We start from the raw sequence: 57,671 nt of genomic DNA, 5'->3' as shown, positions 1-57,671 counted from the left end.
CCTTCAACACGATAAATACGCCAGTCGCCCTCTGTCAAAACACCCAGACGCACAGCTTCGTTTACCGCGGCCCTGGCATCGCCCGGTGAACAGAACAGGTCAAATTCCTGCACGCCGGGGTCGAGAATCACTTCCGAGCCGCTGGCGATATCAACAATGTAGTTGCCCGGTGCGTAGGTGTACACAAAGGGGCAGGGCTCGACAGGGGCGGCGGGTGCAGCTTCCTGGGCGGGCTGGGCCTTGGTACAGGCTAACAGCGCAAGACCCAGCAGGGCAATGCAAACAAGGCGTGCGTACATTATTGACCTCATGTGCTGTGGTTTCAGCGCCGGGAAGCAGCCATTGCGCGCAGGCGCTGGATGCGTTCTTCCAGGGGCGGATGGGTGCTGAAGAGGCTTGCCATGCCGCCGTGGGCGAACATGGGTGTAACAATGAACATCTGTTCCGTACTGGGGTTGCCTTCCTGCATGGGAATCTGGCCGCTGGCCATGCCCAGCTTGTTCAGCGCGCCAGCAAGGGCCAGCGGCTGGCCGCACAGCTCTGCGCCGGTGTCGTCGGCCAGATACTCGCGCGAGCGCGATATGGCCATCTGGATAAGGCCTGCAGCCATGGGAGCCAGCAGCGCCATGGCAATGGCTGCAATGGGGTTGGTTCCACCGCCTTCTTCGTCACGGTTGCCGCCGAAGATGGCCGTAAACTGAAAAATATTGGCAAGGGTCACAATGGCAGACCCCATGACGCCCGCAATGGTCTGAATGAGAATGTCGCGGTTGACGATGTGCCCGATTTCGTGGGCCACGACGCCGCGCAGTTCTTCGGGCGAGAGCAGGCGCATTATGCCCTCGGTAACGGCAACCACGGCGTTTTCGGGGTTGCGGCCCGTGGCAAAGGCATTGGGGGCCTCTTCGGGCACTACGCACACGCGGGGTTTGGGAATGCCCGCATTGTGGGCGAGTTCTTCAACGATTTTATGCAGGTACGGGGCTTCTTCTGGCGCGAGTTCGCGCGCGTTGTACATGGAGAGCACAATTTTGTCAGAATACCAGTAACTGCCAACATTCATGAGCAGGGCAAGGCCAAAGGCGAGTATCACGCCAGTGCGGCCACCCATCAGGCCACCGAGCAATATTATGATGGCGGAAAGCAGGGCAAGCAGAAGAACAGTCTTGATCTGGCTGGTCATGCGTTTTCCTCACAAGCAATATTTTGCGGCGGTTATTGCCGCATGCTTCTTACATTATAAGCACTCTGGGCGTGGTGGCAAGAAGACAGGCATCAGGGATGGCGCGCGCGCCACCAGAGCTGGAACACCAGCAGGGTCCACAGCGGCTTGCGCAGGTCGGACCGGCCAGAGACGTGCTCGTCCATCAGGGCGCGCACCGCCTTGTAATTAAAGATGCCCTGGGCCTTCAGTGCGCTTTCGCCCAGCAGGTCTTCCATGAGCGGACGCATGCGGCCCCGCAGCCACTGGGCCACGGGAATCTGGAAACCGCGCTTGTTGCGGTACAGGATTTCGTCTGGCAGCAGCTCGGCAAAGGCTTTTTTGAGCAGCCACTTGCGCTTGAAGCCATGCAGCTTTTTGCTGACAGGCAGGCGGGCGGCAAATTCCGCAACATCCTTGTCGAGGAATGGTGCACGAACCTCAAGGCTGTGAAGCATGGAGCAGCGGTCAACCTTGACCAGAATGTCGTCGAGCATGAACTGGCGGGCGTACACATGGAAGGCCCGTGCCAGAGGCGAGGCCGCACCCTGGGGCTGCCAGTGCTCGTACTGCTCGCGGGTGGGGGCAAAAAGTGCCTCGGGTGCGAGAAAACCGGGCTGTTGTGCCTTGAAGTCCGCATCAAGAACGGATTCCTGCATGTCGGGCGTAAAGGCCGTAAGCATGGTCTGCACGCGCTGCCAGGCCGGGGCGTTGGCAGCACGCAAAAAGGTAGCAACCGCAAGGCGCGGGTTGATATACCCGGCGGAGGAGGGCAGCATGCCAGCCAGCGGTTCAATGACGCCCTTGCGCAGGGCTGCCGGAGCGGCGTTGTACCACTGGGCAATCTTGAAACCGATGTAATGCTCATAGCCGGCCCACAGCTCGTCGGCGCCGTCGCCGCCCAGAGCCACCGTGACCTTTTCGCGCGTAACGCCCGAAAGCAGCCATGTGGGAGCAACAGAGGCATCGGCCATGGGCACATCCATACGGCTGATGATGCCTGGCAGGGTATCTGCGCATTCCTCGGCCGAGAGCACGCGCTCGTGGTGGTCTGTGGCAAAGGCCTTGGCCACTATGCGGGCATAGTGTGACTCATCGTAACTGGCCTCGGTAAAGCCGATGGAAAATGTCTTGATGGGTGTTGACGACTGGCGTGCCATAAGCCCGGCCACGATGGAGGAATCGATGCCGCCGGAAAGAAAGACGCCCAGCGGCACGTCGCTGACCATGCGGCGGCGCACGCCCCGCGCCAGAAGATTGCGCAGTTCTTCGCACAACTCTTCGTCGCTGCGGCGGTCTGATTCGTCGGGCACGGGCATATCCCAGTATCTGGCAATGCGCACGCCGCCTTCCTGCACCAGCAGCATGTGGGCTGGGGGCAGGCTTTGCACCTCGCTGTACATACTGTTGGGCGTGGGCACGTACTCATAGGCCAGATAGCGCATGATGGCCTGTGGGTCGGTGCTCAGGGTCAGGTGTTTGAGCTGTTCAAGGCCTGTGAGCTCGGAGGCAAAGTAGAGTCTGCCGTGCTGTACGGTGTAAAAAAAGGGTTTTTTGCCAAAGCGGTCGCGCGCGCAGAACAGGCGGCGCTGATGGTTGTCCCACAGGGCAAAGGCAAACATGCCGTCAAAGCGCGCAAGGCAGTCCGGGCCCCAGATGCGGTAGCCCTCAAGAATGACTTCGGTATCGGAACTGGTCTGAAAGCGGCCACCGAGGGCGGTCAGCTGTTCCTTGAGTTCGGCATAGTTGTAGATTTCGCCATTGAAGGTGACGGTCAGTTGCTCATCGGCGCTGTGCATGGGCTGCCCGCCGCCGGAAAGGTCGATAATGGAAAGCCGTCTGTGCCCCAGGCACACCGGCCCGCGACTCCACTGGCCCTCGCCGTCGGGACCACGATGGGCCATGCGGTCGGTCATGGTCTTGACCCATTGCCCTGCCTCAGGCGTGAGGGGGGTGGCGTCTATCTGACAGATGCCTGCTATGCCGCACATGACCGCTTCCAGATCGTATAATGTTTGATAAAAATATCCGCCAGCCGCTGATTGTTGCGGGTGGGATCAAACATGTCTGCCGCAAGGTGCTTGCCGTTGAGGGCCAGGGTCTGTGCCAGGGGGGCGTTGTCCGCAAGGCGCAACAGCGCCTCGGCCAGGGCTTCCGGATTGTTGGGGGGCACCGCAAGGCCGGTTTTACCGTCAATAACTACTTCCGGCAGGGCGTTGACCGTGGTGCTTACCACGGGCAGACCGTAGGCAAGGGCTTCGATAACCGTGTTGGGGATGCCGTCGCGGCGGCCAGATTCGTGCACAACGCAGGGCGCGGCAAAGATGTCGTGCTCGGCCAGTATGCGCGGCAGCTCGTTGTGCGAGATGATGCCCGGCAGCAGCACACGGTCTTCCAGCTGCAGGTTTTCGCGCAGGCGCAGAATTTCCGCTTCCATGCGGCCAAGACCCATTACTGCGCCGCCGCCGCCCGCAAGGGTCAGTCTGAAATCAAGCCCCTTGTCGCGCAGAATGCCGCAGGCCTTGATAAGCACGTCAAAGCCCTTGGTGACGTCAAAACGGCCAAGCGCCAGCAGGCGCACGGGCCGTTCCATGGGAGCCTGCTCCCGGGGCTGGGCCGGGGGCTCTGCGGAATCGTTCTTCGCAGGCAGGGGGGGCAGGGTAAGGCTGTTGTAGATAAGCTCAACCTTGCCCAGTGCCTGACCCCTGTCAAACACTTCAATGCGTTTTTTGTCGGCCACGTTGTTGGCACGCACAAAGAAAGCTGCAGTGAGCTTGTCGCCAAGATCGGGGTCGGCTGGTTCGAGGTTGTCGCCGCGCGCGGCAGTGGCAAAGGGTACTCCAGCTATCTGCGAGGCAACCCAGGCTGCGGTGGCCGTGCCACGCGGCCAGGGCGCGTAAATCATGTCTATGCCAGCATCCTTGAACAGGCGGCCCAGATACATGCCAGCGCAGAAGGCCCACAGGTTTTCACCCAGGGTTTCCCAGCTGCGCCAGTGGCGAAAGATCGCCTTGCGGAAGAGCCGGCCGGTGCGCAGGGGGTGCAGCAGTATCTGGCGAAAGCATTCGCCAAGCACACGCCCCAGCGCGCGCATACCGTAGGTATGGGTTTCACCCGCCACTGCGCGCATTTCGTTGGAACAGTGGCGCAGGTTGGGGCCATACAGGCTGTAGACCGAAAGCGGCAGCAGACCTTTGAGGCCTTCTACTTCTCGAAAAATAAAGGGCTGTGTGAACAAGGGATACCACAGCAGAACATAGGCCACATGCGGCAAGCCCGTTTTGAAAGCGGGACGGGAGGCCTGGGTGCTGGTTTCCGGCATGGTTTTCTCCAAGGGCGGCAGGCTTTCTCAGCTGGTTGCTGGGTATTGGCCCTGTTCCGCATCTCTGTTCGATATGGTCAATAACTATATTTTTTGATTACTGAAACTGATTTTTTAAGGGCTTGCTTCGGCATACGTCCAGTCGCCTCTGCCCTCGGGTGTGGGAGCAGTGGAACCCAGCTCACGACGCAGCTCGTCCATGGTCAGGCAGCACACGCTGTAATTGCGGTGCAGCCAGTCGAGCCAGTGGCCAACCTTGGCAGTAAACTTCTTTACCGCTGCGGCATCTGGCAGGTGGGGGGTGCAACCAGGCATCATCTCGGACGAATGCCAGGTCAGGGATAGTACGCGTCCACCGCGCGCCGCATACAGCTTTGTGACAGCGCGCATGGCCCACAGGGGGTGGTAGACGGGCAACAGGGCCAGCGCCCCCCATGTTTTGAGGCTGGCGCGCGCACGGGCGGCAAGAGAGGCGGGCAAGGACCGTATGAGCCCCGGAAGCTGCGGCAACAACGGCGTCACCGTAAGCGGAACTTCAAAAATTCTGTTCTGGCCCGTGGTCACCCAGTAGGGATTGCCGGGGGCGTCAAAGTGGTCTGGCCCAAGTCTGGGCGATTCGGCGCAGTGCAGGGGGCGCACCGAGGCGTCACAAAGAATGCCCGCAGCGGCAAGCAGAGGCCAGTGATTACGGTGCAGATCCCACCTGCCCATGCGGAAAGACGTCATGGGCTGGCCTTTAAGGGCCTTGCCCGCTTCCATGAGCGAAGCAAGTTTTGCGGAAAAAAGCGCGTCTGGCACATCGACGGCGGGAACCCGGGCCGCCGTGTCGGACAGGCTTTGGTCCGTACCGTCCAGCGTCAGCGGCGGTGTGTTCCAGTGGTGCAGATGCGCGCCTATTTCGGCCTTGTGCTCATCGCGCAGCCAGATCAAGGTATCGCGTGAGGCCGGGTCGGCCAGGACGCTGTGGGCGCAAAACAAGGTCGGGCGAATTCCCATGCCGCACAGGGGCACCAGGTCTTTCAGGCTGGAGGTGTTGCGGGTGGAAAATCCCCGGCGGGCATATTGACCGCCAAAGAGCCCTTCCTCCTCGACATCCAGGCTAACGACCAGGTAGAGCGGCTGCCTCGGGCTCATGCGTGACCTGCCGCTCCCGAACCCAAGGGGGTATGGATGCTGCCAGCAGCTTGGCTGTCGCCCCTGCCGCCAGTGGTACGCCAGTACTGGCGGCTTTCATCAACATACAGGCGCAGCAGTGCGGAAATGTTGTTTTCGCGGTCAAACATCTTTTCCACCCGGGCCCTCCCTGCCTCGGCCATGCGGCTCGCATGCTCGCGGTCTTCAACCATGTGGCGCACGGCATCGGCCAGCGCGTGCGGGTCGCGCTGGGGTGTGAGCATGCCTGTTTCTCCGTTGATGATAACCTCGGAGATGCCACAAACATCGGTGGCAATGACGGGCATGCGGTGCGACAGCGCTTCCATGATCACGTTGGGGATGCCGTCACGGTCGCCGTTGCTGTGCACAACGCTTGGCATGATGAGCATGTCGTGGTCCAGCATGTAGCCGCATATTTGATCGTGCGGGATAAAACCGGGCATGTGCACAATATTCTGCAAGCCCATACGGTCGCGCATGCTTTTGAGCTTGAGCCGCCAGCGGCCATCGCCCACAAGTGTGAGGCTCACGGGCACATTCTCGCGCTGGAGGCGGGCCATGGCGGAGAGCAGGTCAGGAAATCCCTTGGTGCGCGCAAACCGGCCCACGGCAAGCAAACGGTAAGGGGGGCGCATGCTGACGGCGCACTGACCCTTGGGCGTGAAGGTAAGGCTGTTATAGATGGCGTGCACTTTTTCTTCCTGCCCTGCAGGGCAGAAACTGCGCAGCCAGTTTACGTTGGCGTGGTTGTTGGTGCGGATAAACAGGGCGTCGGCGGATTTTTCGTGTAGCAGGCCATCTTGTGGGTAGATGTCGCCAGCGCGGCCTGTGAAAGCAAAGGGAATGCCAGTGAGACGCGAGGCCACCCAGGCCGCCGTGGCGGGTCCGTTGGCCCAGGGTGAATGGATCAGCTTGACGCCGTCACGCATGCAGAGCTCGGCAAGCAGAAAGCCCGCCATAAAGCACCACAGGTTTTCGCCCAGTGATTCCATGTTGCGCATACGGCGAAAAAAGCCCTTGCGCATGAGGTTCCAGACCTTGAGCGGGTTGCCGGAAAGCGCCCTCAAAAATGCCTTGATGATGCGCAGTGTGCCACCAACTCCAAAGCGTTCGACCGGACCGGGAAAGTTGCGCATTTCTTCGCTGCAGCCACTCAGGCTTTTGCCATACATGGTGTATGCGCGAATGGGCAGGCCGCGCGCCATGAGCTGCACGACCTCGCGAAAAATAAAGGTTTCGGAGGAAAGGGGAAACCAAAGCAGAACGTATGCGATAAGCGGCAGATCTTCAGGCATCTGCTTTGATGCGCCTTCATCTGCATCTGCGCCTGTAATGTGCGTCATGGTTTTCTCCAGAGCAAACAAGAGCCGGGCCAAAAGGCCCGGCATGGCAGACGATCACACCGCCTACCCAGAAAAAGCGAACAGGCCGTATCTCGCCGCCTGGCTGGGCGGCAGAGCGGGCGTTTCAACGCCCGCTCTGGCAACAGTTCGACCACCACACGGGTCGCAATGGATTTACGCTTCGCCGCCCTCGTTGGCGTGCTGGCGCTTGTAGTCGTCCACAATGGCCCAGGCCTTGGGAATTTCTTCCTTCACGGCGTCGAGAGCCTGGCGGATGTGGTCTTCGTTGTGGGCGGCGGAGAGGAAGAAACGCAGGCGGTCTGTGCCTTCCTTAACAGCCGGGAAGGTAATGGGCATCACATAGATGCCGCGCTTGAACAGCGCATTGGACAAAAAGCCCGCAACCATGGGGTCACCCACCATGACGGGAACCACCGCGTAGCCTTGGGCCGCGCCCGTATCAAGGCCGATGCTGGCGGCGTATTCAATAAAAAACTTGGAAATTCTTTGCAGCTTGTGCACCCGTTCGGGTTCACGCAGCATGATTTCCAGGGCCTTCTGGCAGGCCACGGCAATAATGGGGGGCATGCCCACGCTGAACACAAAGCCCGGTGAACCGTATTTGAGGAACTCGATGAGTTCGTGGCGACCGGCAATAAAGCCGCCGCAACCGCACATGGACTTGGAGAGGGTGCTCATCCACATGTCCACTTCGGTGGGATCGATATTAAAATATTCATGCGCGCCGCGCCCGGTGGCGCCCAGCACGCCCAGCGAGTGGGCTTCGTCCACCAGCAGCATGCAGTCATAGCGCTTTTTCAGTTCGATGATACGCGGCAGGTCGGGGATGTTGCCATCCATGCTGAACAGGCCTTCGGTAACGATAACGGCGCGCTTGTGCTCGCCGCGCTTGGCCTTGAGCAGTTCTTCAAGGGCGTCGCAGTCGTTGTGGGCGTATGAATAACGGGTGGCACTGGAAAGGCGTGCACCCTGCACGAGCGAATTGTGGGCTAGGCCGTCATGGAAAATGGCGTCACGGTGGCCAAAAAGAAAGCCCAGGGTGGAGACGTTGGTGGCGTGCCCACTCACATAGGCAATGCAGTCTTCCACGCCATACAGCTTGGCAAAAGCCTGTTCAAGCTCGCGGTGCGGCGGACGCTCACCACCCACAAGGCGGCTGGCGCCAGCCGACGTGCCATAGATGGCGGCGGCTTCGGCAACGGCAGCGGTAATTTCAGGATGCCCGTTTATATCCAGATAATCGTATGTGGAAAAGTTGAGATATTCTTTGCCAGCAATAAACGTGGTGGCCTTGGCCGCACGTTCGTGGCAAAGAAACAGAGGATTTTCCATCCCCATCTTGGCTCCCATTTCCACAAGCCGATCAAAGGCGAGCTTGGAACGCGTGCGGTTGAATCCGGAAGCGCTGCTTTCGGCGGCGGCGGGAGTTTGCGCCGCCTCTTGGCCAGCCTGACAGGAATGGTTGTTCTTCATGCCTCATCCTCGTAAATTTGTCCAAAATAGCCTGACCGGTGAAACCGAATGGGGGCTGCAAACGGCAGGCGCAACATTGTAAGGAGTTAATATAGCCAAAGCAAGAAACTATGGCAAGCAACGATTGAAACGGCGTCAGCTCTTGATTTGCAGCCTGTTTGGGGTAATTGTCTTTTATAATATGTGGTGTGTGCGGCGGGTGCTGGCTGGACAAGCAGGTAGATATCTACTACCATAATCCGTTACCCAAATGGTCGCAATGCCCCTTTTGCCCTGCCCCGACCCGCTCGGGTTGCCGGGCTTTGGCCCTTTACAGGCACGAAAATATGCGTCAGGACTCCCAAAATCCAGCACAAGGCATGCATCAGGACGAAATCGCCCTTGATGGCGCGCGCTATGCCAATTTGCACCAGGCGGGCCAGCAGTGGCGCATTGGTGCGGTCAATCCCGCATGGCGACAAGAACTGCTCGCCCTGCCTGCCAATCCTGACAGCAACGATCTTGTCCGGCTCGAAGATCGCGGCCTGTGGATTGCACCCGTGCGAGGCGAAGGCGTGCCCCCGCTGGCGGTGATGTGCTGCGGTCTTGGTTCCGTGTGGCCTGGCATGGGGCGCGAACTGTACGACAATTTTCCCGTGGCCCGCGCGGCCATGGACCGCCTTGCCGCAGTGGCCGACTGGGACTTGCTTGGTATCATGGATGAAACGGATGTGGAAAAGATCAGCCTCACGCGCTGGCAGTCTCCCTATCTGTTCATGTTTGAATACGCCCAGTGGAGCGTTCTGGCATCTCTGGGACTGAACCCCACGCTTTTTTGCGGCCATAGCCTTGGTGAAATGATCGGGATGTGTCTTTCGGGCATAATTGAACCCGAAGTGGCGTGGTACATCATTGATACCCGCGCCGTGCACATGGGCGAAATGGAAGCAAGGGCCACCCGTGAGACGGGCATGATGGCCGTGCACGCCGATATGGATATCATTAGCGAGGCCTGCGCCACCTGGCCCGCCCTGTATGTCTCCAATTACAACACGCCCCACCAGTTCATTCTGAGTGGCCCGCGCGAGGTACTGCAAGAGGCCCGCAAGAGTCTGCGCAAGCGGCGCATTCCTGCCATCGTGCTCAACGTGAGCCTGGCCTTTCACCACCCCAGTATGCGTGTGCTGCGCGATATTTCGCTACGCCGCCTGAGTGCACTTGATATGCATGCGCCTACACGGCCCTTGCTGAGCTGCATTAACGCGCAGTTCTACCCCGGTGACCCCGCATCTACCTGCACGCACATCGCCGATCTGGACGAAAATTCAGTGCGCTGGACAGAATGTGTGCACACCATGTGGAACCGCGAAGGTATTCGCAATTTTCTGGAGCTTGGCCCGCAGGACACCCTGTGCAGCCTGGTGGCAGACAACGAACCCCGCGCCGTATGCTTTGCGGCTGGCCGCAAAGGCCGCGAGGTTGAAGGCCTGCGTCAGGCCTGCGCACGACTGTACTCGCTCGGCTATCTCACGCGTGAAGGCGTGGAAGGCCGAGTTCGTGCGGCTGGCGGCGAAGCGCGTCTGCTGGCGGGCAAGCCCGCGCCCCATTGTGGTCTTCGTCCGGCTGCGCCCCAAAACGGTATGGCGGGGTCTGCGCCTGTGAGCGATTCTGCTGAGGCTCAGGCCGAGGCAACCCCGCAGACGGCGGAAGTGAATACCACGCCGGAAGCGGCCGCATCATATGCGGACAGCCTGGCGGCGGTGCTGCAGATTCTGGCACAGGCCTGTGGCAGACCTGTGGAGGACCTGCGCCCAGAGATGGATCTGCGGTATGACCTTGCCCTGCGATCCAGCCGCTTTCCTCTTATTGTTCAGGACGTGGAAAAGGCGCTCGGCATCAGCGTGAATTTTGAAGACCTGTTGCAGGTCTCAACGGTGGGCGATCTTGCCCGTGTGCTTTCTGGCGGGGTTTTTGCCGCTGGCGACAAACGAGATGTCGCGGCAGAAAAAGTCAGCGCCACGGCCTGCCTGTGCGCAGAACCCCTGCGTCGCTATGCGCCGCTGGTTGCCCCACCTCCGGCAGATGCAACTGTCAGTCTTGAGCCGTTGGCGCTTGACCCCCGCACCGCGGGTTTGAACCTGCAGCCGGGCGATGTGCTCGCGCTGTGTGTGCTGGACGTATATATTCTGCCGCGCCTGCTGAGCGGTATTGCGCCGCTTGGGTGTGTGCTTGCCGTGCCGCAACACCTGCTTGAACAGTGCAGAACCCTGATCAGGTCTGGCGCGCAACTTGTTTCTCTGGCCGTAAACCCGGCGGAATGGGCTGAAGATGGGCAGGCTGCCAGCCAGTTGCGGGATGCCATAAGTGTCCTTGCAGAAGCGCACGGCCACGTTGACGGCCTGTTGTTTGTGCCGCCCGTGGCTGCGGGTATCATGACGGCTTCGCCGGAAACGCAGGGTTGCACTCTCTCCGCCTCCAGCATGGGGAACCTGCTGCAGGTCGCCCTTGATGCGGCCTGGCCCCACGGCCTGCGTTTTGCCAGCACGGTCACTGTGCTGCCACCGTCTGCGGAAAACTGTATTTTTGACGCGCCGCTTGATCAGGTGCTGGAAGCCTTCGGCGTCAGCGGTCCTGCCGTGCGTGGCATACGCATGCTGCACGGTCCGGAGAGGGCCAGTCTGGACGAATGGGGCGACATGCTTGCCCGCGAGCTTCTGTGCGGCACGGCCTCCCGGGTTGTATGGGCGCGCCCCGGCTCACTGGCCGGTTCTGTGACCTGTAGTGAACCAGAGGCCCCGCAGCTGATCCGTTCGTGCCCCGATCAGTTTTCACTGGTGTTTCCCGACTCTGCGCCGCCTTACCGTCCGACTGCCACACTGTTTCAGGGCAGCTGCCACTTTTCGCGCTTTGCGGATACGGCGCTGGCCACTCATGGTGCGCAGTGTGGCAATGCCCTGGGGGCGACAGTTCCCACGCTGCCGACGTGCCGCAGCCTGAGCGCCCTTCTTGAAGGCGCGCGCCAGTGCCTGCCGTGGCTGAAGGTTTCCGGCTTTTGCGATCTGCGCTTTTTTGACGCGCCAGAGCTTGCCCCGGGCGTGACACGCGAATGCCGCGTTACAACCGAGGCCGAACCCTGGCTGGTACAGGAAAAAGTAATGACCCGCATGTGCCGCAGCGCCCTTTCTGTGCGCGGGCTGACGCCCAACGGGCGCCATACGGCCCAGTACACGCCGGTCAGCGAGGGAATGGTATGGCTTGCAGCGCACCGCAGTGAAGTACGCCCTCTGGATATTGATGCTGCGCAGGTCGCAATTGCTGGCGATGCGGCAGGCGGCACGGTGGATGTGTCTGGATATTACACTGCGGCGGGGCTGGGTGCAGAGTGGCATCTGGTGGACAGCTTTGTCGCTTTGCCAGATACTCTGTACGCGGCCAACCTGCGATTGCCACAGTCGCGCATTGCCCCCGGCCTTGATTATGGGTATACTGATGACATGCTTGTGGTAGAAGGTGTAATGCAAGCCGCACGGCTTGCCATAACATCTGAATACTCAAAGCATTTTGACGATGCTGCCGCCATGGCCGAGGCTGTGGAGTCGTGGCGTCTTCATGCCGTCGGCTTCATTCGCATTGGCGCAGCCCCGGCAAGCGGCCCGTTACATGTGCTTATGAAACGATCCTGGTCTGCCAAGCGTCTGCGCCGTTTTGACGCGCAGGTGGTTGATCAGAAGGGGACTGTTTTTTTGACCATACACCATCTTGAATTTGACCGACGCGATCGGGCCGGACTTGCATCAGCTCTGACTCCGTCGATATAAACACACAATCTGCTCAGCGTTGGCCAACGCAACTACGCAAAGGGTGCCAGATGCTCACTGCGCAAGCAAATCTTACCACACGTTTTTTTCTGCTGCTGATGATTTCGGCGGCGCTGCTGGCCGGGGCCTGTTCCAAAAAAGCCGGGGTCAAATCGCCCGAACTTCCTGCCAAGCACTGGCTTCAGGAAGCTCCTGGTGTGCCGGTCGAAAACAAGGCCAAGCTTGAGGCGGCCGTACCCAATCTGTACGATCCCAAAAAGGTCTTTTCATTTGAAGACTGCGTGTTCCTAACCATCCAGCAGTCCCCCGCCCTGGTCAACAGCGCGGTGAACATCGAAATCAAGCGGCTGGCGCAGACAGATGCCGTGTGGAAGTACCTGCCGGAACCGCACATGAACTTTACCGTGTCCAACAATCTGACGCGGTTCAACATGGACAATTCCAACACCCCGAGCGACTACGGCCAGACCCGTTTTCGCGTCGGCTTTTATGCGGCCTTCCCCAACCCCATGGCCACCTATTTTGAGCATCAGGTGCAGACGGCCATGGTCAATCTGGCTATCTCCACGCACCGCAAGGCCGTGGGCAAGGCCATCGGCAGGATTGGCGAAGCCTATCTGCAGCTTCAGGCCCAGCAGAAAATTGTTGAGGCGCAGAAAGAACTGCTGCCCTTGGGCAAGGAACTTGTGGACTACTGGCAGAAGGTCGAATCAGTCGATGGCCGTCAGGGCGTGTCGCTCAACCTTGCCATCCAGCACCAGCGCGAGCTTGAACTCAAGCTTGAGCAGACCAAGATGAAGGAAATCATGCAGCGTACCCAGCTCAAGATACTTGCGGGTGTTGAACCCCAGCAGCGTCTTGAGGTCGACACCAAGAGCGCGGACACCGTACTTGCTGGTTTTGACGGCCACAAGCTGACCTGGGAAGACCGCTGGCCCGCCACCGAAGACGAACTTTTGCTGCGCGGCCAGGTCAAGCTGAGCGATTACAACATCATGGTTGCCTGGGCACAGTACATGCCCACCATGAGCATTGCCGTGAACAACAGCCCCCCCGCTGGCCAGTATCAGCCCGTCAACGGCAAGGAGGACACGTTCCTTCATCTTACGTTTGATTTCCCGCTCATTGACTGGGGTCGCCGGTACCGTGGCGTGCAGACCGCCCGCATGAACAAGGCTCAGGCTTTCCATGAACTGGCCCGCAAACGCACCGATTACTCCAACAAGTGGTTGCAGTGCGAACAGCGCGTGGCGCTTGCCGAAACGGAACGCAAGCTTGCCAAAACCCGTCTGGACACGGCCAGCATGCAGTTCAAGGAAGCGCAGATATCCTTTCATGAAGGCATAGTGCAGCTGCCCGATGTAGCCACAAAGCAGGAAGACATGGTTCAGGCCCGCATCGCCTACATTACTGCCGACCTTGATTATAAGCTGGCCATGCTTGAGTGGATGGATCTTTCCAACTCGCTGTCCCAGCGGTTCCTCGGACTTCCTGCCAAGGAGGTGCTGTAATGCAGAAAAAGCAGGATTCTATCGTGGCATCTGCGCTAAACCGTGCAGTTGCCACTGCGGTCCTTGCCGTTGCCCTGATCGCCGGGGGCCTGCTGTGGGCCCTGGATGCAGCCGTAGCAGCTGAAAGCGGCTCTATCGGTGCTGGCGCAACGATTCTGACGGGTAAGGTTGTTACCACTGTTACCCGAGCAGTGCCGGTGCCCTTTAACGCGGTGGTTGACGAGGTGCTGGTCAAGCCCGGTCAGGCGGTGGACAAGGGCGCTCCCCTGATGCGCTATCATTTGCAGGAAGAAGCCGAACGCGTGTTGCAGCGCGAAGTGACCACCGGCGCAGGCACTGAAGACCTGAAAGGACAGGTGCTCGACCTTGAGCGTCGCCTTGCAGAAACTGCGGCCCAGCGCAACAAGGCCCGTCAGCTTGCCGCTTCGGGGCTCGGCTCTGCCCAGGCCTCAAGCAGGCTTGAAGACGATGTGCACTCACTGCAGCGCCGCATAGATCTTTTGCGGACGACCATACAGAAGTCTGAAAAGAATTTTTCTGCCCGTCTTGAAGAACTGAGCGGGTATTTCGGTACCACTATCAAGGAAGGCGAACGTCTGCCAGCTTCGCTTACCCTGACCACGCCCATTGATGGCTATGTGCTTTCGCTGGATGGCACTCTCAACCCCGGTTCGCTGCTTGGCGCGGGTATGGCTCCTGTCCGTGTGGGCAGGCTTGACCCCGTGTTGATTCAGGTTCCCGTGTATGAGGCTGAAATCAGCGGCATCAAGGCTGGCGACTCTGTTGAGGTGGAAATCCCCTCGCTTAACAACAGAAAATTCGCTGGTACGGTCAATGAGATATCCTGGGTTTCCAGCGATATGAGCGTCTCCAATCCTTCGTACTACTCGGTTGAGATCACTGTTCCCAATCCAAATCTGGAGCTCAAGCCCGGATTCAAGGCAGTAGTGCGTTTCAAGGGGAGCAGGTAAGCCTCCTTCATGAAGCTGAAAAGCATTCCCCGCCGGTTGGGGTACATTCTGGGTGCGCAATGGACGCGCGACCTGGCATGGGCCGCTTTTACCATTCTTCTGGCGCGCCGTAGCCCCGATATTCTTGGGCAGGTGGTGCTGGCGCTCACGTTTGGCTACCTTGTAAAAACGGTAGCCGACGTGGGGCTCAACGATTTTTTGCTCTCCACATTCGCACGCCGCGAGGGGCGACCATTAGCCCTGCTGGGTGAAGTGACATGGCTCAAGCTGACAGTGCTGCTGCTGGCCCTTGGCGTTACGTGGCTGGTGACAGGTTGGCAAAATTATACGCCCGAGCTGCGACTGGTGGTCATGTGCATTGCGGCCGGTCTTGGGCTTGATGGCGTCAGCGACTCTTTTTTTGCCTTGTGTCAGGCGCGTGGCCGTCAGGATGTGGAGATGCGCATTCGCGTGCCTTCCGCACTGCTTGGCATTGGTTTTGGCATTGCCTGCGTGGTGCTCGGCGCACCTCCCATTGTCATTGCCCTGTACAAGCCCGTGGAATCCCTGCTGTGCATTGTTTTTGCCCTGATGGCCCTGCAGCGCAATCCTCTTGCGGGTGTGGGCGTGGAAGGCATGAAGGATCTGGCGCGGCACATGAAGCACGGCCTGATCTTCACCTGCATGGCTGGCTGCGCCATGTTTTACAACAAGATCAACGTCATATTTCTCAAGCAGTACGGCGGCAACGCCGACGTGGGCGGGTACGGCGTTGCCTGGGAAACCGTAGAGGGGCTTTCAGTTCTGGTTTCCAGCGCATTGTTGGGCAAGGTGATTTTTCCGTTGCTGGCCAAGCTGTGGCAGCAGGACAGGGGAGCATTCCGCCAGCTGGCTGGTCAGACCGCCCGGTCGCTCTGGGCTGCATCCCTACCTATCATTTTTCTTATCTGCGTGGAAAGCGACCGTTTTCTGCCCCTGGTGTATGGTCCCAACTATCAAAGCGCGGTCACGGCGCAGCGTCTGCTTACTCCCTGCCTTGCCACGGCCTTTCTGCACAATCTGGCGGCCTACGCCATGATCGGCATGCGCCAGCACCGTTTGCTTCTGGGCTTTTATCTCACTGGCCTGGTCTGCAACCTTATCTGCTGCTTTACCCTCATACCGGCCATGCCACTTGAGGGTGCGGCCCTGTCGCTCACCATCACCAAGGTGTGGGTGGCATTGCTCACCGTGGGCTATTTTCAGTGGGCGGCACGACCCATGAATCTGGGCCAGTGGGCCCTCATGCTGCTTACCTGTGCGGTCAGCGTGGGGATGTGGTGGGGCATCGGGCTGGTTGCGCCGCGCGAAGTGGCCGAGCTGGCAGGTCTTGTCCCCCTGCTGGCCCTGTTCTGGCGCTGGCGGCCACCGCCACCGTTTGAAAAAGCAGCCCAGACCTAAGCGTCAAAAGCGGCAGAATGGGCCGACTCGGCTTATTTGTGCTTTGTGCGGGGTGCTGGTCTGGCAACCATGCAAAGTGGTCTGCATTGACGCCAGGGTGTCGGCAGGCCTATACGGATACAGTAAGGGCCGTGACAGGCAAAGGTATCCAATGGGCAACAAGCTTTTATTACAGCGCAGGTCGATCCTCAAGGCCATGGTTGGTACAGCCGGGCTGACACTGGCGGGCACAGGTCTGCCAGCAGCAGGGCGGGCCAGCAGCTGGGCCGAGAGCGATGATCTGGCAACACTGATCGATGTTGATCTCTGCAACGGCTGCGGCGCGTGCGTTGCGGCATGTCGTTTCCGCAATCTTGCTTCTGTTCCCCATCCAGTTCATCCTATCCCACGTCCTTATCCCGCATGGGTACGCAGCAGCGACTGGTCTGACCGTACCGACGAAATTTCGCGCCTCACACCCTACAACTGGCTCTTCATCCAGTCGTGCATCATTACTGTCAAAGGCGTTGAAAAGCGTGTTTTTCTGCCCCGCCGTTGCCTGCATTGCAACAACCCCCAGTGTGTGACCCTGTGCTCCACAGGATCAATGCGCCAGAGCCCGGAGGGCGCCGTTTACATCAGCAGTTCTACCTGCTTGGGAGATGGCCCCTGCGACCGCGCCTGCCCCTGGGGTATTCCGCAGCGACAGTCGGGCGTGGGCCCGTACCTGAATTTTGCGCCCAGGTATGTGGGTAACGGACAGATATTCAAATGCGATCACTGTCGAAGTCTGCTGGCCACAGGTCAAAGTCCAGCCTGCGTTGTGGCCTGCCCGCAGGGAGCCATGCGCTCCGGTCCGCGTCACGATATCGTAAAGCAGGCCAAGGAGCTGGCAGAGCACCGGGGCGGTGATATTTTTGGACTGAAGGAAAACGGCGGCACAAATACGATTTATGTTTCGTCCGTTCTGTTCCGAGATATCGAGGCAAATATGCTGCGGCAAGGGCAGGTGGGTGTTGGCATGCCAAGCCTGCGCCCGGCCGGGGCAAGCCTGGATAAGGAAAACAGTCTGTTGCGGGCGGTATTGCTGGCCCCCGCCGCTGGCGCAGCGCTTGCAGGCCTGCGCATGTGGCGCGAAAAGCAGATGAGGCGCAAGCCGTGAAAAGACAACCGACGCTATTTTCATCGTTTTTTAGCCTGCTCTGGTTTGTGAGCATGCTGAACGCTGTGTGGAGTGGTATTGCGCACCTTCCACTCATGAGCCGTTACGGTCTTGTTCACAGCGCAAACTGGTCGCCCTCAGTGTGGCACTATTACTCGGCGGCTGCCCTGCTGTTTCTGGGCACCTATGCCTTCACCATCTGGCGTTTGCAGGGGCACAGCACGTACTGCCTCACACGTTGCGGCCTGATGCGTGTTGTTTTGCTTATTGGGCTGGCTGTTACGGGGCTGGCGCTCATTGTGCACAACATGCCCGACTATTCACTCTTTGACGGGGTGTATGCGGTTGTAAAAATGCTGCACCTGACGTGCGCTCTCGCATTGCTGCCCCTGCTTATCTACAGGATGTTCCGCGGCTGGAAGGGGGGCTATGGCTGGCTCAGACCGCGTGAAGAAGCGGCGGGACCGTGCCGTCCACGCCGGCGAAGCAGGGACAGCTTCTAGCTTTCTGGATACGATAATCCAGCACTCTGCTCCCGCGCACTCCCCTTGTTTCGGACCGGCCCGACAGGCTGCCAGGTCAGGCTGCGTGTACAGATGCTCGCCCGGCTAGTCTGGTAGACGAGCCGCTTTGAGCTGGCCGCAGGCCGCCTTGATGTCCTGCCCCTTGCTTTTACGCAGTATGGCGGTGATTTTGCGCTTCCACAGGTACTGTTCAAAAGCCAGCACGTCATCTTCTGTGGGCGCGGCGTAGGGTGCTCCTTCCGCAGGATTGTACACGATAAGGTTCAGCTTGCCGCGCACCTCGCTTACCAGCCGCGCCAGTTCCTTGGCCTGCTCCAGGCCATCGTTGACCCCACCCAGCAACAGGTATTCAAAGGTAATGTGCTCACGCGTCTTGAGCGGGTAGGATTTGAGCGTTTCAAACATGTCCTCCAGCGACCAACGGGCGGCCTTGGGCATGATACGCGAGCGCAACTCCTGCGTGGGTGCGTGCAACGAAACAGCCAGATAGGCCAGACCGCTATCGCCCAACTCGCGCAGGCCTTTTTCTATGCCGCAGGTGGATACCGTAATGCGCCGGGGGGAGAAATTGAGCCCCTTGGCGTTGTTCAGGCCTTCCAGCGAGCGCATTAGCTCACGCATGTTGAGCAGGGGCTCGCCCATGCCCATGAACACGATATTGCGCAGCATGGGCCATTCCGGCCTGTCATCGCCCAGATGCGCACGGGCCACCAGCACCTGCCCCAGAATTTCACCCATGGTCATATTGCGCTCAAAGCCCATCTGTCCGGTGGAGCAAAAAGTGCAACCCATGGCGCAGCCCACCTGTGACGACACGCATTGAGTCCAGCGACGCACGCCCTCGCGCGAATCAGAAGGAATGAGCACGGTCTCCACAAGAGCTCCGTCTTCGAGCCGCAGCAAAAACTTTGTGGTGTCGTCCTGACTTTTCTCCACCGTCACCACTTCCGGCCAGACAATGGCTGCCTGCGCCATGAGCTTTTCGCGGCAGACCTTTGAAATATTGGTCATGGATTCAAAATCGCGAACCATGCGCTGCCAAAGCCACTGCCATATCTGCATGGCGCGGAATTTGGGCTCGCCCAGTTCTGTCTGGAGCCAGGCTTCAAGTTCGGGAAGGGTCAGGTTGAGAAGATTGGTCATACGGTCTGCCAAAAAGAATAGGGTTGGGGCGCAGGGCCAAAAGGGCTGGCTGATGCCTACGATTTTTGCGTCTTGGGGGCAAGAAAATTAATGCCCTGCACTGCGCCAGATTCAAGCGAAAGTGGGCGCTCCCAAAGGAACGCCCACCGTTTCAGCAAAGGTCAGGAGCGTTTAGCCCACTGATTTACGGGCATAATCGCGCACAAAAACCACCGCTGATTCCACATCGGTGACTTCGCCTGCGATCTGCGCCTGCAAAAGGGCGTCGCGGATGATGCCCACCAGGGGACCTGGCGAAAGCTTGGTTTCGCTCATGATTTCATTGCCGTTCAACAGGGGTTCAAGCATCTGCTCGGGCGTTTCGGCGCGGTCGAGATACTTCATATTGTGGTTGAACGAGGTCAGAATGCCGTCACGTGCCTTGAGGTCCGCCCTGGCCATGGCGATGAGACGGGGGTAATCGTCCAGCGCCTTGAAGCGGCGTATGCCCCTGTCTGTCATCATGAAGTGGAAGCGCATGTGGTGGCGCACCAGATGGCAAAGCAGATCAATGTCTTCCTGCGCAAAGTGCAGGCGACGCAGAATCTTGCGCGTTACCTTGGCGCCCACGCGATGATGCTGGTAGTAGGTCCAGATGCCATCGAAATACTCGCCGGTATAGAGCTTGCCCACATCGTGAAAGAGCATGGCCATGGTGCCAAGCCAGTCGTAGTGGAAGTCTTCTTCCGGGTAGTGCTTCATGCACTCAAGGGTGTGCTCAAAGACGTTTTCCGTCTCGCCGTCCTTGTTGCGCATCTGGGTGAGGCACGAGAGGGAGGCCACTTCAGGAATAAGCCCTTGCAGGATGTGCGAATCAAACAGCAGGCGCACAAAGCGGTACATGGATTCGGCGGCAACCTTGCGCCATTCGTCCATGATATCCGTAGCGGGCACATAATCAAGCACGCGGCTTGAGGCACGCACAATGGCAAGCCAGGTGTTGGGCTCGATGGGCAGATCAAAATTGGCGGCAAAGCGCAGGGCGCGCACGGCCAGCAGGTAGTTGTGGCGCAGGGTTTCGTCCGGCAGGCCAGCCAGCTGGATGGCGCCGCCCTTGACGTCCTCAAAGCCGTCGTATGCGTCGTTAGACGACTCGGGGCTGCCAAAGCCCGTGATGCGCAGCTTGAGCTGCTCCTCATGGGGCATCCTGTCCATCATGGTAGGCGTGATGCGCAGCAGCGAAAGCTCGGGGTGACCCGCAGCGGCAACTTCAAGAGGGTAGAAACAGAAGGTAAAGCCGTTTTCTTCCAGTGTGGCCAGTGCGCGCTTGTCTTGCAGCGGCACTGCCTTGGGAAACAGCTTGATAAGCGTATCCAGATCCGGCTCGCAGGCAATGTCCACGGTGGGCTGCTTGGCGTTTTCCAGCAGGTGCTCCTGCAAGGGGGCGTTGATAACATGCGCGTCATAGCCATTGCGCAAAAGGGTTTTGCTTATGGTTATGGCGTCTTTGAGCGCTTGATGCATCCATGGCTCCTTGCGAAATTAATAACGGGGAATGGCTGATACTATGCCCGCGAGCATGGCTTCGAGTCAAGCTTGAGAGTGAGGAAATACCATTACGGACTGGTCATTTGTGTAGGGCAGCAATGGGGCGGCCCCGCAGTTCCGCAAAAGCAAAACGCCCCTGCGTCTTGGTGACACAGGGGCGTTTGATTTACTATGCCTGGCGACTAATCGGTGAGGTGATTCACTTCTTTTTTCACGCCAAGGGCGATGCGCCACAAGAGGGAGAGCACCAGGGCGCCCACGGCGTACACGCCAAGGGCCACGGCAATTTCCTTTGCGGTGGGCATGTAGGGGGTGATGGTTTCAAACATGTTGGGGGTAAAACCGCCAACCAGCAAACCAAGACCCTTGTCGATCCACGAGGCAGCCACAAGCATGATAAGTGCGATGGGCATGAGCGTGGGATGGGTGCGCAGTTTGGGCGGAATAAGAATGGCCAGGCACGAGAAGGCCATGATAACCGCCGCCCACATCCAGTAGTTTACCCACAGCAGGTGACCGCCGTGGCCGAAGAACAGAACGCTGATGGGTTCCATGTGACCGGGAATGTTGCTGTAGAAGGCCGTGAACAGTTCAAGCACAAAGAAGAACACGTTCACGCACATGGCGTAGACGATGATGGTGGTCAGCGTCTTCACGGCTTCCTTGCCCACATCCAGGCCGCTGAGGCGGCGCATAAGCAGCATCAGCAGCATGAGGATGGCAGGCCCCGAGCAGAAGGCCGAAGCCAGGAAGCGGCCAGCCATGATGGCGGTGAGCCAGTAGTGACGCCCGGGCACGCCAGCGTACAGGAAGGCGGTAACCGTGTGGATGGAGAAAGCCCACAGAATCGAAAGGTAGATGAGGGGCTTGATCCATTTGGGCGGATCAATTTCGTGCCGTTCGGCTTCAAGGGTAACCCAGCCGATGATGATGTTCAGACCCAGGTACCCAATGAGCACCAGCATGTCGTAAAACATGACGGAGTTGGGAGTGGGGTGCAGCATGACGTTGAGCATGCGTTGGGGCTGACCAAGGTCAACCACGATGAACAGGGCGCACATGACCACGGCCGCAACGGCCATGAATTCACCGAAGATGATCATGCGCTTGAATTTTTTGTAGTGGTGGAAGTACGTGGGCAGCACCAGCATAACGGCCGAGGCGGCAACACCGACGAAGTAGGTGAACTGCGAAATATACAGACCCCACGAAACGTCGCGGTTCATGCCGGTCACGGAAAGACCGTTCTGGAGCTGGTCCAGGTACACAATGCCGCAGCCTGCGATCAGGCAGAGCAGAAAGAGCAGCCACAAGTAGTAGGTCTTGGGACCTTCGAGCAATTTTTCAACCATGGCCTGTCCTCCCTATATGAGGTAGTAAACGCCGGGCTGCGTGCCCAGGTTGGGCTTGCGGCGAATACTGTAGTTGGCGGACAAAGCCTGCCGCACCGTTGAATTGGGATCTTCCAGGTCGCCGAAGAGGATCTTGCCGCCAGAGGCTTCAACGCAGGCGGGCAGCTGGCCAACAGCCAGGCGCTCGGCGCAGAAGGTGCACTTTTCCACCACGCCGATCATGCGCGTGGGGAAGGCCGGGTTGGGCACGGGATCGGCAAGGAATTTGCGCGGGTCCTTGAAGTTGAACGAACGAGCACCAAAAGGACAACCCGCCATGCAGAAGCGGCAGCCAATGCAACGGTGGTAGTCCATGGCAACAATGCCGTCTTCCATCTTGTAGGTGGCCTGAGTGGGGCACACGCGCACGCAGGGCGGGTTGGTGCAGTGGTTGCACAGCAGCGGATAACTGGCTTCGGCCCGGCGCTTGTCGAGGAAGGCGTTCATTTCATCGGGGAAGGTGTGCTCGAACGAATCGAGCCAGAACCACTTGATGTTCTGGTCGCCCGGAACGTGCGGCACATTGTGGAACTTGTGGCACGCTTCGATCAGCGGCTCGTAGTCACGGGGGCTGGTGAACTGACGGGTGTCAATAACCATGGCCCAGCGCTTGGCGTGCAGGGCGTTAACGCCCTTTTCATACCGTCCAGGGGCAATCTGGGCCTGAGCAACGCCGGACAAGGCGCCAAGGCCGGCCATTCCGCTGCTCAGGGCACAGGCGGAAAGCCCCGCCACTTTCAGAAAGCTTCTTCTGCTCTTGTTCATTATTTGCTCCCCTGGGGAATGATGTGGCAGGTCCAGCAATAAGGATCAACGCTGTTGGCCACATGGCACTTTTCGCAGAAACCCTTGTAGTCGTTATGGCACTTCATGCAGGTGTTCTGCAGGCTGATGGTCCATTTTTTGCCATTGGACGCCACATAGGTGCGATTTTCCTTGCGCAGGGCTTCATCACGCCACTCGTTGAGCAGCTGCATGTGCTTGTCGCGCATAAAAGTCACATTTTCTACGCACTCTTTTTCATTCTTGGGCAGCGCAATGCCGGTGCTGCTGTAGCGGTTGCCCAGCATGCTGACCCAGAACGGGGAGGTGAACAGGACCACAAAGATGATGATCCCAAGAATTACGGCTTTAGCGTTATACATTTATTGGCCCTCCCCCTGCGCCTCGGGCGCGTCATCATCCTCTACCACATTGGGCAGATCTTCCTGGCGCAGGTCCATGGTGCGCTTGCTTTCGCCCTTCATGACAAGGGCATTGCCCACCAGTTCATGCAGGCCGCTCACATTGACGCCGGGCGCCCAATAGTTGGCGAGCGGGGGCAGGGTGGCGCGGTCAATGGCGCACACGCAGGCCATGTGGTTGACGCCGTATTTTTCCTGCACGTAGCGCAGGGCATTGCCACGGGGCATGCCGGAACGCATGCGCAGTTCCATGATTTCTTCGGTGTTCAGACCGGAACCGGCGCCGCAGCAGAAGGTCTGCTCGCGGATGGTGTTCTCGGGCATTTCAACAAAGTTGTTGCACACGGCGTTGAGCACGTAGCGGGGTTCGTCGAGCAAGCCCATGCCGCGTGCGGGGTTGCACGAGTCGTGGAACGTGGTGACGATATGGTCGTTACGGCTGGGGTCGAGGTTCAGCTTGTTGTGGTGGATCAGGTCAGCGGTGAACTCGGCGATGTGCACCATCTTGGTGGAGGCCGCGTTCTGGAATACCGTGCCCGTGTAGGGCGAAACAGGCGTCGTCATGTGCGAGGGCGACGGCCCGTTGTAGGTGTCCATGTACTGGTTGATCACGCGCCACATGTGGCCGCATTCGCCGCCCAGAATCCACTTGGAACCCAGACGTTCGGCTTCGGCGTACATTTTGGCGTTGAGTTTCTTTGCCATGTTGAACGTGGTAAAGGAGCCGAAGTTGCCGCCTTCGGACGCGTAGGTCGAGAAGGTGTAGTCGAGATCCAGCTCGTGGAAGAGCATCAGGTAGCCCATGAAGGTGTAAATGCCGGGGTCGGCAAATACGTCACCAGAGGGCGTGATGAACAGGATTTCGTGGCCCTTTTCGTTAAAGGGCGTTTTGGGACGGATACCGGTGATGGTTTCGCAGTCATCGGCCAGCATTTCCACGATTTCCACAAAAGAGTGGGGCTTGATGCCAAGGTGGTTGCCGGTGAAGCTGCAGTTTTTCACGGGGTCCATGATCCAGTGGATGCCAAGGCCCACCTCGTGCAGCAGTTCGCGTACGATAGCGGTGATTTCGGCCGTGTCGATGCCGTAGGGGCAGAAGAGCGAGCAGCGGCGGCATTCGGTACACTGGTAGGCGTAGTAGAAGAGTTCCTTTACTACTTCCTTGTCCCAGCCGCGGGCGCCCACTTTCTTGCCGAGAATCTTGCCCAGCATGGTGTGGTCGCGGCGGTAGAGCGAGCGCAGCAGTTCGGCGCGCAGCACGGGCATGTTCTTGGGATCGTTGGTGCCAAGGAAGAAGTGGCACTTGTCGGCGCAAGCGCCGCAACGCACGCAGATGTCCATGAACAGCTTGAGAGAGCGGTGCTTTTCAAGGCGCTCTTCAAAGGCGTCGCACAGAATCTGTTCCCAGTTTTCGGGCATGTTCCAGTCTTCTGCCGCCGGATCCCATTCGTGGGGATTGGGCATATGCAGAAGTTCCATGGTTTCTTGCTTGGCCGGATAGCAGAAGCTGCCCGGTGTAAATTCAGGCTTGGTGTCGAGCCAGTCCTGGTCAGGGAAGGCCGGGCGGCTGGACACAAGCATTTGCGGCGTAGGTAATTTTGCCATCGTGGAAACTCCTTACTCGGCGGCCTTTTCGGGTTGCTTTTCCAGCGGCAGCCCGGCTTCGGCCATGGCGTCGCGGTAGGTATCCTCGTACTCGGCGTAGGTGAAGTACTGCTTGGGCGGATTCCAGGGGTTGATGTGGCGCACGCGGCGAGAATTGTTCGCCATGTTACGCGTGGGGCTGAAGAACACGCCCGGCATGTGCATGAGCTTGGAGAAGGGGAAGTAAATCAGCAGTACGCAGACCAGAGTAAGGTGCGTGAAGAACAGGGCGTTGATGCCCGTGGTGGACACCGGCGCAAAGTGCGTAAGGCCCATAACGAAAATCTTGACCTGGGCGATTTCGGTCTTATCGAAATAGCGCAGGCAGATACCGGAACCCACGATGCTGATGATCAGCCACAGGGGGAAGTAATCGTTGGCAAGCGAAAGATAGCGCAGGCGCTGGTTGAAAATGCGGCGTCCCAGCAGGAACAGCAGCGCGATCAGCACGAGGCCGCCGGTCCAGAAAAAGCGGGGCGAACCCACCTGCATGATGCCGTCGATGCTTTCAAGGAAACGGATACAGGAAGGCACGGGTTCCATGAAAAAGCGGAAGTGACGGATGAAAACAAGCAGGAAACAGTAGTGGAACAGCAGGGCAAAGACCCACAGCCACTTGGAGGAATAATAAATGGTGCGCGGCCCGTTGCTTACGGGGTCAAATTCCCGCACGTCCGCCACCGTGTTGCGGAACAGCGAACGGAAGCAGAACACTTCCAGGAACATGCGCTGCACAACACCCCAAGTTGTGCTGGGACAGTCGATTTTTGCCTGCTTGATGAAGTCAAGCGACTGCTCCTGCCCACCCGTAGTGGGGATGCAGAAGGGCACGGGCGATTTGGCCCAGTACACCATGCGCCAGACAACACCGGCGATGAACACGACTACTGCCACATAAGGCAACGCCACGCCGAACAGGCCCGCGAGCCCCACGGCCGCTCCCGCCCAGGCGATGGCTCCTATGAGCAGCACCAGCAGTAATGAATTGAACATTCCCTACCTCACTTCCACTAAAGTTGCCTCAAAAGCCCACCACGGGATATTGAGAGATCTCTGGCCCGCATGCTGCAAAGCCCACGGTCAGGCCTGACGGCCTAATGAACGCGGAATGTCAGCGGTCGTTCCCGGTGGGAACGTTTCCGCCTTCCAGTTGTTGCGCCCAGCGCGCCAGTTGGGCGTGCTGGTTGCGTATTTCCGTAATGCGCGACTCAGCCAGAATCTCCCGGTTTTCCATATACATGTCAAACGCCAGAAGAGTCAGGCTGTCGATGCGCGATTCGGTCTCAAGGTAGGCAGCCAGGTCGCCCTGGGCCACTAGTTCAGGCATGACGTGCTCTCTCAGAATGGGCTTCATGAGGCTGAATACGGCCATGCTCTGGCTGGGGGAGAATTTTTGCACCGCCCGCAACTTGATGAAACGGTCCATGGCCTTTTTAGTCTGGGCCACTTCCACGGCTTCACCTGTGACTGCATCATACAAGGCCCCCGCGGCTTCCTTGGTCATGTGGGCTACCGGGTTGCCGAAGGGGTCGTCTTTGGTGCGAAGAAAACCTGTGGTTTCAAATGGATAGGTGTCGAATACAGAGTCTGTCCATAAACGCACCATCTCGCCTTTGTGTTTGCGAAAGATGTCGATTGCTTTCATTCCTTCCCCATGGCCTTTTGTTTAAGGCTCTCTCATATAAATAGTAAGCGCAAAGGGCGTCAAGTCCCTTTGCGCTTTTGAAGCGCAAGGTTTGTCATTTTTTGCACAAGACCGCCCTGGGGGCGGTGGCTACTGGCAGGGGGTTACGCCAGCGCACTGACCCGCCACCTGGGGGTCAAGCGGCAAATCGGCACTGCCAGTTGCGGAGGAAGCGGGGGCGGTGGGCGCAACTGCGTGACCGGCCTGCTGACTGGCGGATTTTTTCAGCATGGTGGGCAAGCCGTGGTATTCAAAAAACGGAACTGTCTGCGAACCCGCCATGAAAACGTGGGCCTTGTTGCGCAGCATGCGCAGGCGCAGCAGCAGCATATCAGGCGCAGTAGCCGCCATGGCCGAAGGCGCCGCCACATCCTGCGCCTTGGCGAGGGCTTCGGCGACGCTTGCGCCATTGTCCATCAGGCGCAGCATACGGGCGGTCTTGTAAATGTCGATTTCGCTTTCAGCGAGGGGGTAAAAGGCCACATCCACCCGGCCAGAAAGCAGGGCGATGCCTTCCTGGCAGCTGGGGCAGGAGGGCGAAAAAAACATGCGTACGGTTGCTTCCGTGCCGTTTTCGGTGATGGCCCACACGTCTGCCTGGGTGCGCAACGCCGTGCCAACGTTAACGATAAAAAGAAGCCCCCAGATGATCAGCAGCAGTGAGCGGCCCGGCTTGTCATTGGGCAGGCCGGAGCGTGTGCGGTGCGCGACCTGACGAAAGCCGCAATAGATCATGGCAAAAAAGCAGGCCACAATAAGGCAGCTTACGCAGGGCGCGGTAACAGACATGAGCAGCAGAAGGGCAATGTCGCCCAGCAGGGCAAACCCGGCCAGAACCATGCCCAGTTGCGCCGCACCCATCAGGGCGGCGGCGGCAAGGGCGGCAAAGGTTACACCGCCTGCCCACCACAGCGAAATGCCCGCGATGGATGTATCCTGAAACAGCGCACAGCCCGAAGTCACACAGAGGTTAACCTCGTTGCCAAAGGCGCTCCATATGCAAAAGCCAGCTGCCAGCGCTGCCAGGCTCAGAATTCCGGGAAATATCTGGTGCGATCGCTTCATGAACTACCTGTGGATGTAAAAAGCTATCTGTTCAGGCGCGGAGCGGTTTGGCGGACATCGCAAAGGGTGCCGTTCATGCCGGGCCGGAGCCGTAATTGCATGTAACTCGTTTCAGGTTATAGGCTGTTTTTGCTTTTTCGTAAAGCGCGGTGCGCTTTGGATGGCCTGGGCTCGCCGGTGGCTGCGAGGCTGAGTGTCATTGGTGCAGTCATGATTCAGGGGATTGACAGGCAAAGCCTGACAGCGAGGGCCTGTGGCCGCCCGCTCAGGGCGAACATGTGCTGTTGGAACCGTGAACATCGTGGGCGGCTTCACGGACAGTGGGCACTCTGCAGTGGGGCGCTGGTATGACCCGTCAAGATGTAGGCAAACAAAAGGACGCCCTTGCGGGCGTCCTTTTGTGTTGTGTCTATGCGGTCAAGCTTACATGGTGGAGCCGGAGGCCGCACGCTGCATCTTGATTTCGACTTTTTCGGTCAGGCTGGCATAGTATTCGCGCAGGATGACGAGCACTTCGGCGCGGCCAAAGTGATCCGGCACTTCAGCGCCTTCGGAGAGCATCTTGCGCAGCTTGGTGCCGGACAGGATGACGCGATCTTCCTTGGTGTGGGGGCAGGTGCGCATGCTGGCCATGCCGTCGCACTTCTTGCAGTAGAAGGTCCAGTCAATGTTCAGCGGATCGCAAAGCAGACGCTTGCCTTCTTCGGCGGGCACAGGAATCTTGCGGAAGATTTCCTGAGCTTCGAACATGCCGTAGAAGTCGCCCACGCCAGCGTGGTCGCGGCCAACCAGCAGGTTGTTGATGCCGTAGTTCTGGCGGAAGGTGGCGTGCAGCAGGGCTTCACGGGGACCGGCGTAGCGCATGTCGAGGGGGTAACCGGCCTGAATGACGAAGTCTTTCACGAAGTACTTGTCAACCAGGGTGTCGATGCACTTCACGCGCACTTCGGCGGGGATGTCGCCGGGCTTCAGGGAGCCCACGAGGGAGTGGATGACCACGCCGTCGCAAACTTCCACGCCGATCTTGGCCAGGTATTCATGCGAGCGGTGCATGGGGTTGCGCAGCTGAAGAGCAGCAACCTTCTGCCAGCCGCGTTCGTCCATCTTGGCACGCAGCTGAGCAGGAGTCATGTACACGCCGGGGAACTTTTCGGGGAATTCGCCCTGCGAAAGGACCTTAACGGTACCGGCGATGTTGAATTCGTTCTGGGCCAGAACCATCTTCACGCCGGGGTGGTCGTTGGGGGCCACTTCCCAGAACTTTTCGGAGTCGGGGCCGGTGCCCTTGAAGACCAGTTCGCATTCCCACTTCTTGTCGGCTTCGGTCATTTCATAGACTTCTTCGACCTTCATGGTAGCCATGACTTCGCCTTTGCGAACCAGGGCCACTTCTTCGCCGACCTTCAGGGCCTTGGCGTCGGCAGCGGGGACATCAAGGGTAACGGGAACGGGCCAGAAGGTGCCATCAGCAAGAGTCATCTTTTCGCAGACGCTCTTCCAGTTGGCCTTGTTCATGAAGCCGCTCAGAGGCGAAAAACCGCCAATGCCCATCATGATCAGGTCGCCCTTGGCGCGGGAAGAAATCTCGATCTGCTTCAGGCCTGCGGCTTTTTTCTTCTCGTCATCCAAGGCCTTACCTTCCAGAAGGCAACAGACCAGACCCTTACCGCCATGAGGAGCTACCAGTTTGGACATTGCGAAATCCTCCGTTTGTTAGTTATGTGGGCATCCTTCCGTGGCCAGCGTCGCCAACCGGAAGAGCAGCGTTCAAATCGCATCTTGTGAATAATCTAACAAAAAGTCAACTACCTCTCAAAAATTTTCCTGACTACTTACCGAAAAAACCAGTGTCCGGCTAGCCATGCGGAAAATTCACCGACCTCTATACGCTGAATCGCGCAAAAAGAGAAGGGGGGCTGACAAGAAAAGTGTGCCTGAACCTAAAACTTCATGTGAAAGTGCGCTTTTTTTCGCAAACTCTTTTACTAGGCAATTGTGTCAGGCCCACACGCCATATCCCTAAGATCCGCTCCGGGCCGCATCTGGCGGGGGACAGCGGAGAAACCAGGGCAGGGTTTGCACAGGCAGGGGAAATTTTTCTCAACCTCTGCCGACAGCCTTGCAGGATAATAAAAAAGGGCGTGGAAAATCCACGCCCTGTAAATGCCTCAAAGCTGTCCGCGCCCTTGGGCGCTGAGCTGCCTAGAACGGCACGTCATCCATATTGGAAGCTTCAGAAGGGAAGGCCGGGCCGAGGTCGTCATCCATGTTCTGGGGCTTGCGGCCGCCCTGCTGGGAATAGCCACCCTGACCACGTCCGCCCTGCGCGCCCTGACCGCCACGGGGGGCATTGCCACGGGGAGCAGCAGGAGCGGCAGGCGCGCCATAGTCTTCTTCAAAACCACGGCCACCGCCAGCATCGCGCGGGCCGTCGCCCTTGCGATCAAGAAACTGCACGCGCTGGGCCTTGATTTCGGTGGTGTACCTGTCCTGACCCTGCTGGTCTTGCCATTTGCGGGTCTGCAGGCTGCCTTCCACATAGATCAGGCTGCCCTTGGCCAGAAAGTTGGCGCAGTTTTCGGCCTGCCGCTGAAAAACAGAAACCCTGTGCCATTCGGTGCGGTCCACCTTGTTGCCGTCGCGGTCGGTGTAGGATTCGTCGGTGGCAACGTTCAGGGTGGCAACAGGCGAGCCGCTCTGAGTGTAGCGCAGCTCGGGGTCGCGGCCCAGACGGCCAATAATCATTACTTTGTTCAGCATGGTGATGCTCCAGGGTCGTATGCGATTTTCGGGCTCAGGCTACAAATGCCCGTTCGAGCTGATCCAGCACGTCTTCAAGTTTGTCGCTCAGCTTGTTGGCCTCGCGGGGCTGCCAGTCTGCCAGGGCAGCTTCAATATCTGCCTTGATTTTTGCGGCTTCAAGAATGCCGGGGCCAAGGGCCTTGCGGCGCGCCTCGGACCACGGCAAAAACTGCAAGCCGTCGTCCAGAGCCTTCACCATATCAAACACACCGTGCTTTTCATGTTTGATGGGCACGCTGAATGCCAGCTCTGTAAGTTTGGGCCAGAGTTTTTCCAGCAGATCTTCGTTCCAGGTGACGGCGCTTACGCGGATTTGCAGTGCTTTGCCCATGGGTGCTCCGTTTGGCGGCAGCCGCCATTGTGCCTTGCGCGCTGGCCATGGCCCGCGCACAAGCGCAGCGGGCCCGGGCAGCCATTGCTGGTGATGCTAGTCTTTTTCCGTCCACTCGGTCTGCACGCGCATGATCACTTCCTGAATGGCAGGCAGCTGATCCTGCGGGCACACGCCAATAAGGGGGGCACTGGCATCGATATTTTCATTATAGGTAAAGTATACGGCGTAAATAACGCCCGCAGGGCCGGAATATGTCAGCGGCACCTCGCGCTTCATGCGCGACATGATGAGCAGTTCCATGCCCTCGCGCACGGCCACCGACTGCGAATCTGCCGCGCGGATTTTTTTGTCCACATCAGGTGTGAAGTAGTACTTGGCCCGCTCGGGCGCAACAAAAAGATGCAGGGCCTTTTGCAGCAGGATGCGTTCCACTTCTGCGCGGGTGAGCATGTGGCGCACCACGGCAAGCGGGGTACCGGCCTCCACAAACGTGCCTTCAAGCTCGGTGTGCAAAAGGCTGATCTCGCCTTTTTCGTTGGCAGAAATGGCCTTGGGGTTGCGCTCGCGCTCAAGGGTGGCGATGAGCGTGCCCGGCTTTTCCTTCCACTGGCCTTGCGGCCCAACGACCTTGTCGCCCTGTTTGATGCCCGAAAAGGTCACCATGCCCGTGTGGGGCGTGCTGATGACAATCTCGCGGTAGGGAGAAGCCTTTATTTCGTCCAGCAGTGCAGATATGTTTATCATGCTAGGATCCGTTAAGCGTTATATATTGGCGACGTAGCCGCTGGCCGTCCGGCCTGCTCTGGCTCGTGGCGACCGGGATATTCCCGGCCGCCGCGCCGCTCGGAATTATCTTGCAGCATCCACGCAGACCGGCATTACCGGTAGTACAGGTTTCTGCCACCAATGGTCAGCAGGGCCTGCTTGAGGTTTGCGCGTACTTCCCGACGGTCCCAGATACCCTGAATGTGCCCGCGCGAAAGGGCGCGGTACGAACGGTGGTACTTGGGCGGAATGTCCATACCGGTGGTTTCCTTGATAACGCCCGGACCGGCAAAGCCGATGTTGGAAGAGCGCACGGCAAACTGGTAGGGCGAGCAGCCGAGGAAGCTGGCCACGGGGCCGGCAAAGGAATTGGTGTCGTACAGCACCATGTACAGGCCGCCGGATTCGATATAGCGGCGCACTGCCACTGTGCAGCGGGGCATCTGGATAACGCCGTGTGTGCCTTCCTGAATGCGTATGCCCGCCGTGCCGTGCACGTAGGCAAGGAAGGGGTAGCGCTTCTTGGCCGCGCGCTGGGCCGCCTCAACAAACTTGTAGCCTTCGGCAGCGCCCACAGAGCCGCCACGGAAGGTGCCCATCAGCATGGCAACAACCATCTTGGTGTTGTCGATGCGGGCTTCAAAGGTCATGCAGCCGCTCTTGGCCCCGGTTTTCTTCTGCGCATCGAGTACCCGGTCGCCGAAGTTGGGGAAATCAAGAGGGTTGCCCGCTTCGATTTCGCTGTTGAATTCAAACACCGAGCCGAGGTCAAAGACGTTCTTTACATACCATTCCGGTTCCATGGGAAAATGGTAACCGCAGTGGCTGCACACGCCCGCGAATTCGGCAAACAGATCGGGGCCCCACAGATCAAGGCAGCCGTAAGCTGCGCTGTTGGGGCAGGTGATGGCCCGGTCGGTCTTGTAGCGCGGCGAGATATAGTTCCACCGGCTGCGGCGGCCGTCGTCCGACCATGTGGAAAGAGCGGTCAGTTCCTTGACCTTGCTGTTTTCCACCTTGGCGCTGGGAAGCTTGCGCGTAAGCTTGCGCCAGGGAGCCAGCAGGCGGCTCTTGAACACTTCCCATTCGTTGTCGATTTCTTCCATAAAGGTGCGGATGCGCCTCTGGTGCTTGCGGTAGAAATCGTACTTGAAGCTCACCCAGGGCTTGGTGACCCAATCCCAGGTGGCGACGGCCATCTTGGTAAAGAAAGGACGCCTGTCGCGGGCCGCCTGACGCGAGAGCCGCAAAAACTTCTGCTGGCGGCGTTCGCGCAGCCTGTCCTTGGCGGCAGAGGTCAAACCCCAGCGGGTGTACATTTCGTCCAGATTGGCATCGGGCTTGCGCACGCGGGCCATGGCCAGACCCTTGAGGCCGGGCATGGTGCGCGTGGAGATCACCACCTCGTCGGTGGCGCGCAAAACTTCCTGCCGCAGGTTGCGGAAAAAGTCGAAGTGCCAGGGGCGCGCGCCCAGGGGCGGTTCCTGTACCACGCGGTCGATGTAGCCGAACTTCAGGTTGTCCTGCGCGGTCATTTTGAGGTTCTGGGCGCAGCTTTCGATCAGTTCGGGCGTGGCGCGCTGGCCAGCCTTGATGCGGCCTTCGATGGCGGCGGCACCTTCGGGCGAGATAACCGAATAGTAGCCGTGCGAGAGCATCAGGCGTTTGTCGGCCAGCCCGATGGCTTCGGCACCGCCTGAACCGCCTTCGGAAATAACGGCGATAACGGGCACGCGCAGACCAGCCATGCAGTAGATGTTGCGGGCGATCTGCTGTGCCGCGCCGGGGTAGTCCTCGATGGGGAACGAGCCGGGCGTGAAGATGTAGGTGTGGACAGGTATACCTTCGGTTTCGGCTACGCGCATGTACTGCTGAGCCTTGGCGTTGCCCCAGGGCTTGACCGAGCCGCCGTTGCGGAATTCCGCGCCGTGGCCTTTTTCCTGCCCGATAACCATCACCGACTGGGTGTACACCTTCTTGCCGCGGCGGCGGGTAATAACCGCGCGGGCAATGAGCATGCTGGGGTCGAGGCTGTGTTCGTCCTGACCGCCCACTTCGGTAAAGTTGTCGTAGACGTTTTCGAGGATGTCGCGCAGGCAGATACGCTGGGGATGGCGCACAATGCGCACCTTGTCCATGGGCGTAATGCTGCCCTCAAGGCGGCGTTCCACGTAGTTGAAAAGGTCTTCGACGGTGGCAAGTTCGGCATAGGGATCTTCCACCGTGCCGGAGCGAACGCGCGCGGTAAAGGCGGTAAGCTTTTCTTCAAGCAGGTCGGCGTTGTCCTTGTGCTTGCCAGCGAATATTTCCACCAGATAGGTCAGCCTGTCGCGCAGGCTCTGGATGCGTTTTTCGATGTTGTTGTCCATAGTATATTGGGGCCAGCTAGACTGGTTTTTTTAGGTAGGCGAAATCCCCGAAAATCAGGGCGGCCAATGGGTTGTCTGCCAGCATGGCCACCCGGCGGCGACGCGTGCACGTTGCCCCGGCCAATGGGCCAGCGCCCGCGCGTGCTGCGCAGGTGGACCATGACCGGTGGGTAAGCAATGCCTTGTTCATGGGCTGGTTCCCTGTCAGAAGCGCAAAATGCGTTCTGTGTTGGCCGCAAGGAAGTTGACGTTGGATTTCAGCTCCTCGCCAGCGGTATTATGCCCTTCCAGCCGCAGATCGCGCAGAAATTCAAGGCCGCGGGCCTTGGCTTCCTCCAGATCTTTACCCCAGATGATGGCAAGCGCCAGGTTGGGGTCAAATTCTGTGGGAATTTCGTACGGTTCTGTGGTCGGAACATGGGTGAGCATGGTCAGCCAGGGCTGTTCTTTCCAGCCAAAGCGTTCGATGCGGCCCACCCACGGGGTGAAGTTGCTGTCCGGGTCTTCGGCGATAAGCCGGTATTCGATGCCCAGACCTTCAAAGGTAATGTCGTTCTGGGTGTAACCCAGAGGTTCGCCAAGGCCGATGCGTATCTGCTCGGCAATCAGGTCCACATCGCCCTTGCCGCCCACATGCGAAATGCGGGCCGAAACGCCGTTTTCAACCTGAATGCGCGTGTTCACTTCCATAAGGAAGGGTTCGCCCTTGCGGGTTACGATCCACTCCCAGGTGCCCACGTTGTCGTAGCCCACCTTGCGGGCCATGGTGAGGGAGTAGTCAACGATATCGCGCAGCACCTTGCCGGCGTCAAAGGTGTACTTGAGCTCGTCGGGCGCAAAGCCGGGGGCGATTTCAATACGTTTCTGGCGGCCAGTGGACTGGATGGAGCAGTTGCGCGTGCCAAAGTGCACGGGATTCTGCCCGGAGCGGTCAGACACAACCTGAACTTCAAGGTGGTTGAAGTCGGTGATGCGCTGCTCGATAAGCACGCCTTCGTCCTTGAACTGGCGCAGGGCGTAGCTGCGAATACGGCGGTAAACCGAGCGGAACTGGTCCGGGTCGTACACTTCTTCAATGCCCATGCCGCCGCCGCCAGCCGATGCCTTGACCAGCACCAGCGGGCGGGTGATGCCCTGCTGATCCTGAAATTCGAACACGCTCTTGGCAATGCGTTCGGCTTCCATCTCGTCGTAAATGGGGCGGTCGGAGCCGGGCACTGTGGGTACGCCCAGGCTGCGTGCCAGGCGCTTGGTGTTGATTTTGTCGCCCAGCTCACGGATGATTTTCCACGAGGGGCCGATGAATATGAGTTTCCGGTCGCGTTTGGTCACGCGGCGTGCAAAACGAAAATCCTCGGCAAAAAAACCGTAGCCGGGATGCACAGCGGTGCAACCCGCTTCATCGGCCACGGCCATGAGTTCGTTGGCGTCGTGGTAAGACGACACGCGATAAAGGCTTTTTTCTCCGCCTTGTTCGCGTGCCAGGCGCACATGGCCCGAAGCCGCGTCTTCAGCCGTGAAGATGGCGGCAAAGGCCACTCCCAGCTTGCGGCAGGCGCGCATGATGCGCATGGCGATTTCGCCACGGTTGGCCACCAGAATTTTGTGCTTTTGCAGGGGAATGCTGTCCTGAGCTTTGTCCAAGCCTGTCTCCCTCATTAACATGCGATTTTTTGTGTTGGTGTATGCCCGGCATGGCCGCCCGTGCCAGAGGGCTGTTGTGGCGGCGTATCCGAAGTTTGGATTTGCATAGCGGGATGTTACGGTTCTGTTTTGCAGCCCGTACCCCCTTGTGGGGTTGCCAATGGCGGGCTATACAGACAGTGCATCCGCACCTCATAACCGCTTTTGGCGCGAAAATCCACTCGCGCAGGGGCCGTCCCGCACAAAAAGCCGCGCAGCGGCAAAGAGAAGCGCGGCGCGGATTGCGGCCTGACAGCAGACCACGGAGCTTATTTTTCAGGGGGGATTCTATGCAAAATTTTCAAGATGTCCAGCGTGCCGCCACTGCCCTGCGTGAAGCCATTGAAGCCGCGCAGGGGCCCTCAGCCTTGCCTCTGGGCGCGTGCAGGCTAGACGCCAATGCTTCTGCCGATGCGGATGCGCCCATTGGCATTGTGCTGGGTACGGGGCTCTCGTATCTGGCAGACAAGCTGCAGGACAGGGTGGTCGTGCCCTATGCCGACTTGCCGGGTTTTCCCGTTTCAAGCGTAGAGGGGCATGCCGGAGCCTTTGTGTGGGGGCGCTTTCCCGGTGCGTGCGGCGAAGACGACTGTATTGGCCGCTACGCGATCATCCAGCAGGGGCGCTGCCACCTGTATGAAGGGCGCAGCCCGGCAGAGGTTTGCATGGGGGTGCGCGTCATGGCAGCCCTGGGCGCAAAAAAGCTCATCATCACCAATGCCGCTGGCGGGCTCAACCCCCAGTTTGATGCGGGCGGCATCATGTGCATGACCGATGTTATAAACCACACGGGGCATTCGCCGCTCACCGGTTTTAACTGCGAGGAATGGGGGCCGCGTTTCCCCGACATGTGCGCGCCGCTCGACCCCGAACTGCGCGCTCTGGCGCTTGAAACCGCCTCAAAGATGAATCTGCGCCTCGAGCGCGGCGTGTACATTGGCGTGCACGGACCAGAAATGGAAACCCCGGCAGAAACACGCATGTACCGCCAGTGGGGTGCCGATGCCGTGGGCATGAGCACGGTGCTCGAGATTATCGCGGCGCGTCACATGGGCATGCGGGTGCTGGGCCTTTCATGTTTGACCAATAAAAATTTGCCAGACTGCATGACCCCGGCTCCCTTGGAAGAAATTCTGGCGGTGGCCGCCGTGGCGGGCAAAAATCTGGGGCGGCTCATCAGGGCTATGGTGACAAAACTCTGAAAAGTGCGTAAAAGCGCGGCCCGGACACATTAAAGAATAAACAATACCGACTGCTGGTTTTTCCCCCTGCCTGCGTCGGCCTCGTCCCGACGCTGATCTGCCGCAGCCTTGCTGCCAGTCGGAATCTCCCCTCGGCGGGGAACAAAACCGCACTACCCAGTGTTTTTTAAGGGCAAAAAGCCATGCAACACAATGAATCCCTCCGTAACGTAGCCATTATCGCCCACGTTGACCACGGCAAGACCACCCTTGTTGACGGTTTGTTCAAGCAGGGCGGCGTTTTTCGCGCCGACCAGCAGGTGGACGACCGTGTCATGGACAAGATGGACCTTGAGCGCGAACGCGGCATCACCATTGCGGCCAAGAACTGCGCCGTCAACTGGAACGGAGTGAAGATCAATATCATCGACACCCCCGGCCACGCCGACTTTGGCGGCGAAGTGGAGCGCTCGCTCTCCATGGCCACCGGCGCAATCCTGCTGGTAGACTCCTCTGAAGGGCCTTTGCCGCAAACGCGTTTTGTGTTGCGCAAAACCCTCGAGGCCGGTCTGCCCGTGGTTGTGGTCATCAACAAGATTGACCGCAAGGACGCCCGCCCCCAGGAAGTGCTCAACGAAATTTACGACCTGTTCATCGACCTCGACGCCAACGAGCACCAGCTTGAATTTCCCGTGCTGTACGCCATCGGGCGTGCTGGCGTGGCCATGAACAATATTGATGATGAGCAGAAGGACCTTTCGCCTCTGTTCGACGCCATTGTGAAGTACATTCCCGGTCCCAGCTACGATCCCGAGCAGCCTTTCCAGATGCTGGTGGCCGACCTCGATTATTCCGACTATCTGGGCCGCCTGGCTGTGGGCCGCATCATGCACGGCACGGTCTACGCCAAGGAAGCCCTCGCCTGCATCGGCGAGGACGGTCAGCCCAAGCCCCTGCGCGCCACCAAGATCCAGGTGTATGACGGACTGCAGGTTGTGGAAGTGGAAAAGGCCCTGCCCGGCGACATCGTGGTTATGGCCGGTATCGAAGATGTCACCATCGGCGATACCATCTGCACCCGCGACAACCCCCGCGCCATGCCCCGCATCCGCGTGGACGAACCCACCGTGGCCATGCGCTTTGGCATCAACAGCTCTCCCCTGGCCGGGCGCGAGGGCAAGATTGTGCAGAGCCGCGCCATTTATGACCGTCTGGTCAAGGAAACCCTGCGTAATGTGGCCGTGCGCGTTGAAAACACCGCCGACCGCGACGCCTTCCTGGTCAAGGGCCGTGGCGAATTCCAGATGGCCATTCTTATTGAAACCATGCGCCGCGAAGGTTTTGAACTTTCCGTTGGCCGCCCCGAAGTTATTCTGCGCAAGGACGAAAACGGCAAGGTTATCGAACCCATCGAACGCCTGTACGTGGATTGCGACGAAGTGTTCATGGGCGTGGTTACCGACAAGCTGGCCCAGCGCAAGGGCCGCATGCTCAACTGTGTCAATAACGGCACGGGCCGTGTGCGCCTTGAATTCAGCGTGCCTTCGCGCGGCCTTATCGGCTACCGCGACGAGTTCCTCACCGATACCAAGGGTACCGGCATCATGAACTCCTATGTTGAAGGCTACGAAGAATGGCGCGGCGACTTCCCCACTCGTTATACGGGCTCCATCGTGGCCGACCGCGCCGGTTCTGGCGTGGCCTATGCTCTCTTCAACCTTGAGCCGCGCGGCGTGCTTTTTGTTGAGCCCGGCGATCCGGTGTACGAGGGCATGATTGTGGGCGAACACAACCGTGATAACGACATCGACGTCAACCCCACCAAGGAAAAGAAGCTCACAAACCTGCGCGCTTCGGGCAAGGACGAAAACGTCACTCTTACCCCCGTGAAAAAGATGACCCTCGAGCACGCCCTGCACTTTGTGCGCGAAGACGAACTGGTGGAAGTGACCCCGCTTTCCATCCGTCTGCGCAAGACCGAACTCTCGGCCATGAAGCGCTACCAGACTGCGGGCAAGCGCAAGAACAGCTAACTCGCAGAGGGGCTGCAACAGGCCGCGCAACACGTATTGGTTAAAAGCCGCCGGACAATGCCCGGCGGCTTTGTTTTTTATTCAACACGCTGGCGTTCTTTATTTTGTGCCCTTTATCCTGATAATTCTAACTATGCTTGCCCTGCATTCTGTGTTTATGCTGCATTCGATTGCGTGAAAAATAAACTTGTGTCTGTAGCTGTGGTAGTAAAATATATCAGTGTATAAAATAAATATTCAAATACGTATTGCTCGCATGCATTTCTACGGTAATCGTTCCCAATATTAAATAGATGGTGCTTCTGTTAGTGTATCGTCTGCAACAAGGCAGAATGCCTGATTGTCTTGTGTGCACATATATCGAAAAAATAGAGTAATATTGACAATTATAAAAAATTTTTACAGGGTCATTTTCCCCCATTTTTTTATTCAAATACGCTGTTATAATCTGTCAGTGATTATCAGCTGCCTGTTTTTTTGAACTGCGTTGCGGCGCCAAGCGAATCTTGAGCGAGGTGATTGTGCGCCAGTCCCATGCATCTGGAACAGATGCCGTTGAGCAGTTGATTCAGTTCATGCCTGATATCAGGCGTTGCCACACGGTTTTTTCGCAGTTAGAGCGGCAGTGGACGTGGATAGCCCTGACGGGAAAGATCAACTGCAATGCCATCGCCGCCACCCTGTTCGATTTCATTTTCAAGACACGCGATACCTTTGGCCAGCTGCGGCAGGATATGACAGGCATGCTGGCCGAAAAACTGCTTGAAAAAGCCGTGCGCGAAATGTCGCCTGTGGCCCAGGTGGTCATGGACATCATCAAGCGCAACCTGTACGAGCGCACCGCCGACGTGAGCTTTCTGGCCACCGACGGCGAGATCATCAGTTTTCTGCAGGGCGCATCCACCGACGTGGCCGCACTGCGCGCCAGGCTTGCCGCATACCGGGCCAAGTACAGCGTGTACCGCGATATTCTGGTGCTTGATACGCAGGGCAGGGTATGCGTGCAACTTGACACGCGTACGCCGGTGCGCGAGTCAAACGATCCGCTTGTGGCCCAGACGCTGGCTGCCAGCGAGTTTGTGGAAACATTCCGTCCCACCGACCTCTCGCCCGATGGCAGGGCAGCCCTCGTCTATTCGCACGTTATCCGCGAGGAGGGCGCAGCCGAACCGCTGGGTGTGCTCTGCCTTGTTTTTGACATGGACGGTGAGGTGGCCGACCTCTTTGCGGGCATGGCCCGTTTTGCCGAAGACATGGTTATCCTGCTGCTGGACGACAAGGGCGAGGCCTTTGCCAGCAGCGATGCCCGGCAGGCCCCCGTGCGCCGCTCCTATGCCCGCACCCCGGCAGACGGTTTTGCCGTCAGCTCCACTGGCAGCAGCACCACGCTTGCAGTTTCGCGGCCGTCCGAGGGCTATCAGGGTTACGAGGGGCAGGCGTGGCAAACCCATGTGCTGCGTTCTGCGCAAAGAGCCTTTGCCAGCAGACCCACCGCAGAACTGGACGTGGCCCTTGTGCGGCGCGAGGCGGGCTTTTCTGCCCAGCTGACCAATATCGAAGAACAGGCAAGCGACGTTATGGGCGACCTGACGCTGGCGGCCCTCAACGGGCAGATCATGGCCGCCCGCCAGAGCGGCAACGCCCGCGAGGACGAACGCATGGCCGCGCAGGCGCTGCCGCCCATTCTGGATGCCGTGAGAAAGATGGGCATAGAGATGGAGCGCGAGTTTCATTACTTTACCGACGGGCTGCTCAAAACGGTTACGGCCTCGCGCCTCAACGACGCGTCGTTTCTCGCTTCCATCACCGTGGAAATAATGGACCGCAATCTTTATGAGCGCGCCAACGACTGCCGCTGGTGGGCGCTCACACCAGATTTTCGGCGCATTCTTGCCCGACCCGCCGTGGACAAGGCATCTCTGGCTCGGCTTGAGGATATTCTTGAGTACATCAACAGTTACTACACGGTGTATTCCAATCTTTTTCTTTACGATGCGCACGGCGTGGTGGTGGCCTGCTCGCAGGCTGCAGAACGTGGCCTCTATGGCCAGCAGATCAACGAAGACTACGTGCGGCGTACCCTGTCACTCAATGATTCGGACGATTTTGCCGTTTCTTCTTTTCGCGCTACCACGCTGTACCACCCCAACAGCAAGGCACAGCCCACCTATGTGTACAGCGCACCCGTATTCGCCCCCGAGGGCGGGCAGGCCGTGGGTGGCATAGGCATTGTTTTTGACTCTCTGCCGCAGTTTGCCGACATGCTGGGCGATACCCTGCCCAAAGACAGCGCGGGCAAGGTGGTTGAGGGGGCGGCTGGTTACTTTGCCGAAACGGGCGGAACCCTGGTGGCGGCCAGCGAGGCCCACACGCTGCCCGGCGAAACCTGCCAGCTGCAACCGCAGTGGCTTGCCCTTGGACAGGGCGAATGTCATTCACAGCTGGAATCGGTGGATGGGGTGCTGTACGCCGTGGGGTGCGCCCGGTCACGCGGTTACCGCGAATACAAAAGGGATGGCCGGTACAGCAACGATGTTTTGTGCGTGGTACGTCTGCCGATTTAAGGCGCGACGCCCGCCATCACAAAGTCCGCCCTTGTCCCGGCTGCACCACAGATGCAGCCGGGACAAGGGCGGACTTGAGTTTTTTTGTATGCCAGCAGGCTAGAGAATGTGTTTCACATTGGCCCGGCAGGTTATGGCGGGGCCGTCAAGCGTGCTCATGGCGTCCAGCAGCATGGTGCGGTAGGTTCCTGTGCCGCCGCCTACGGCAGCCATGTTTTCAGAGGCTATTTCTCCGGCCACGCCCATGGCGCACACCGCGCACAGGCATGCCTGGGGCAGCTCTGCCGGGGCGGCACCCACGCAGCAGCCCACCACCACGGCTGTCATGCAGCCAGAACCGGTAATGCGCGTCATGAGCGGGTCGCCGTTGCTCACGGCCCAGGCCCCTCTGGGGTGGGCCACAATATCAATGCGGCCGCTCACGATGACAATGGCACCAGTGGCCGTGCTCAGGTCCTGAGCCATGCGGGCCGCAGCGCCGAGGTTTTCTTCTGAAACCAGAACCCCCTCGTCTGCGTCCACGCCGCGCGCCGTGGCTTTTTCACCGGCCAGAAAGCGGATTTCAGAGCTGTTGCCCTTGATGACGGTAAAGCGAACTTCCTGCAGCAGGGTGCGCAGGGTTTCGTTGCGCAGGTCGGAGGCTCCCGCGCCTACGGGATCGAGCACCACGGGAATATTCAGGGCGTTGGCGCGCCTGCCAGCGGCCAGCATGGAGGCCACAGTGCGCGCGTTGAGCGTGCCTATGTTGATGACCAGTGCCGAGCTTAGGCTCACGATCTGTTCCACTTCGGCAGCGTCGTCGGCCATAATGGGCGAGCCGCCAGCGGCCAGAATCATGTTGGCGCAGTCATTGACGGTTACATAGTTGGTAATACTGTGCACCACGGGGGTTTTGCGGCGTACGATATCCAGAATTTCCCCAAAACATTCCATGCCCAGCCTCCTCCGGCATAGCCGGAAGCAAGAGTAAACAGCGCAATTGCCGTCACGGCCCCCAAGGGGCAGATTCCCTAGGGTTTGATGTAGGCAAAGCCCTCGCGCTGCAGACGGACAATTTCCACCAGACCAGCGGGAACAACGTCGCAGCCGGGCCAGATGTCTGCATGGTCAATATTGTTGTCGGCCAGGGCGTTGGCGCACAGCAGGATGCGCAGCCCCTGATCTTGCAGAGGGGCCGCTATGGCGCGGAATTCTTCATTGCCTTTGACAAACTGGGTAACGGCGGGGCCGTTGGCCACAACTACGAGCTGAAAGCGTTCTTCTGGCAGGGCCTTGATATAGTTGGCCGCATTACGAAGAACAAGGCGCAGGATTGCGGGGTCCTTGCTGTCCATGTGCAGGCAGAGATCATAATTCATGGTGTGTCCTGTGGTTATGCGTTGTGCAGGCACAAGGCCTGTTGTTGTAATCCTAGCGGAGCGACATTTTTTTGCAAGCATCAGTTGCTAATGGTTCTTGATTCATGTTGGCGGGCAACGTATGGTAAGGCATGTTTTGTATTCTTGGCGCAACAGAAACACAACGGCCACGGGGTCTGGTGGTGCTGCAACTGCTTGCGGCCCTGGTTCTGCTTGCGTGCGTCGGAGGCTGCGGCCTGTTGGCCCGCGCCCCGGCAGAAGAGCCTCAACCGGCTCCGCCAGGGCTTGAAACCGCCTGGCAGGGCAAGCCAGTGCCCTACAAGGTGCGCATCAAGGTGCAGAACGGGCCAGATTCCCTGGCCGGACAGATGAAGGCCTCAAGCCAGCTCGTGCAACTTGCCAAGGAACCGCCCGACAGCATGCTGGCGCTGGAAAGGCGTGCCCGCGCAGATACTGCCAGCGCGCAGAGCCTGCTGCACTCGCAGGGCTACTATGACGGCACGGCCACGTTTGAAATGGACAGGGAATCCACCCCCGTTGGCGTGGAGCTCATCCTTTCGCCGGGCAAGCGTTACAGTCTGGGGCGCGCAGACGTGTACTACGACCCGGAACCCGTCATTCCGCAATATTTTCGCAACCGTCAGCGTGAGGTTGGCTTTTGGGGGCTGGAAACAGAACCCGTGCCGCCGCCTTCCTTCCCCAAGGTTTTGCCGGGGGTTGCTGTTGGCAAGCCCGTTGCCGCCGATGACCTGCTGGCAGCGGTAAACGCCCTGCCCGAAGCTCTGCGGCGGCAGGGATACCCGCTGGCCAAAATTGCCGACACAAGCTTCACGCTCGACCGCGAGGCAACCAGACTCAATGCCGATATTCTGGTGCGCCCTGGGCCGCCTGCGCTCATGGGCCACATTGAGGTGCGCGGGGCCAAAGAAGTCAGCGCTGAATATGTGCAGCGGCTGGCTCCCTGGAACAGTGCCGAAGAACCCTGGAATTCGGACATGGTTGAGGACTACGCCAACAAACTGCGTGCCCTCGGCCTGTTCCGCACTGTGGAAGCCAAACCCCTTGAAGATCAGCTTGCCAGTGGCGCGGGGCGCGACGGTGCAGCCGTGCTGCCGCTGGAAGTAACCGTGGCCGAAGCGCCATTCCGCTCGGTGGGGGCCAGTGCCCGTTACGATACCGATACCGGTCTTGGCGTGGAAGGCATGTGGGAGCACCGCAACTTTTTTGGCAATGGCGAAAAACTTACGGTGAGCGCGCCGTTTGCCACCGAAACCCAGGGACTCAAGGCGGCCTTCGAAAAACCGGCCTTTCTGGCGCGTGAGCAAAAGCTGCTGGTAACGGGCTCTACCCTGCGTGAAAATACCAGCGCCTATGAAAAAATTGCGGGCACGGGCACAGGCGATATCGAAAGACGGCTCTCGCGCCAGTGGTGGGGCAGTGCCGGGCTTGGCGGCGAAAGCGGCTCCATCAAGGACAACGAACAGGACCCCAAGGGCTACGGATTTTTTGGCCCCCGGCTGGGCCTGCGGCGTGACACGCGCAACAATGTGCTCAATCCTTCCGACGGGTCGGAACTGGCCATCAAGTTCAAGCCGTATACCGGCTTTTATGGCGAATCGTTCAATGTCATGACCGGCGTGATTTCGGCCAGCGGGTACTACGCGCCATTTCGCAAAGACGGCCTGCCGGACGACAAACTCGTGCTGGCGGGCAGGGTAGAGGCCGGTGCCCTCGCAGGCATGGGGCTGCGCAGTATCCCCGCCAGTTTGCGCTATTACACCGGCGGGTCGGGTTCTGTGCGGGGCTATGCCTACCAGTCGCTGGGGCCGCGTGACCATAAGGACGAACCTTTGGGCGGGCGCTCGTATCAGGTAGTAAACCTTGAAGCCCGCTACAAGATTACGGACGATTTCGGCATTGTTCCCTTTCTTGATGGCGGCATGGTCTACAGGGACGAATTGCCGCGCATTATTGGCGACATGAGCTGGGGCACGGGCCTTGGATTTCGCTATTTCACGCCCATTGGACCTGTGCGGTTGGATGTGGGCTTTCCCCTGCAACCCATTGACGGCGACCCCCCAGTGCAGATTTATGTCAGCATAGGGCAATCTTTCTGATGGATCAGGACCGCAAGGCGGCAGCGCCGCCATCCTCTACCTCGCCGGACAAGGGCGGTGTTGCTCCACAGCCTGGTCTGTCCGGCCAGTATCCAAAAAATAAACGCAGGATATGGCTGCGTCGCACGGTCATGGCTCTGGGGCTGTGCCTGCTGTTGTGCGTGACAGCCCTTGTTGGAACCCTTGCAGCCCTGCGCAATGAATCGGTGCAGGCGTGGGTGACGGATAAAATCAATGCGGCCATGGAGGCCACGCCTGCTGATGGGGCTGCCCCTGATATCCGTGCGCGTATTACGCATCTTTCTGGCCCATTGCCCTTTGGGTTTGCGCTGGGTGTGGAGTTGTACGATGCGCAGGGGCTTTGGCTGCGCCTGCCCGCATGCAGTGCCACCTGGAACTGGCAGGCTCTGCCCGGTGCACTGCATATTGCCTTTGTGCGCGTGGACAATGCCGAGCTGTTGCGCCTGCCGCAGCTCTCGCAGAAGGCTGCGCCGCCGCCGTCACCGCCCCTCACAGAAGGGGCCTTGCGCACGGCTCTGGCTGATGCCCTGCGCGAGCTTGGTTCATTGCCAAGCTGGTTGCCGCAGGTGCGCATTGACGAGCTTTCTCTGAATAATGCTCTCTTGCCGCAAAGTCTGCTGGGGCAGGCCATCCAGACCCAGACAGGCGCAGACGGCGAACCCCAGACCGAAGCAGCCGCGCCCACCCCTGCGGATGCACCACAAAAGGCCGACATGCCCGCACAGGCGCGTCTTGATGCGGGTTTGAAAATTGCTGTGGGTAAAGACGGTGCGCAGGCCCGTCTCAGACTTGCCCTCAAGGCGGAGGGCGATGCGCCGTTGTTGCTGGCAGGCATGCCTGCATCGGTGGTTGAGTCCAGTATGCAGGCCTCGGTCGCGTCCTCCCGGCAGGGGGAATCACTGGCTGTGGACGCGAGCGTGGAGCTTGTCTGTTCCCTGCAAATGGCTGCGGAAGCACCCGCTCCCGCAACTGCTCCAGAGCCCGCGGCTGCTCCCATGCTTGCAGCCCTTCTGGGTCAGGGGGGCAGCGCAGATGTGCGTGTAACGGCCCGTATCACGGCCCCTGCGGGCGGCGGCCCTGCAGCAGGCGGGCGTGCTGCCATTGAAAAAATTTCTGTGCAGGCAGGCCCCCTGCGTGTGGGCGGCCATGCAACATGGGAGAGTGGAACGGAAACTTCGTGGCTTGCTGGACCGCTGGATGTGGATATTCTGACCAGCCTTGGGCCGCAGGTCGAAGACGGCGCGGCTGCCCCCGGTGCCAACCCTGCCGCCAGTACCAGCCCAGCCCCTGCCGGTGTGGGCGAGAACCTGTTGCCCTCCAGTGCGAAGTTGCGCGTGGCGCTCAGTGGTCCGCTGGATGCGCCTGATACCCGCATTGCTCTTGATTGCCCTGCCTGGAATGTGGGCAGGCACGCGCTTGCCAATATGGCCCTCAAGCTGGAAAGCACGCCCCTGCGCTGGCGGCAGGTGTTTTTTGGCTCACCGGGGCAGGCGGCTGCGGATACTGGCCCCGCCACTGATGCAATCCCCGAGGCTGAGCTGGCCGTAAATGTGCAGGCAACCGCCAGGGTAGACACTTTTGCGCAGCGCTTGGGCGCGACCATTTTTGCGCGTCAGGGGAGAGATGCTGGCAGCACCGCCCTGCTGGCGGGGGTGCGCGACCTGCAGTGCGATGTGCTGGGGGTTGCCGCCTCCGGGCAGGTAACGGCGGTCTTGCCCATGCCTCTGGTTGCGGGAGGCATGCCGCGTGCAGACGGCAAGATTGACGTGCGCGTTGCAGACTGGAAGGCCCTTTCGGCCATTGTTCCCGGTGCGCGGCTCGATGGCGACGCCGCCCTGTCGCTTGAGCTGCGGTCGCAGCAGGCAGAGGCCACAGCAGCGCCCGGCCATACCCAGCAGGCAAGTTTACGCTGGCGCGTACCACGGCTTTCTTACCGTGAGGGCAGCGCCCCGCCTGTAGAAGTGCAGGGGCTTGAAGGCGAAGCTGCGCTCGCCGATATTTTTGGCACAGGGCAGCTGGCCGCGCGTCTTGATCTTGGGGGGCTGCGTAGCGGCGACAAAAGGCTTGGGGCCAGGGTGCGTGCGCAGGGTTCGGTATACGGACCTCTGGAGGCAAACCTCGAAACAAGCGGCTTTGCGGCGGCGCGTTGCGCGGTGCGCTGGCAGCCCGGTACTGTAGAGGTGCGGCGGCTTGATCTTGATCTGCCCGCACAAAAGCTGGGCCTGCGGGCCGCAGCCGGAGCCTCTCTGCGCTACGGTTCGAGCGAGCTGGGCCAGACCGATCTGGGCCTGAGTGGGCTGGATATAACCATGAAGCCCTCTGGCCGTTTGCGGGCGCAGGCCTCGCTGAGTGCGGAAAAATTTGATGTGCGCCTTACACTGGAGCAGCTTGAGCTCGCACCCTGGCGCGTGCTGGTACCTGCCCTGCCTGCGGGCACGGTTGCCGCTACGGCGCGGCTTGCTGGCAGCCCCGCCCATCCGCAGGGCGACCTGCGGGTGGATGTGCGCGGTTTGAGCCTGCCGGGCTCTGCGCTCAAACCTATGAATTTGACCCTCACCGGCAAGCTTGAGCGCGATACCGCAGCTGGCGGCGCGCTGGCTCTGCGCCTTGTGCCCGATCAGGCAACTGTGGTGGCTCTTGGCGGTACAGAGTGCCGTGTTGAGGCCCGCCTTCCACTGCTGTTTGGCGCAGACGGATTGCCGCGCCCCCACATGCAGGGGCCGCTACGGGCAGCGGTACGCTGGAACGGCGCAGTGGCCCCCCTGTGGAGCTTGCTGCCTGTGGCAGACCAGCGGCTGGCCGGGCGGCTTGCCCTTGCACTTGATGTGGGGGGAACCCTTGAAACCCCGGTGCCCAAGGGTTTTGTGCGCATGGACGATGCCCGCTACGAAAACCTTACGCTGGGCGTACTGCTCTCTGCCATAAACCTTAGGCTTGATCTTGAAGAAGGCCACGCTGGGGCTCTTGGTCTTGCCCGCCTGAACCTCGCCGCTGCCGACGGGCAGGGCGGCACTGCGCGCATAACCGGGCAGGGCAGGCTGGACGGCAGCCAGCTTGATTTCAAGGCCAGTCTTGACCACCTGCGCCCGCTGCGCCGCCGCGACGTGCGTGTAGAGCTTTCTGCCCAGGCATCGGTTGCGGGCAGTGCCACAGCACCAGAAGTGCGCGGCACCCTTACCGTCAATCAGGGGTTGGTGCTGCTCAATAATCTTGAGGTGGGCGGCAGCATCACCACCTTGCCCATCAGCGAGGCCTCGCCTGCCTGGGCCAGAACCGGGTACGAACCTCCCACCTCTGCCGCAAGGCAGGGTAAAAAGGCTGCTTCCTCTGCCCCCGCCCTGGCTGGTGCGGCCCCTGTTTCTGGAGGCAAGCCGGGTCTGCTTGATCTGCGCATTGTCATTCCTGGCCGGTTTGTGGTTGAGGGCTTTGGCCTCAAGAGCGAATGGCGGGCAGACATGCACATTGGCGGCACGCCCGCAGAACCTCTTGTTTCCGGCCAGCTCAACGCGACCAAGGGCAGCCTTGATATCCTTGGCAAAAATTTCAAACTGGCGCGCGGGGCGGTGACCTTTGCCGGCGGGGATGTTTCAAATCCCCTGCTGGACATCATGCTCACAAGCCAGACCCCGGCACTCATGGCCAATATCAGCATTGTGGGAACAGTACGCAAAATGCAGCTCATTCTGAGCAGCGACCCTGAAATGCCGCGTGATGAAATTCTGGCCCAGATACTTTTTGGCAAAAGCGCCAGCGAATTGGGACGGCTCGAAAACCTGCGCCTTGCGGCGGCGGTGGCCCAGCTGGCGGGTTTTGGCACGGGCAGCGGCGGTGGTGGCGTGCTTGATTCCGCACGGCAGGCGCTGGGCGTGGATGTGCTGCGTTTCAATTCCTCCGGTGCCGGGCAGCAGGGGCAGAGCGGAGAAAACATGGCCGCTGGCAGCTCTGTTGAAATGGGCAAATACCTTACAGAAGATATCTATGTGGGCGTGCAGCAGGGGGCCAAACAGGGCAGCACGGCCTTTGTGATTCAGCTTGAGCTGACCCCCAGGGCCAACCTTGAGGTGCGCACCGAGCAGCAGAGCACCAAGGGCGGCGTGACCTGGAAATATAATTACTGATGCGCTTCGCTTGGCTGGCGGGGTGGGGTGTGATAACATAGCAAAAAACTGGCATTCACGGCCATTCAGGCTCCAATGCCTGCTGTGCGGCCAAGCCAGTGCCAGAGCGTCCGGGCTGGACTCGCCCCGGCATATGGGGCAGACTGTGGCGGCCGCAGGCATGCGGCAACATGGATCATGCAAGCAAAGGAACAGAATTATGGGCAGAATAGTGGCTATCTGTACCAGCCAGAAAAAAGGCACGGCCAAGAAGGCCGTGGATTATGCCAATATCATTGAAAATCACGGCATCGAGGGCGATGCTCACGCGGGCAACTGGCACCGGCAGGTAAGCCTGCTTTCGTGGCAGGCCATTGAAGCCTTCAAGGCGCGTGGGGCTCTTGTGGCCAACGGCTGTTTTGGCGAAAATCTGGTGGTGGACGGCATCGATTTTGCCGCATTGCCGGTGGGCACGCGCATTGCGTGTAACGACGTGCTGCTTGAGGTCTCGCAGATTGGCAAGGAATGTCACAGCCACTGCCAGATATACCACACCATGGGCGAATGCATCATGCCTACCCAGGGGGTGTTTGCCAAGGTTCTGCACGGTGGTGAGGTGCGCACGGGCGACACCATGGAAGTGCTGCCCCCTGCAGCGGAATAGGCCGAACGAGCCAGAGAATTTTGCGGTGGAGATGTATGGAAACGCTTAAAATGATATGGCGCACGGCACTTTTTCTTGGTGCGGTAACCGTGGTCTTTGTGCTTTACACTGTAGGTGTGGCCCTTGTTGAACGCCATTTTTCGCCCAAGTATGCCAAAAAGCAGGAACAGCCCGCTCCCGTTGCAGAGGCCACTGCGCCACAGGCAGAAAGCCCCGCTCGCGCCATGCTCGACAGCGGCCAGCTGAGCAGGGAACAGAACAACCCTGAGTTGCAAAAACAGGGTTCGCCTGTTTCCGCAGAACGCTCGGCTGGGCTGGTGGCAGGCGCACCGGGGCAAGGCGAAAAGTAGCCGGATAATCAGGTTATGAACGAGAGCACAGACACGCAGGCGGTCGTAGGACTTGCCCGCCCGCTGACCATACGGCTGGCAACAGGGGCAGACCACCATGCCCTGACCCTGTTGTGGCGGCGCAGCGTTGAGGCAACCCACCATTTTTTGCCGCCCGCCGAGGTGGAACGTCTTTTTGAAGATGTGCGCAGGCTCTATTTGCCCGGGGTGGAAACTCTGTGGGTGGCCGAGCTGCACCAGGCACCCCCTGCCGGGGTTTGCCCTGTGGGGTTCATGGGTTGCAACGGCCCGCAGGTTGAGATGCTCTTTGTTGACCCTGCCAGTTTTCGATGCGGGGTGGGCACTGCGCTGTTGGCCCACGCAAAAGCGGCCCACCAGCAGCTGGCCCTTGATGTGAATGAGCAGAATCCGCAGGCTCTGGCCTTTTATAAAAGACAGGCCTTCAGGATTGTGGGGCGTTCAGCACAGGATGGGCAGGGCATGCCCTATCCGCTGCTGCACCTGGTGTGGCAACGGTCGGAAAAATAGCTGAAAACGGAAAGCGCAGGGGTGACCCTGCGCTTTCCGTTTTGTCGCTAGATATAAAAATAGAGGCTTTGCAGCAGGTATTCCACATGGTGTTTCACGGCCAGGCTCAGCAGTGCCCGCTTGGCGCGCGGCAGACTCTCTGTGCCGTTTTGCAGTTCGCCTAGGGCGGCCAGTACGCGTTTTTTTTCTGAGGGCGTGGCCAGATTGTCCACATAGCCCCATACGTGTTCGGCGGCGTTACGCGCCTGCGGGCCGCAAATTTCCTTTTCCAGGGTCTGCTCCACAAGGCTGTAAAACTCGCGGGCATCGGGCGCGTCCGCCTTGAGCATGGCGCGAAAGGCATTGTACGCCGCCTGTTCGCGCTCAAGTATCAGATACTTGTATCTGGCCCATTCACGGGTCAGCTCGTTGCGGGACAAGCGGGGGCTCGTGAGGTTGATGCACTTTACTGCGGAAAGGTTCTTGTCCTTGACCTCAAGCATCACGTCCAGTTCGCGTCCGTCCAGCGAGCTGTGGAATTCCAGAAAATCCTTCATGCCGATGAAGCGCGAGTGCATGCCCGGTTTGCCGCCAGCCAGCTGCTGGCTGTAGTGCAGTTTGGGGCGGCCATGCTGCGGGCACCAGCTTTCCATGGCCCGGTCAAGCCAGTAGTCCTGTGTGCCGTGGCGCGGCGGGTTGAGCGAGTGGTGGAACACATCAAAGATGGCTGGCAGGCCGCACTTGCCGCAGATGGCAAGGGCGTCTTCTATGTTGAAAACGCGCTCGTCGTTTTCAAGTGAAAGGCGGTTTCGCACCTGCAGGGGCAGGGCGTGGATGTTATCCGTCAGCCGTTCGAGGGCCGAGGCCCGTTCGCCGTATCCGCCGCCCAGATGCAGGATGATGCGGGCGCTGCCATCAGCCCCCAGGGCATCAAGAAAACCGGCGTGAAAGGTCAGGTCGTCAACGGCGCGTTCTACCACATCCTGTCGGGGCGAATTGAGCACTGTGTACTGCCCCGGATGCATGGAAACACGAATGCCCGTTTGCGCCAGTGTTGCCCGCGCCGAGGCCAGCTCCTGGTGCAATTCATGCTGCCAGGCAAAGCTGTTCTGGGGATGTGAAGCCAGCGGAATGATGTCAGAGCTGATGCGCATGAGGGGTATGCGCGCCTCTGCGCAGTAGTGCAGCATGGCTTCCAGCGCCCGCAGGTTGTGGCGGCACACGCCCAGCATGTTTTCGTGCGTGGCGCGGGCCAGGGTAATGGCGGAGAGATCCGCTTGGGGAACCCCTATGGTCTTGCAGGCAAATCCGTATCGTATCATGGGGCCACTGTAGCCGATTCGCGGCGGGCGGCAAGAGGTATGCCCGACATGTCGGACGAATCTTAACGCAAGGCTTACAGCAGGTGGAATAGAAACAGCCAATGCGCGCACCCTGCGCGGGGCATTGTGCAGATGGCCGGGGAAGATGTTTTGAAGGCGATGATATTCGCACATACCAAGGAAGGCGCAATGGAAGGTCACGGTTCTCGTCTGTCAGCGGCTCGGGTGGTGGAAGAAAGGATGCAGGGCCCTGTATGTACTGCAGCTTTTTGTCTGTTTTTTGCCCTGCTGGTTTTTTTGGCTATGCCAGCATGGAGTGGGGCGGCCAGTGCGGACATGCCGGGCATGGTGCAAAAAAAGCTTTCAGCCTCACCCGAAAAGCTGCTGGTGCAGTGGCAAACTGCTAAAAAGGCAACCCTGCGGGCTCTGGTAGACGTGCCCACAAAACCCAGAGCGGCGGTCATACTGTTTGCTGGCGACAACGGCTGCCTTGGCCTGACGGAAAACGGAGAGCAAACCAGCCTGCAGGGTAATTTTCTTGCCCGCTCCAGAGCTCTTTTTGTCAGGGAAGGCCTGCTCACAGTGCTTGTGGACGTGCCATCAGACGTGAGCGGCCAGAATGCCAACAGCTATCGCACCAGTGCGGAGCAGGCGCAGGATGCCGCCATGGTGATGGATTATGTACGCAGGCAGTGGCACGTGCCCGTGGCACTGGTGGGAACAAGCCGCGGAACCATCTCTGCCGCCAACACGGCCTCCCGGCTTGAGCGTGGCAATGCCGACGCTCTGGTACTTACCTCAACTGTTACGCAGAACAATAAAAAGGCAAGCGGTACCATCTATGATGCCGCTGTGGGTCGCATTGCCATACCAGTGCTCATTTTTCATAACGAGCAGGATGCCTGCAAAGTCAGCCCTTATTCTGGCGTGCAGGCTCTGCAACGGGCGCTCAAAAGCGCCCCCCGCAAGGACATTATCAGCCTCTCACACGGCGATGCTACCGGTGATGCCTGTCAGGGCATGTCGGCCCATGGCTACCTTGGGGTAGAGGAACAGGCGGCTTCGACCATTGCAGGCTGGTTGTTTTCCAGCGTTCCATCGGCAGGAAAATAGCGCGCCGCTGATCCTTTTTCCCTGTTCTGACTCAAAAACATGAGGCTGCAGAGCCCCTAACCCCCGGGTCCGTTTTGACGGATTCGGGGGTTTGTCATCTTATGGTTTCAGCCTGTCAGGCGCAGATGAAATTTGTCATATTTTTATGACAATGCCCCAAGCCCCTGCTGATAAAGAAACCTCAAAGCGCCGTTAATCACACAAAAAATTTAAATGGTGTATTTGGCATTGGTTTTGCTTTTTGTGGCGAAATTCACAATTTGCGTCAGCCGTGGGCTTTTTCGGACAACGATGCCCAGAGGTATGGCGGAACCATCAGCCATGGAGACCAAAACCATGCCGTATCCTTCTAAGCGCGTCTGGATTGTGGGCTGTATTGCCCTGGCCGCGTGCGTGGGCCTGGCGGCAGCGGGGGTGTCGTATTCGTCGCAGACGGCGTTTTGTCTGTCTTGCCACGAAATGCGCGTGTATCAGGACGAACTGATGCTGTCACCGCACGCCAAGGACGCACAGGGCAAAGCCATTGGATGCTCGCAATGCCATATCCCGTCGGGCAACCTGGCCCGCATGCTCAGCGCCAAGGCATGGATGGGCATCAAGGACTTGTGGGTGCACAACGTGGAGGGCGGCACAGATCTGAACCGCGTCGCCATGCAGCCCATTGCCCGCCGGTTTACGGACGATGCCAACTGCCGCGCCTGCCACCAGGACTTGACCCGCAACGCAAAGGCCGACGGTCCCATTTCGGTTGAGGGCCGCCTTGCCCACGAAAACTACGAGGGCAAGAACGGTCAGGCCCGCAGCGGCTGTGTGGGGTGCCACCGCAACCTCGCTCATCTGCCGGTTTTTGACGAGCGCATTCCTGCAAACCATAAGTTCGCACAGAAAATCAAGGAGATACGGCCATGACCCGCAACAAGAAACTGCTCATCGTTCTGCTTGCCCTGGCGGTGCTGGCGGGCGGCTATTTTCTGTACATGGCCTGGGCCTTTCCGGCTGAGCGGTGCGAGGCGGCAAAGCATCTCGATGCGCCGCAGATGGCTGGTGACTGCTACTCCTGCCATATGAAAAGCACGCCCCGCGTGGCGCAGGAATGGTTTGAAAGCAAGCACGGCATAACGCTTGTGCGCTGTCAGACCTGTCATGGCATGCCCGACGGCAAGGGAGCCATTCCCTTTACGCGCAGGCCCGGGGTTGAGGTGTGCGCCCGTTGCCACTCGCTTTCCATGCAGCGCATGGAGGCCAAGTTTGGCAAGCGTGATGACTGTTCCACCTGTCATCCCAACCACCAGAGCCCCATGCATGGCAAGGCCTACGAATACCGCATGCCCAGCGGCAAGACGGATTTGTAGCCCGCACCTGCGGTTTGCCGGGTTTGGTCTGCCCCAGCGCGGGGCAGCCAAGGTAACAGAACAATCATGCCAAGCTAACAGCGAGGTTGCGGATATGAATTCATCGCGTCGTGATTTTTTACGGTTTTTTGCCATGTCGGCCGCCATGGCGGCTGCTACGGGCGTTGGTTTGCCCACTTTGGCCCTTGCGGCAGACGACAACAAGCCGGACAAATGGGTAAAGGGCGTATGCCGCTACTGCGGCACAGGCTGTGGTGTGATGGTGGGGGTTAAAAACGGCAAGGCCGTGGCCATTCAGGGCGACCCCAACAACCACAACGCGGGCCTGCTGTGTCTGAAGGGTTCGCTGCTCATTCCTGTGCTTAATTCAAAAGAGCGCGTCACCCAGCCCATGCTGCGCCGCACCAAGGGCGGTCCCCTCGAGCCCATAAGCTGGGACGAAGCCCTCGACCTCATGGCTTCCAGATTCCGGCACAGTATTGATAACTTTGGCCCCAATTCCGTTGCCTGGTATGGCTCGGGTCAGTGCCTGACCGAAGAGAGCTACCTTGCCAACAAGATTTTCAAGGGCGGCTTTGGCACCAATAACGTGGACGGCAACCCCCGCCTGTGCATGGCATCGGCTGTGGGCGGCTACACCACCACGTTCGGCAAGGACGAGCCCATGGGAACCTATGCCGATATTGACCAGGCCACCTGCTTTTTCATCATCGGTTCCAATACCTCAGAGGCGCACCCTGTGCTGTTCCGCCGCATTGCCCGTCGCAAGCAGGTGGAGCCGGGCATCAAGATCATTGTGGCCGACCCGCGCCGCACCAACACGGCCCGTATTGCCGACATGCATGTGGCCTTTCGCCCCGGCACAGACCTGGCCTTCATGCACAGCATGGCCTGGGTCATCATCAATGAAGAACTGGATAACCCCCGCTTCTGGCAGCGCCATGTGAGTTTTGCCGACCCGGAAGGCAAGCCTTCTGATTTTGAGGGGTACAAGGCTTTTCTGGAAAACTACCGGCCCGAAAAAGTGGCCGAGATATGCCGCGTACCCGTAGAGCAGATTTATACGGCGGCCCGCGCCTTTGCAGAATCATCCGCCACCATGAGCCTGTGGTGCATGGGCATCAACCAGCGTGTGCAGGGTGTTTTTGCCAATAATCTTATCCACAACCTGCATCTGCTGACCGGGCAGATTTGCCGCCCCGGCGCTACGCCATTTTCTCTCACGGGTCAGCCCAACGCCTGTGGCGGCGTGCGCGATACCGGCGCGCTGGCACATCTGCTGCCCGCTGGCCGCGCCATTGCCAACCCCAAGCACCGAGCAGAAATGGAAAAACTGTGGGACCTGCCGGAAGGGCGTATTTCGCCTAATCCCGGCCCCCATACGGTGGCGATGTTTGAGGCTCTTGGCCGTGGCGACGTGAAGTGCATGGTTATTTGCGAGACCAACCCCGCGCATACCCTGCCCAACCTGAACAAGGTTCACAAGGCCATGTCGAACCCGGAATCGTTCCTTGTGTGCATCGAGGCATTCCCCGATGCCGTAACCCTGCAGTACGCCGACCTTGTACTTGCGCCTTCTTTCTGGTGCGAGCGCGACGGCGTGTACGGTTGCGGCGAACGGCGCTATTCGCTGACAGAAAAGGCTGTGGATTCGCCCGGCCAGTGCCGCCCCACCGTGAATACCCTTGTGGAATTCGCCAAGCGCGCGGGTGTTGACCCCAAGCTGGTGAACTTCAGGAATGCCGAAGACGTGTGGAACGAGTGGCGTATGGTTGCCAAGGGAACCACCTACGATTTCTATGGCATGACCCGCGACCGCCTGCGCAAGGAATCGGGCATCATCTGGCCCTGTCCCTCGGAGGATCACCCCGGAACCAACCTGCGCTACGTGCGCGGGCATGATCCGCTGGTGCCAGCCGACCATCCGGACAAGTTCTTTTTCTACGGCAAACCCGACGGCAAGCCCACCATCTTCATGCGCCCGGCCAAGGGCGCGGCGGAAGAACCCGATGCAGAATATCCTCTGTATCTTACCTCCATGCGCGTTATCGACCACTGGCACACCTCGACCATGACGGGCAAAGTGCCCGAACTGCTCAAGGCAAATCCGGCGGCCTTTGTGGAAATTAACGAAAAGGACGCCGCCGCCCTGGGCATCAAGCACGGCGACAATGTCATTCTCGAAACCCGGCGCGACAAGATGGAACTGCCCGCTCGCGTGAGCGACGTGTGCAGGCCGGGGCTTGTGGCCGTGCCGTTTTTTGATCCCAAAAAGCTGGTCAACAAGCTGTTTCTGGACGCCACCGACCCCGGTTCGCGCGAGCCGGAATACAAAATATGCGCGGCGCGGGTGCGCAAGGTTTAGCACGCGGCAGCATGTTCCTGTTCAGATAGAGATCCCCGCCCGTGTGCATGACATGCGGGCGGGGTAATGCTGGAGGATATATGGCCATTGCTGGGATAATTCTGAGTGCGCCCGCTGGTGCGCTTGCCGGGCTGGAAGCCGCCGTGCGGGGCCGCACGGGCATTGTGGATGTGCAGCGCACGCCCGCAGATGCGGAGATTGGCGGCCTTGTACTGGTTGTGGAGCAGCCCTCTGACAAGATTCAGCAGGAGCTCGGCGCGCTCAGCAAACTGCCGGGCGTTGAAGAGCTGCATCTGGTTTTTGCCAATTACGAGGAAGACATGGACGCGCAGGGCCACATGGAATGCCCGGCTCACCAGCCGCGATGCAGTATGGCCGATGGCAGTGCCATGCCGTTTGGAGCAGGGGAGCAGGAATGAGTCTTTTTATGCCGCCCCTGCGCCCACCGGGAGCTGGGGATGAGGAATCATTCTTGCGCAAGTGCGTGCGCTGCGGCAAGTGTGCGACCGTCTGCCCGTACGAGAGTATCGAGCTGGCTGGCGGCTTTGGGCGCACGCGGCGTACGCCGCAGGTGCGGCCCCGCAGAAAACCCTGCTACCTGTGCATGAAGTGCCCGCCGGTGTGCCCCAGTGGGGCGCTGGACAACGCTGTCACTGAAATGCAGCGGGCGGGCATGGGGCAGGCCTATATTCTCAAAAACCGCTGCCACAATTTTGCAACTGGCGTCATGTGCATGACCTGCTATGACCGGTGCCCCTTGCGCGGTTCTGCGGTGGTGCTTTCTGGCGGGCTTGTGCCTGCCATGACCACTGCCTGTGTGGGCTGCGGCATATGTGAATACGTATGCCCGGTGCAGGCTGTGGAAATTGTGCCCGCATCGTCGCGGCTCAAGCCGCCCACGGGCATACCTGTAGAAAAAGCGCCGGGAGGCAAGGCATGAGGCTGATTGTGGTGCGGCGGGCGGTGCAGGTGCTGGTGGTGGCGGGCCTGTGTCTGCTGCCCTGGGTAAATGCGGCTGGCTGGCGCGGGGTGAGCGGCAGTTTTTTTGCGCTGGATTTTTTTGGCGTACCCTTTGCCGACCCCGTGGGCGCGGCCCAGATTGCCGCCATGGGCTTTTTGTCTGCCGGACGACTGCTGGCCGGAGCCTTGCTTTCGCTG

The 57,671-nt window shown here is 59.4% G+C and carries 46 protein-coding genes (2 of these 46 only partly in view); 21 read left to right on the top strand and 25 right to left on the bottom strand.

Features of this window, described 5'->3' with window-relative positions:
- From F8N36_RS00925 to F8N36_RS00895, 7 genes are all read right to left on the bottom strand, one after another.
- A protein-coding gene (locus F8N36_RS00925; RefSeq protein WP_291330874.1) for a DVU_2496 family lipoprotein crosses the window boundary here: on the bottom strand, positions 1–299 show its 5' portion. The gene continues 94 nt to the left of window position 1, outside the view; 299 of the gene's 393 nt are visible here — the first part of the coding sequence; it begins with the start codon at positions 297–299; its stop codon lies beyond the left edge, outside the window.
- 23 nt (positions 300–322) lie between these two features.
- Positions 323–1,183 (bottom strand): zinc metalloprotease HtpX, encoded by an 861-nt coding sequence (locus F8N36_RS00920; protein ID WP_291330873.1) that lies wholly within the window; start codon positions 1,181–1,183, stop codon positions 323–325.
- A gap of 92 nt (positions 1,184–1,275) precedes the next feature.
- A complete protein-coding gene (gene asnB, locus F8N36_RS00915) occupies positions 1,276–3,192 on the bottom strand; it encodes an asparagine synthase (glutamine-hydrolyzing) (protein ID WP_291330872.1) in 1,917 nt (638 codons plus the stop codon).
- Entirely contained in the window at positions 3,180–4,523 is a 1,344-nt protein-coding gene (locus tag F8N36_RS00910) for a glycosyltransferase family 4 protein (RefSeq protein ID WP_291330871.1), read from the bottom strand. Before F8N36_RS00910 ends, asnB begins: the two co-directional genes overlap by 13 nt.
- A 114-nt stretch (positions 4,524–4,637) precedes the next feature.
- A complete protein-coding gene (locus F8N36_RS00905) occupies positions 4,638–5,657 on the bottom strand; it encodes a glycosyl transferase family 1 (RefSeq protein ID WP_291330870.1) in 1,020 nt (339 codons plus the stop codon).
- The gene (locus F8N36_RS00900) at positions 5,654–7,021 is read right to left on the bottom strand and encodes a glycosyltransferase (protein WP_291330869.1); all 1,368 of its coding nucleotides are present in this window, start codon (positions 7,019–7,021) and stop codon (positions 5,654–5,656) included. The genes F8N36_RS00905 and F8N36_RS00900 overlap by 4 nt, the downstream gene beginning before the upstream one ends.
- Before the next feature lie 174 nt (positions 7,022–7,195).
- Positions 7,196–8,515 (bottom strand): aminotransferase class I/II-fold pyridoxal phosphate-dependent enzyme, encoded by a 1,320-nt coding sequence (locus tag F8N36_RS00895; protein WP_291330868.1) that lies wholly within the window; start codon positions 8,513–8,515, stop codon positions 7,196–7,198.
- A 326-nt stretch (positions 8,516–8,841) separates the two neighbouring features.
- On the opposite strand from F8N36_RS00895, the gene F8N36_RS00890 reads away from it, so the two are divergent.
- The 6 genes from F8N36_RS00890 (at position 8,842) to F8N36_RS00865 (ending at position 17,857) form a co-directional block, all read left to right on the top strand.
- The gene (locus F8N36_RS00890; RefSeq protein ID WP_291330867.1) at positions 8,842–12,312 is read left to right on the top strand and encodes an acyltransferase domain-containing protein; all 3,471 of its coding nucleotides are present in this window, start codon (positions 8,842–8,844) and stop codon (positions 12,310–12,312) included.
- 50 nt (positions 12,313–12,362) lie between these two features.
- Complete coding sequence (locus F8N36_RS00885; RefSeq protein WP_291330866.1) at positions 12,363–13,823, top strand: TolC family protein; 1,461 nt, start codon at positions 12,363–12,365, stop codon at positions 13,821–13,823.
- Positions 13,823–14,794 (top strand): efflux RND transporter periplasmic adaptor subunit, encoded by a 972-nt coding sequence (locus F8N36_RS00880; RefSeq protein ID WP_291330865.1) that lies wholly within the window; start codon positions 13,823–13,825, stop codon positions 14,792–14,794. Before F8N36_RS00885 ends, F8N36_RS00880 begins: the two co-directional genes overlap by 1 nt.
- A gap of 9 nt (positions 14,795–14,803) precedes the next feature.
- Positions 14,804–16,213 (top strand): oligosaccharide flippase family protein, encoded by a 1,410-nt coding sequence (locus F8N36_RS00875; protein ID WP_291330864.1) that lies wholly within the window; start codon positions 14,804–14,806, stop codon positions 16,211–16,213.
- A gap of 151 nt (positions 16,214–16,364) precedes the next feature.
- Positions 16,365–17,354 (top strand): 4Fe-4S dicluster domain-containing protein, encoded by a 990-nt coding sequence (locus tag F8N36_RS00870; protein ID WP_291330863.1) that lies wholly within the window; start codon positions 16,365–16,367, stop codon positions 17,352–17,354.
- Complete coding sequence (locus F8N36_RS00865) at positions 17,351–17,857, top strand: FeS-binding protein (protein WP_291330862.1); 507 nt, start codon at positions 17,351–17,353, stop codon at positions 17,855–17,857. Before F8N36_RS00870 ends, F8N36_RS00865 begins: the two co-directional genes overlap by 4 nt.
- Positions 17,858–17,962: 105 nt before the next feature.
- Here the strand turns inward: F8N36_RS00865 and rlmN are convergent, their stop codons facing one another.
- From rlmN to F8N36_RS00790, 15 genes are all read right to left on the bottom strand, one after another.
- Positions 17,963–19,021 (bottom strand): 23S rRNA (adenine(2503)-C(2))-methyltransferase RlmN, encoded by a 1,059-nt coding sequence (gene rlmN, locus F8N36_RS00860; protein WP_291330861.1) that lies wholly within the window; start codon positions 19,019–19,021, stop codon positions 17,963–17,965.
- A 171-nt stretch (positions 19,022–19,192) separates the two neighbouring features.
- Positions 19,193–20,524, bottom strand: coding sequence for an HD domain-containing protein (locus tag F8N36_RS00855; RefSeq protein ID WP_291330860.1), 1,332 nt, complete (start codon positions 20,522–20,524; stop codon positions 19,193–19,195).
- Between the two features lie 206 nt (positions 20,525–20,730).
- On the bottom strand, positions 20,731–21,900 hold the full coding sequence (dsrP, locus tag F8N36_RS00850; RefSeq protein WP_291330859.1) for a sulfate reduction electron transfer complex DsrMKJOP subunit DsrP: 1,170 nt from the start codon (positions 21,898–21,900) through the stop codon (positions 20,731–20,733).
- A 12-nt stretch (positions 21,901–21,912) separates the two neighbouring features.
- Positions 21,913–22,704 (bottom strand): sulfate reduction electron transfer complex DsrMKJOP subunit DsrO, encoded by a 792-nt coding sequence (gene dsrO, locus F8N36_RS00845; protein ID WP_291330858.1) that lies wholly within the window; start codon positions 22,702–22,704, stop codon positions 21,913–21,915.
- Positions 22,704–23,084 carry a sulfate reduction electron transfer complex DsrMKJOP subunit DsrJ gene (dsrJ, locus tag F8N36_RS00840; protein WP_291330857.1) on the bottom strand — a complete coding sequence of 127 codons (381 nt, stop codon included), beginning with the start codon at positions 23,082–23,084 and terminating at the stop codon, positions 22,704–22,706. Before dsrJ ends, dsrO begins: the two co-directional genes overlap by 1 nt.
- Positions 23,085–24,728 (bottom strand): sulfate reduction electron transfer complex DsrMKJOP subunit DsrK, encoded by a 1,644-nt coding sequence (gene dsrK, locus F8N36_RS00835; protein WP_291330856.1) that lies wholly within the window; start codon positions 24,726–24,728, stop codon positions 23,085–23,087.
- A gap of 12 nt (positions 24,729–24,740) precedes the next feature.
- A complete protein-coding gene (gene dsrM, locus F8N36_RS00830; protein ID WP_291330855.1) occupies positions 24,741–25,760 on the bottom strand; it encodes a sulfate reduction electron transfer complex DsrMKJOP subunit DsrM in 1,020 nt (339 codons plus the stop codon).
- Positions 25,761–25,878: 118 nt separating this feature from the next.
- Positions 25,879–26,412, bottom strand: coding sequence for an RsbRD N-terminal domain-containing protein (locus tag F8N36_RS00825; protein WP_291330854.1), 534 nt, complete (start codon positions 26,410–26,412; stop codon positions 25,879–25,881).
- A gap of 129 nt (positions 26,413–26,541) precedes the next feature.
- Positions 26,542–27,516, bottom strand: coding sequence for a hypothetical protein (locus F8N36_RS00820; protein ID WP_291330853.1), 975 nt, complete (start codon positions 27,514–27,516; stop codon positions 26,542–26,544).
- A 423-nt stretch (positions 27,517–27,939) separates the two neighbouring features.
- A complete protein-coding gene (gene sat, locus F8N36_RS00815) occupies positions 27,940–29,211 on the bottom strand; it encodes a sulfate adenylyltransferase (RefSeq protein ID WP_291330852.1) in 1,272 nt (423 codons plus the stop codon).
- 507 nt (positions 29,212–29,718) lie between these two features.
- Positions 29,719–30,276: a single-stranded DNA-binding protein gene (locus F8N36_RS00810; protein ID WP_291330851.1), complete on the bottom strand. Its 558-nt coding sequence runs from the start codon at positions 30,274–30,276 to the stop codon at positions 29,719–29,721.
- A gap of 34 nt (positions 30,277–30,310) precedes the next feature.
- A complete protein-coding gene (locus F8N36_RS00805) occupies positions 30,311–30,649 on the bottom strand; it encodes a hypothetical protein (RefSeq protein ID WP_291330850.1) in 339 nt (112 codons plus the stop codon).
- 96 nt (positions 30,650–30,745) lie between these two features.
- Complete coding sequence (locus F8N36_RS00800; RefSeq protein WP_291330849.1) at positions 30,746–31,396, bottom strand: biotin attachment protein; 651 nt, start codon at positions 31,394–31,396, stop codon at positions 30,746–30,748.
- 134 nt (positions 31,397–31,530) lie between these two features.
- On the bottom strand, positions 31,531–33,786 hold the full coding sequence (locus tag F8N36_RS00795; RefSeq protein WP_291330848.1) for an acetyl-CoA carboxylase carboxyl transferase subunit alpha/beta: 2,256 nt from the start codon (positions 33,784–33,786) through the stop codon (positions 31,531–31,533).
- A gap of 204 nt (positions 33,787–33,990) precedes the next feature.
- Positions 33,991–35,445 carry a biotin carboxylase N-terminal domain-containing protein gene (locus F8N36_RS00790; RefSeq protein WP_291330889.1) on the bottom strand — a complete coding sequence of 485 codons (1,455 nt, stop codon included), beginning with the start codon at positions 35,443–35,445 and terminating at the stop codon, positions 33,991–33,993.
- Positions 35,446–35,759: 314 nt separating this feature from the next.
- Here F8N36_RS00790 and F8N36_RS00785 point away from each other — a divergent pair, with 314 nt between their 5' ends.
- From F8N36_RS00785 to F8N36_RS00775, 3 genes are all read left to right on the top strand, one after another.
- Positions 35,760–36,671, top strand: a complete 912-nt coding sequence (locus F8N36_RS00785) for a purine-nucleoside phosphorylase (protein WP_291330847.1) — start codon at positions 35,760–35,762, stop codon at positions 36,669–36,671.
- 182 nt (positions 36,672–36,853) lie between these two features.
- Positions 36,854–38,683, top strand: coding sequence for a translational GTPase TypA (gene typA, locus F8N36_RS00780; protein WP_291330846.1), 1,830 nt, complete (start codon positions 36,854–36,856; stop codon positions 38,681–38,683).
- A 506-nt stretch (positions 38,684–39,189) separates the two neighbouring features.
- The gene (locus tag F8N36_RS00775) at positions 39,190–41,247 is read left to right on the top strand and encodes a cache domain-containing protein (RefSeq protein ID WP_291330845.1); all 2,058 of its coding nucleotides are present in this window, start codon (positions 39,190–39,192) and stop codon (positions 41,245–41,247) included.
- Between the two features lie 99 nt (positions 41,248–41,346).
- Here F8N36_RS00775 and thiM read toward each other — a convergent pair whose 3' ends face one another.
- On the bottom strand, positions 41,347–42,180 hold the full coding sequence (gene thiM, locus F8N36_RS00770; RefSeq protein ID WP_291330844.1) for a hydroxyethylthiazole kinase: 834 nt from the start codon (positions 42,178–42,180) through the stop codon (positions 41,347–41,349).
- Positions 42,181–42,257: 77 nt separating this feature from the next.
- Positions 42,258–42,605 (bottom strand): DsrE family protein, encoded by a 348-nt coding sequence (locus F8N36_RS00765; RefSeq protein ID WP_291330843.1) that lies wholly within the window; start codon positions 42,603–42,605, stop codon positions 42,258–42,260.
- A gap of 131 nt (positions 42,606–42,736) precedes the next feature.
- Here F8N36_RS00765 and F8N36_RS00760 point away from each other — a divergent pair, with 131 nt between their 5' ends.
- The 5 genes from F8N36_RS00760 to F8N36_RS00740 all read left to right on the top strand — a co-directional run bounded on the left by F8N36_RS00760 (position 42,737) and on the right by F8N36_RS00740 (position 50,382).
- On the top strand, positions 42,737–44,722 hold the full coding sequence (locus tag F8N36_RS00760; protein WP_291330842.1) for a BamA/TamA family outer membrane protein: 1,986 nt from the start codon (positions 42,737–42,739) through the stop codon (positions 44,720–44,722).
- Entirely contained in the window at positions 44,722–48,861 is a 4,140-nt protein-coding gene (locus F8N36_RS00755) for a translocation/assembly module TamB domain-containing protein (protein ID WP_291330841.1), read from the top strand. Before F8N36_RS00760 ends, F8N36_RS00755 begins: the two co-directional genes overlap by 1 nt.
- Before the next feature lie 199 nt (positions 48,862–49,060).
- A complete protein-coding gene (locus tag F8N36_RS00750) occupies positions 49,061–49,504 on the top strand; it encodes an MOSC domain-containing protein (protein WP_291330840.1) in 444 nt (147 codons plus the stop codon).
- A gap of 35 nt (positions 49,505–49,539) precedes the next feature.
- A complete protein-coding gene (locus F8N36_RS00745; RefSeq protein WP_291330839.1) occupies positions 49,540–49,854 on the top strand; it encodes a hypothetical protein in 315 nt (104 codons plus the stop codon).
- Between the two features lie 15 nt (positions 49,855–49,869).
- Complete coding sequence (locus F8N36_RS00740; RefSeq protein ID WP_291330838.1) at positions 49,870–50,382, top strand: GNAT family N-acetyltransferase; 513 nt, start codon at positions 49,870–49,872, stop codon at positions 50,380–50,382.
- A gap of 47 nt (positions 50,383–50,429) precedes the next feature.
- Here the strand turns inward: F8N36_RS00740 and uvsE are convergent, their stop codons facing one another.
- Complete coding sequence (uvsE, locus tag F8N36_RS00735; RefSeq protein WP_291330837.1) at positions 50,430–51,683, bottom strand: UV DNA damage repair endonuclease UvsE; 1,254 nt, start codon at positions 51,681–51,683, stop codon at positions 50,430–50,432.
- A 303-nt stretch (positions 51,684–51,986) separates the two neighbouring features.
- Here uvsE and F8N36_RS00730 point away from each other — a divergent pair, with 303 nt between their 5' ends.
- The 7 genes from F8N36_RS00730 to F8N36_RS00700 all read left to right on the top strand — a co-directional run.
- Positions 51,987–52,796, top strand: a complete 810-nt coding sequence (locus F8N36_RS00730) for a hypothetical protein (protein ID WP_291330836.1) — start codon at positions 51,987–51,989, stop codon at positions 52,794–52,796.
- A 336-nt stretch (positions 52,797–53,132) separates the two neighbouring features.
- Complete coding sequence (locus F8N36_RS00725; protein ID WP_291330835.1) at positions 53,133–53,705, top strand: NapC/NirT family cytochrome c; 573 nt, start codon at positions 53,133–53,135, stop codon at positions 53,703–53,705.
- Positions 53,702–54,148, top strand: coding sequence for a hypothetical protein (locus F8N36_RS00720; RefSeq protein WP_291330834.1), 447 nt, complete (start codon positions 53,702–53,704; stop codon positions 54,146–54,148). Before F8N36_RS00725 ends, F8N36_RS00720 begins: the two co-directional genes overlap by 4 nt.
- 94 nt (positions 54,149–54,242) lie before the next feature.
- The gene (locus tag F8N36_RS00715; RefSeq protein ID WP_291330833.1) at positions 54,243–56,513 is read left to right on the top strand and encodes a nitrate reductase; all 2,271 of its coding nucleotides are present in this window, start codon (positions 54,243–54,245) and stop codon (positions 56,511–56,513) included.
- Between the two features lie 80 nt (positions 56,514–56,593).
- Positions 56,594–56,932, top strand: coding sequence for a hypothetical protein (locus tag F8N36_RS00710; RefSeq protein WP_291330832.1), 339 nt, complete (start codon positions 56,594–56,596; stop codon positions 56,930–56,932).
- Positions 56,929–57,453 carry a 4Fe-4S dicluster domain-containing protein gene (locus tag F8N36_RS00705; RefSeq protein ID WP_291330831.1) on the top strand — a complete coding sequence of 175 codons (525 nt, stop codon included), beginning with the start codon at positions 56,929–56,931 and terminating at the stop codon, positions 57,451–57,453. Before F8N36_RS00710 ends, F8N36_RS00705 begins: the two co-directional genes overlap by 4 nt.
- Positions 57,450–57,671: the 5' end (the start) of a 4Fe-4S binding protein gene (locus F8N36_RS00700; protein ID WP_291330830.1), read on the top strand. It continues 603 nt past the right edge of the window; only the first 222 of its 825 coding nucleotides appear in the window; its start codon is at positions 57,450–57,452; the stop codon falls past the right edge of the window. Before F8N36_RS00705 ends, F8N36_RS00700 begins: the two co-directional genes overlap by 4 nt.

Origin of the sequence: Desulfovibrio sp., from assembly GCF_009712225.1 — a bacterium.
Taxonomy (GTDB): Bacteria; Desulfobacterota; Desulfovibrionia; order Desulfovibrionales; family Desulfovibrionaceae; genus Desulfovibrio.
This window is presented reverse-complemented; position numbering and strand designations above follow the sequence as displayed.

Coding starts and splice junctions, on each gene's coding strand:
- F8N36_RS00715 (WP_291330833.1), top strand. CDS start 54,243: ATGAATTCATCGCGTCGTGATTTTTTACGGTTTTTTGCCATGTCGGCC.
- F8N36_RS00885 (WP_291330866.1), top strand. CDS start 12,363: ATGCTCACTGCGCAAGCAAATCTTACCACACGTTTTTTTCTGCTGCTG.
- F8N36_RS00765 (WP_291330843.1), bottom strand. CDS start 42,605: ATGAATTATGATCTCTGCCTGCACATGGACAGCAAGGACCCCGCAATC.
- F8N36_RS00790 (WP_291330889.1), bottom strand. CDS start 35,445: ATGAGGGAGACAGGCTTGGACAAAGCTCAGGACAGCATTCCCCTGCAA.
- dsrK (WP_291330856.1), bottom strand. CDS start 24,728: ATGGCAAAATTACCTACGCCGCAAATGCTTGTGTCCAGCCGCCCGGCC.
- F8N36_RS00750 (WP_291330840.1), top strand. CDS start 49,061: ATGGGCAGAATAGTGGCTATCTGTACCAGCCAGAAAAAAGGCACGGCC.
- F8N36_RS00895 (WP_291330868.1), bottom strand. CDS start 8,515: ATGAAGAACAACCATTCCTGTCAGGCTGGCCAAGAGGCGGCGCAAACT.
- F8N36_RS00730 (WP_291330836.1), top strand. CDS start 51,987: ATGCCAGCATGGAGTGGGGCGGCCAGTGCGGACATGCCGGGCATGGTG.
- asnB (WP_291330872.1), bottom strand. CDS start 3,192: ATGTGCGGCATAGCAGGCATCTGTCAGATAGACGCCACCCCCCTCACG.
- thiM (WP_291330844.1), bottom strand. CDS start 42,180: ATGGAATGTTTTGGGGAAATTCTGGATATCGTACGCCGCAAAACCCCC.
- F8N36_RS00920 (WP_291330873.1), bottom strand. CDS start 1,183: ATGACCAGCCAGATCAAGACTGTTCTTCTGCTTGCCCTGCTTTCCGCC.
- F8N36_RS00785 (WP_291330847.1), top strand. CDS start 35,760: ATGCAAAATTTTCAAGATGTCCAGCGTGCCGCCACTGCCCTGCGTGAA.
- F8N36_RS00910 (WP_291330871.1), bottom strand. CDS start 4,523: ATGCCGGAAACCAGCACCCAGGCCTCCCGTCCCGCTTTCAAAACGGGC.
- F8N36_RS00855 (WP_291330860.1), bottom strand. CDS start 20,524: ATGCATCAAGCGCTCAAAGACGCCATAACCATAAGCAAAACCCTTTTG.
- F8N36_RS00710 (WP_291330832.1), top strand. CDS start 56,594: ATGGCCATTGCTGGGATAATTCTGAGTGCGCCCGCTGGTGCGCTTGCC.
- typA (WP_291330846.1), top strand. CDS start 36,854: ATGCAACACAATGAATCCCTCCGTAACGTAGCCATTATCGCCCACGTT.
- F8N36_RS00800 (WP_291330849.1), bottom strand. CDS start 31,396: ATGATAAACATATCTGCACTGCTGGACGAAATAAAGGCTTCTCCCTAC.
- F8N36_RS00745 (WP_291330839.1), top strand. CDS start 49,540: ATGGAAACGCTTAAAATGATATGGCGCACGGCACTTTTTCTTGGTGCG.
- F8N36_RS00880 (WP_291330865.1), top strand. CDS start 13,823: ATGCAGAAAAAGCAGGATTCTATCGTGGCATCTGCGCTAAACCGTGCA.
- F8N36_RS00900 (WP_291330869.1), bottom strand. CDS start 7,021: ATGACGCACATTACAGGCGCAGATGCAGATGAAGGCGCATCAAAGCAG.
- F8N36_RS00870 (WP_291330863.1), top strand. CDS start 16,365: ATGGGCAACAAGCTTTTATTACAGCGCAGGTCGATCCTCAAGGCCATG.
- F8N36_RS00875 (WP_291330864.1), top strand. CDS start 14,804: ATGAAGCTGAAAAGCATTCCCCGCCGGTTGGGGTACATTCTGGGTGCG.
- sat (WP_291330852.1), bottom strand. CDS start 29,211: ATGTCCAAACTGGTAGCTCCTCATGGCGGTAAGGGTCTGGTCTGTTGC.
- F8N36_RS00825 (WP_291330854.1), bottom strand. CDS start 26,412: ATGAAAGCAATCGACATCTTTCGCAAACACAAAGGCGAGATGGTGCGT.
- F8N36_RS00760 (WP_291330842.1), top strand. CDS start 42,737: ATGTTTTGTATTCTTGGCGCAACAGAAACACAACGGCCACGGGGTCTG.
- F8N36_RS00805 (WP_291330850.1), bottom strand. CDS start 30,649: ATGGGCAAAGCACTGCAAATCCGCGTAAGCGCCGTCACCTGGAACGAA.
- dsrM (WP_291330855.1), bottom strand. CDS start 25,760: ATGTTCAATTCATTACTGCTGGTGCTGCTCATAGGAGCCATCGCCTGG.
- F8N36_RS00890 (WP_291330867.1), top strand. CDS start 8,842: ATGCGTCAGGACTCCCAAAATCCAGCACAAGGCATGCATCAGGACGAA.
- F8N36_RS00810 (WP_291330851.1), bottom strand. CDS start 30,276: ATGCTGAACAAAGTAATGATTATTGGCCGTCTGGGCCGCGACCCCGAG.
- F8N36_RS00755 (WP_291330841.1), top strand. CDS start 44,722: ATGGATCAGGACCGCAAGGCGGCAGCGCCGCCATCCTCTACCTCGCCG.
- F8N36_RS00795 (WP_291330848.1), bottom strand. CDS start 33,786: ATGGACAACAACATCGAAAAACGCATCCAGAGCCTGCGCGACAGGCTG.
- F8N36_RS00705 (WP_291330831.1), top strand. CDS start 56,929: ATGAGTCTTTTTATGCCGCCCCTGCGCCCACCGGGAGCTGGGGATGAG.
- rlmN (WP_291330861.1), bottom strand. CDS start 19,021: ATGACCAATCTTCTCAACCTGACCCTTCCCGAACTTGAAGCCTGGCTC.
- uvsE (WP_291330837.1), bottom strand. CDS start 51,683: ATGATACGATACGGATTTGCCTGCAAGACCATAGGGGTTCCCCAAGCG.
- dsrO (WP_291330858.1), bottom strand. CDS start 22,704: ATGAACAAGAGCAGAAGAAGCTTTCTGAAAGTGGCGGGGCTTTCCGCC.
- F8N36_RS00720 (WP_291330834.1), top strand. CDS start 53,702: ATGACCCGCAACAAGAAACTGCTCATCGTTCTGCTTGCCCTGGCGGTG.
- dsrJ (WP_291330857.1), bottom strand. CDS start 23,084: ATGTATAACGCTAAAGCCGTAATTCTTGGGATCATCATCTTTGTGGTC.
- F8N36_RS00725 (WP_291330835.1), top strand. CDS start 53,133: ATGCCGTATCCTTCTAAGCGCGTCTGGATTGTGGGCTGTATTGCCCTG.
- F8N36_RS00820 (WP_291330853.1), bottom strand. CDS start 27,516: ATGAAGCGATCGCACCAGATATTTCCCGGAATTCTGAGCCTGGCAGCG.
- F8N36_RS00905 (WP_291330870.1), bottom strand. CDS start 5,657: ATGAGCCCGAGGCAGCCGCTCTACCTGGTCGTTAGCCTGGATGTCGAG.
- dsrP (WP_291330859.1), bottom strand. CDS start 21,900: ATGGTTGAAAAATTGCTCGAAGGTCCCAAGACCTACTACTTGTGGCTG.
- F8N36_RS00740 (WP_291330838.1), top strand. CDS start 49,870: ATGAACGAGAGCACAGACACGCAGGCGGTCGTAGGACTTGCCCGCCCG.